Annotated in this window: 45 protein-coding genes and 2 pseudogenes (2 of these 47 running past the window's edge); 28 read left to right on the top strand and 19 right to left on the bottom strand. The window is 41.9% G+C overall.

Features of this window, described 5'->3' with window-relative positions:
• From plsY to CDC37_RS17845, 3 genes are all read left to right on the top strand, one after another.
• Window positions 1-443, top strand: partial view of a glycerol-3-phosphate 1-O-acyltransferase PlsY gene (gene plsY, locus CDC37_RS17855; protein ID WP_096623725.1) — the 3' portion only. 241 nt of this gene lie to the left of the window's left edge; only the last 443 of its 684 coding nucleotides appear in the window; its start codon lies off the left edge, out of view; the stop codon is at window positions 441-443.
• Window positions 444-795: 352 nt separating this feature from the next.
• A complete protein-coding gene (locus tag CDC37_RS17850; protein WP_096623723.1) occupies window positions 796-1,419 on the top strand; it encodes a DUF3859 domain-containing protein in 624 nt (207 codons plus the stop codon).
• Window positions 1,420-1,425: 6 nt separating this feature from the next.
• Window positions 1,426-3,225 (top strand): asparagine synthetase B family protein, encoded by a 1,800-nt coding sequence (locus tag CDC37_RS17845; protein WP_096623721.1) that lies wholly within the window; start codon window positions 1,426-1,428, stop codon window positions 3,223-3,225.
• Here CDC37_RS17845 and CDC37_RS17840 read toward each other — a convergent pair.
• From CDC37_RS17840 to CDC37_RS17825, 4 genes are all read right to left on the bottom strand, one after another.
• Window positions 3,222-3,881, bottom strand: coding sequence for a response regulator (locus CDC37_RS17840; RefSeq protein ID WP_096626367.1), 660 nt, complete (start codon window positions 3,879-3,881; stop codon window positions 3,222-3,224). The genes CDC37_RS17845 and CDC37_RS17840 overlap by 4 nt on opposite strands.
• A 260-nt stretch (window positions 3,882-4,141) precedes the next feature.
• Entirely contained in the window at window positions 4,142-4,561 is a 420-nt protein-coding gene (locus CDC37_RS17835) for a histidine kinase dimerization/phosphoacceptor domain-containing protein (protein ID WP_096623719.1), read from the bottom strand.
• 248 nt (window positions 4,562-4,809) lie between these two features.
• Window positions 4,810-5,895, bottom strand: a complete 1,086-nt coding sequence (locus tag CDC37_RS17830) for a sensor histidine kinase (RefSeq protein WP_096623717.1) — start codon at window positions 5,893-5,895, stop codon at window positions 4,810-4,812.
• 183 nt (window positions 5,896-6,078) lie between these two features.
• Window positions 6,079-6,516: a Pepco domain-containing protein gene (locus CDC37_RS17825; RefSeq protein WP_096623715.1), complete on the bottom strand. Its 438-nt coding sequence runs from the start codon at window positions 6,514-6,516 to the stop codon at window positions 6,079-6,081.
• Window positions 6,517-6,730: 214 nt separating this feature from the next.
• Between CDC37_RS17825 and CDC37_RS17820 the strand changes: the two are divergent.
• Window positions 6,731-7,220 (top strand): annotated as a pseudogene (locus CDC37_RS17820) (element excision factor XisH family protein).
• Window positions 7,208-7,549 (top strand): XisI protein, encoded by a 342-nt coding sequence (locus tag CDC37_RS17815; protein WP_096623713.1) that lies wholly within the window; start codon window positions 7,208-7,210, stop codon window positions 7,547-7,549. Before CDC37_RS17820 ends, CDC37_RS17815 begins: the two are co-directional and overlap by 13 nt.
• A 336-nt stretch (window positions 7,550-7,885) precedes the next feature.
• Here the strand turns inward: CDC37_RS17815 and CDC37_RS17810 are convergent, their stop codons facing one another.
• The 5 genes from CDC37_RS17810 to CDC37_RS17790 all read right to left on the bottom strand — a co-directional run bounded on the left by CDC37_RS17810 (window position 7,886) and on the right by CDC37_RS17790 (window position 14,104).
• Entirely contained in the window at window positions 7,886-8,698 is an 813-nt protein-coding gene (locus tag CDC37_RS17810) for an Rpn family recombination-promoting nuclease/putative transposase (RefSeq protein WP_096623711.1), read from the bottom strand.
• A 261-nt stretch (window positions 8,699-8,959) separates the two neighbouring features.
• Entirely contained in the window at window positions 8,960-11,821 is a 2,862-nt protein-coding gene (gene uvrA / locus CDC37_RS17805; RefSeq protein WP_096623709.1) for an excinuclease ABC subunit UvrA, read from the bottom strand.
• 176 nt (window positions 11,822-11,997) lie between these two features.
• Window positions 11,998-12,405, bottom strand: coding sequence for a hypothetical protein (locus CDC37_RS17800; protein ID WP_096623707.1), 408 nt, complete (start codon window positions 12,403-12,405; stop codon window positions 11,998-12,000).
• 97 nt (window positions 12,406-12,502) lie between these two features.
• Complete coding sequence (locus CDC37_RS17795; protein ID WP_096623705.1) at window positions 12,503-12,691, bottom strand: hypothetical protein; 189 nt, start codon at window positions 12,689-12,691, stop codon at window positions 12,503-12,505.
• Between the two features lie 279 nt (window positions 12,692-12,970).
• Window positions 12,971-14,104: a sodium-dependent bicarbonate transport family permease gene (locus tag CDC37_RS17790; protein ID WP_096623703.1), complete on the bottom strand. Its 1,134-nt coding sequence runs from the start codon at window positions 14,102-14,104 to the stop codon at window positions 12,971-12,973.
• 649 nt (window positions 14,105-14,753) lie between these two features.
• On the opposite strand from CDC37_RS17790, the gene CDC37_RS17785 reads away from it, so the two are divergent.
• Window positions 14,754-15,068, top strand: a complete 315-nt coding sequence (locus CDC37_RS17785; RefSeq protein ID WP_096623701.1) for a P-II family nitrogen regulator — start codon at window positions 14,754-14,756, stop codon at window positions 15,066-15,068.
• A 242-nt stretch (window positions 15,069-15,310) separates the two neighbouring features.
• Here the strand turns inward: CDC37_RS17785 and tnpA are convergent.
• Window positions 15,311-15,707 (bottom strand): annotated as a pseudogene (gene tnpA, locus CDC37_RS17780) (IS200/IS605 family transposase).
• Window positions 15,708-15,795: 88 nt separating this feature from the next.
• On the opposite strand from tnpA, the gene CDC37_RS17775 reads away from it, so the two are divergent.
• Together CDC37_RS17775 and CDC37_RS17770 are read left to right on the top strand one after the other, a co-directional pair.
• Window positions 15,796-16,974 (top strand): RNA-guided endonuclease InsQ/TnpB family protein, encoded by a 1,179-nt coding sequence (locus CDC37_RS17775; RefSeq protein ID WP_096623699.1) that lies wholly within the window; start codon window positions 15,796-15,798, stop codon window positions 16,972-16,974.
• A 581-nt stretch (window positions 16,975-17,555) separates the two neighbouring features.
• A complete protein-coding gene (locus CDC37_RS17770; RefSeq protein WP_096623697.1) occupies window positions 17,556-18,344 on the top strand; it encodes a dienelactone hydrolase family protein in 789 nt (262 codons plus the stop codon).
• A 73-nt stretch (window positions 18,345-18,417) separates the two neighbouring features.
• Here the strand turns inward: CDC37_RS17770 and CDC37_RS17765 are convergent, their stop codons facing one another.
• A complete protein-coding gene (locus CDC37_RS17765) occupies window positions 18,418-19,041 on the bottom strand; it encodes a Bpu10I family restriction endonuclease (protein ID WP_231943104.1) in 624 nt (207 codons plus the stop codon).
• Window positions 19,042-19,388: 347 nt separating this feature from the next.
• Between CDC37_RS17765 and typA the strand changes: the two genes are divergently transcribed.
• The 5 genes from typA (at window position 19,389) to minE (ending at window position 25,562) form a co-directional block, all read left to right on the top strand.
• The gene (gene typA / locus CDC37_RS17760; RefSeq protein WP_096623695.1) at window positions 19,389-21,182 is read left to right on the top strand and encodes a translational GTPase TypA; all 1,794 of its coding nucleotides are present in this window, start codon (window positions 19,389-19,391) and stop codon (window positions 21,180-21,182) included.
• Between the two features lie 1,738 nt (window positions 21,183-22,920).
• Complete coding sequence (minC, locus tag CDC37_RS17755; protein WP_442861097.1) at window positions 22,921-23,874, top strand: septum site-determining protein MinC; 954 nt, start codon at window positions 22,921-22,923, stop codon at window positions 23,872-23,874.
• A gap of 15 nt (window positions 23,875-23,889) precedes the next feature.
• Complete coding sequence (locus tag CDC37_RS24465; RefSeq protein ID WP_157780777.1) at window positions 23,890-24,129, top strand: hypothetical protein; 240 nt, start codon at window positions 23,890-23,892, stop codon at window positions 24,127-24,129.
• A 289-nt stretch (window positions 24,130-24,418) separates the two neighbouring features.
• Complete coding sequence (gene minD / locus CDC37_RS17750) at window positions 24,419-25,225, top strand: septum site-determining protein MinD (RefSeq protein ID WP_096623691.1); 807 nt, start codon at window positions 24,419-24,421, stop codon at window positions 25,223-25,225.
• 25 nt (window positions 25,226-25,250) lie between these two features.
• A complete protein-coding gene (minE, locus tag CDC37_RS17745) occupies window positions 25,251-25,562 on the top strand; it encodes a cell division topological specificity factor MinE (RefSeq protein ID WP_096623689.1) in 312 nt (103 codons plus the stop codon).
• A gap of 985 nt (window positions 25,563-26,547) precedes the next feature.
• Here minE and CDC37_RS17740 read toward each other — a convergent pair.
• Window positions 26,548-27,885, bottom strand: coding sequence for a hypothetical protein (locus CDC37_RS17740; RefSeq protein ID WP_172892795.1), 1,338 nt, complete (start codon window positions 27,883-27,885; stop codon window positions 26,548-26,550).
• A 1,341-nt stretch (window positions 27,886-29,226) separates the two neighbouring features.
• On the opposite strand from CDC37_RS17740, the gene fmt reads away from it, so the two are divergent.
• Window positions 29,227-30,246, top strand: coding sequence for a methionyl-tRNA formyltransferase (gene fmt, locus CDC37_RS17730; protein ID WP_096623685.1), 1,020 nt, complete (start codon window positions 29,227-29,229; stop codon window positions 30,244-30,246).
• 108 nt (window positions 30,247-30,354) lie between these two features.
• Here fmt and CDC37_RS17725 read toward each other — a convergent pair whose 3' ends face one another.
• Both CDC37_RS17725 and CDC37_RS17720 read right to left on the bottom strand, forming a co-directional pair.
• On the bottom strand, window positions 30,355-30,729 hold the full coding sequence (locus CDC37_RS17725) for a DUF6464 family protein (RefSeq protein ID WP_096623683.1): 375 nt from the start codon (window positions 30,727-30,729) through the stop codon (window positions 30,355-30,357).
• A 150-nt stretch (window positions 30,730-30,879) separates the two neighbouring features.
• Entirely contained in the window at window positions 30,880-31,680 is an 801-nt protein-coding gene (locus tag CDC37_RS17720; RefSeq protein ID WP_096623681.1) for a DUF1868 domain-containing protein, read from the bottom strand.
• Window positions 31,681-32,087: 407 nt separating this feature from the next.
• On the opposite strand from CDC37_RS17720, the gene CDC37_RS17715 reads away from it, so the two are divergent.
• A complete protein-coding gene (locus CDC37_RS17715) occupies window positions 32,088-32,939 on the top strand; it encodes an SPFH domain-containing protein (RefSeq protein ID WP_096623679.1) in 852 nt (283 codons plus the stop codon).
• Between the two features lie 181 nt (window positions 32,940-33,120).
• Here CDC37_RS17715 and CDC37_RS17710 read toward each other — a convergent pair whose 3' ends face one another.
• Window positions 33,121-35,409 carry a RelA/SpoT family protein gene (locus CDC37_RS17710; protein ID WP_096623677.1) on the bottom strand — a complete coding sequence of 763 codons (2,289 nt, stop codon included), beginning with the start codon at window positions 35,407-35,409 and terminating at the stop codon, window positions 33,121-33,123.
• A 101-nt stretch (window positions 35,410-35,510) separates the two neighbouring features.
• Complete coding sequence (locus CDC37_RS17705) at window positions 35,511-35,708, bottom strand: hypothetical protein (protein ID WP_096623675.1); 198 nt, start codon at window positions 35,706-35,708, stop codon at window positions 35,511-35,513.
• A gap of 25 nt (window positions 35,709-35,733) precedes the next feature.
• Here CDC37_RS17705 and patD point away from each other — a divergent pair, with 25 nt between their 5' ends.
• The 6 genes from patD to CDC37_RS17670 all read left to right on the top strand — a co-directional run bounded on the left by patD (window position 35,734) and on the right by CDC37_RS17670 (window position 45,844).
• Entirely contained in the window at window positions 35,734-36,093 is a 360-nt protein-coding gene (gene patD / locus CDC37_RS17700) for a heterocyst frequency control protein PatD (protein ID WP_096623673.1), read from the top strand.
• A 126-nt stretch (window positions 36,094-36,219) separates the two neighbouring features.
• Window positions 36,220-37,104: a 16S rRNA (cytosine(1402)-N(4))-methyltransferase RsmH gene (gene rsmH, locus CDC37_RS17695; protein ID WP_096623671.1), complete on the top strand. Its 885-nt coding sequence runs from the start codon at window positions 36,220-36,222 to the stop codon at window positions 37,102-37,104.
• 462 nt (window positions 37,105-37,566) lie between these two features.
• A complete protein-coding gene (locus CDC37_RS17690; RefSeq protein ID WP_096623669.1) occupies window positions 37,567-40,395 on the top strand; it encodes a HAMP domain-containing hybrid sensor histidine kinase/response regulator in 2,829 nt (942 codons plus the stop codon).
• Window positions 40,392-42,284, top strand: a complete 1,893-nt coding sequence (locus CDC37_RS17685; RefSeq protein WP_096623667.1) for a two-component system response regulator — start codon at window positions 40,392-40,394, stop codon at window positions 42,282-42,284. Before CDC37_RS17690 ends, CDC37_RS17685 begins: the two co-directional genes overlap by 4 nt.
• Before the next feature lie 771 nt (window positions 42,285-43,055).
• The gene (locus CDC37_RS17680) at window positions 43,056-44,159 is read left to right on the top strand and encodes a diguanylate cyclase domain-containing protein (protein ID WP_096623665.1); all 1,104 of its coding nucleotides are present in this window, start codon (window positions 43,056-43,058) and stop codon (window positions 44,157-44,159) included.
• Window positions 44,160-44,485: 326 nt separating this feature from the next.
• Entirely contained in the window at window positions 44,486-45,844 is a 1,359-nt protein-coding gene (locus CDC37_RS17670; protein ID WP_096623661.1) for a hybrid sensor histidine kinase/response regulator, read from the top strand.
• On the opposite strand, the gene CDC37_RS17665 is transcribed toward CDC37_RS17670, so the two are convergent.
• Both CDC37_RS17665 and CDC37_RS17660 read right to left on the bottom strand, forming a co-directional pair.
• Window positions 45,831-46,133, bottom strand: coding sequence for a hypothetical protein (locus tag CDC37_RS17665; protein WP_096623659.1), 303 nt, complete (start codon window positions 46,131-46,133; stop codon window positions 45,831-45,833). The two genes, CDC37_RS17670 and CDC37_RS17665, sit on opposite strands and share 14 nt — an antisense overlap.
• Before the next feature lie 696 nt (window positions 46,134-46,829).
• On the bottom strand, window positions 46,830-48,434 hold the full coding sequence (locus CDC37_RS17660) for a photosystem II high light acclimation radical SAM protein (protein WP_096623657.1): 1,605 nt from the start codon (window positions 48,432-48,434) through the stop codon (window positions 46,830-46,832).
• A gap of 453 nt (window positions 48,435-48,887) precedes the next feature.
• Here CDC37_RS17660 and CDC37_RS17655 point away from each other — a divergent pair, with 453 nt between their 5' ends.
• The 7 genes from CDC37_RS17655 to CDC37_RS17625 all read left to right on the top strand — a co-directional run bounded on the left by CDC37_RS17655 (window position 48,888) and on the right by CDC37_RS17625 (window position 55,587).
• Window positions 48,888-49,253, top strand: a complete 366-nt coding sequence (locus CDC37_RS17655; protein WP_096623655.1) for a rhodanese-like domain-containing protein — start codon at window positions 48,888-48,890, stop codon at window positions 49,251-49,253.
• A 529-nt stretch (window positions 49,254-49,782) separates the two neighbouring features.
• Window positions 49,783-50,856, top strand: a complete 1,074-nt coding sequence (gene hrcA / locus CDC37_RS17650; RefSeq protein WP_096623653.1) for a heat-inducible transcriptional repressor HrcA — start codon at window positions 49,783-49,785, stop codon at window positions 50,854-50,856.
• A 121-nt stretch (window positions 50,857-50,977) separates the two neighbouring features.
• The gene (locus tag CDC37_RS17645; protein ID WP_096623651.1) at window positions 50,978-51,709 is read left to right on the top strand and encodes a tetratricopeptide repeat protein; all 732 of its coding nucleotides are present in this window, start codon (window positions 50,978-50,980) and stop codon (window positions 51,707-51,709) included.
• 203 nt (window positions 51,710-51,912) lie between these two features.
• Window positions 51,913-52,599, top strand: coding sequence for a DUF2834 domain-containing protein (locus tag CDC37_RS17640; protein WP_096623649.1), 687 nt, complete (start codon window positions 51,913-51,915; stop codon window positions 52,597-52,599).
• Window positions 52,600-53,083: 484 nt separating this feature from the next.
• Window positions 53,084-53,512 carry an NfeD family protein gene (locus CDC37_RS17635; RefSeq protein WP_096623647.1) on the top strand — a complete coding sequence of 143 codons (429 nt, stop codon included), beginning with the start codon at window positions 53,084-53,086 and terminating at the stop codon, window positions 53,510-53,512.
• 183 nt (window positions 53,513-53,695) lie between these two features.
• Entirely contained in the window at window positions 53,696-54,661 is a 966-nt protein-coding gene (locus CDC37_RS17630; RefSeq protein ID WP_096623645.1) for an SPFH domain-containing protein, read from the top strand.
• A gap of 731 nt (window positions 54,662-55,392) precedes the next feature.
• Window positions 55,393-55,587 (top strand): NblA/ycf18 family protein, encoded by a 195-nt coding sequence (locus tag CDC37_RS17625; protein WP_096623643.1) that lies wholly within the window; start codon window positions 55,393-55,395, stop codon window positions 55,585-55,587.
• A 687-nt stretch (window positions 55,588-56,274) separates the two neighbouring features.
• On the opposite strand, the gene CDC37_RS17620 is transcribed toward CDC37_RS17625, so the two are convergent.
• Window positions 56,275-57,671, bottom strand: partial view of a serine/threonine-protein kinase gene (locus tag CDC37_RS17620; protein WP_096623641.1) — the 3' portion only. The gene runs 172 nt beyond the window's last position; the window shows 1,397 of its 1,569 coding nt (coding positions 173-1,569); its start codon lies off the right edge, out of view — the gene reads right to left on this strand; its stop codon occupies window positions 56,275-56,277.

Raw genomic sequence — 57,671 nt, 5'->3', positions numbered from 1 at the left:
AATTTGCTCCCGTTTCTAATTTGCTCCCGGATAATGTTGTGATTGGGGTTTGGCTTCCGTGGTTGGTGGTGTTAGCTGGTTTAGCTGCTGTGTTGGGTCATAGCAAATCGATTTTTTTGAATTTTACAGGGGGAAAATCCGTTGCAACTAGCTTGGGTGTTTTGTTAGCAATGGATTGGCAGGTTGGTTTAGCTGCGTTTGGGGTATTTGCCTTGTGTTTAGGAATTTCCCGAATTGTGTCCCTCAGTTCTATTTGTGCGGCTGTAGCTGTTTCTATACTAATGGTAGTGTTCCACCAGCCTTTGGCTTATTTGTTGTTTGCGATCGCTGGAGGTGCTTATGTGATTGTTCGTCACCAAAGCAATATGCAACGCATCCTCGCTGGTACGGAACCGAAAATTGGTGAAAAGGTTGAGGTGAGTAGCGAATCTGTTGTGAGTTGAATAAGCTGTTACGCATTTAAGTTGTATATTCCCTACTTTTGATGGATGACTGTTAAATGATAACTGTTAGCCGTCAAGAGCAGATTATGTGGTTATGTGATTTATGTGAGTTTTAGCTGATCAATCCCGGATGGCTCACAAATTCCTCCCACTTTTAGGAAGTAGGGAGTAGCCATGATGTCGGGTGGTTTTCTCGTAGAGTACTGCGTACACCAAAACCAATGAAAGTGGTTTTTCCCCATTCCCGACTCCCTACTCCCGAATTACTTTCAAGTCAGGGAATAGGAAGAAAATAAGGTCGTTACTCAGCGTTTACCGTTCACGGGTGAGAAATACAGGTAATAGGGTAAGTATGTCCTCGAAATTGAATGAAGAGCAACTCAAGCAAATTATCGCCGAGGTGGGAGAGATGTCTCGTCGTCAGGAGACCGAGTTAGACCGGGAGCAAATCCAAGAAATTCTCCGGGAATTAAATTTACCACCAGAATTGCTGGATGAAGCGATCATTCAACTGCGTCGTCGTCAAGCTTTGGCTCATCAACGTCGCAAGGATAGATTTGTCTTGGGAGGGATTGCGATCGCTCTGGTGGTGGCAATTGGGACGACGTTCTGGTTTACACAACGCCATAATTCCGCGATCGCCAATATCCAGGTGCAACGGGATCGAATTACTTTGGCTGGGGATGATGGTGGTGGTTTAAATCGGGTTGCTCGCCAAAATAATCCTGAGTTATTTTACCGTGTAACCTTGGCAGATGCACCAGTGGGTGAAAGGCTCAATCTTACTTGTAATTGGATTGACCCCAATGGTCAAACTGTGAAGCAAAATCGCTATCAAACTCAAACCATTACCACATCTATTTGGAATACCCATTGTCGTTACAACCTAGGAACTGGAGCAAAAACCGGTACTTGGCAGGTACAAATGTTTTTAGGTGATAGATTATTGGGTGAGGAAAAATTTACAGTTGAATGATGGATTATGGGTGGTATCCCGCATTGTCTTGGATATTGGGGTTATGGTGTTCGGAATCAGTTGAACCAGCAATTAAATCGTGCTGTTGCCAAGTTTGTTGCTGGCTATAATGTTGCTTTAGAACTTCCTGACCAACCTCATCACCAAGCTTTAATTTGGTCTGTGGTTGAAGTCTTAAATTCGGGAAAATTAAAATCTGTGGATGGTTTCTCCCTATCTGCTGGGGGGTTTGCTCATGTTGCAGATGCTTGGGTGCGTATTCAAAGCGATAATTCCCAGCAATCCTTAATTTTGGGACGGGAAGCTTTTGGTCGAGTTCCCTTATATTGGCTACAACAGGGTGAGGTGATATGGTTTGCTTCCCAATTGCAGTTATTATTACCAATTTTAACCAATCCAGAAATTAATTTGGCGGGATTATATGGTTATACTTGTTTTTCCTATGTTCCCAATCCCATTACCCCCGTAAATCATATTTATACTATTCCCGCAGGAAATGAATTAATTTGGCAATCTCTGCAAAATACCCCTCATACCTCCCATCTCCTCCCCCCACCTCAATCCCGGACGATTCATCAATGGCAACAAGATAAAATTGAAATTCAGGACGAACAAACGGCAATCCAAGAATTACAAACTCACCTCAAAAATGCCGTTCAAACCCAAATCTCCGATTTATCCGATGAACCCGTCGGGATATTTCTCTCCGGTGGATTAGATTCGGCCATTGTTGCATCCCTATTAGTGCAAGCAGGGGTAAAAGTTCGCGCTTACACCCTAGATTTTAGTCCCTTTGGTGTTTCCGAATCCCCCTACGCAGAGAAAGTGGCTGATTTTCTCCATATCCCCTGTCAAAAAGTAGCAGCCACACCAAACCTAATTAAACAAGCAATTATTCCCACCGTCAAAGCCCTGGATTTACCCTTTGGAGACGGGGTGACAGTTCCTTTATATCTCCTGAATCAAACTGCTAGTCAGGAAACCCAAATTATCTTTAACGGTGAAGGTGGAGACCAGTTATTTGCTGGTTGGACAAATAAACCGCTCATTGCAGCTAGTGTATACGGTGAAAATGATTTTACCCAGAATTATTTACGCACCTTCCATCGCTTGTGGGGATACGAAACCCAAATTTTCACACCAGAAATATCCACCCAAATCCACCAGTTATCACCCGAAACATGGTTGCAAACAGCACTAGACCCTGCATATTGCTCCGGATTATTACATAGACTACGACGAGCCAGCCTAATGTTAAAAGGCGCACAAAACATCCATCCCCGTGCCACCAACCTGGGATTTGCCCACGGATTAAGAGTGCGATCGCTATTTTGTGATTTCACCCTAGCAAATTGGACATTCAAACTGGCTGGGGAACTGTGTTTAAAAGGCAGTTGCGAAAAATACATCCTCAAGCGAGCCGTGGAAAATTGGCTACCACCGGAAATAGTGTGGCGACAAAAACGGGGAATGGGTGTTCCCCTCACATCCTGGTGTTTCAATGGGTTGTGGTATCAAATTGGTACTTGGCTCAACCCCAACACACTGAAAGTCGGTAAGCATTTGCAACCAGATATTGCCGCCAAAATTGCTACAGGTAAACTCAGTGCTAATATCCAAGGACGAAGAATCGGGGAAATCCTATGGTTATTAATTATGTGGGAACTCTGGAAAATTCACATTTTCGGCGAAAAACCAGCACCTAAATCCTGGAATCACCCCTTTTGGCTACCACATTTTTTATCCGGTAAGCTGAGTAAGTGGGAAAAATTATCCTCATCCCGATTCCCTACTCCCAACCCCTAATTCTGACTACCGAAAACAGAATTAGCATAAATCGCCAATTGAGCGCGATTTTTAATATTTAAACGATTAAAAATACTATTAATGTGGGTTTTCACCGTACTTTGACTAATATATAACTGGTCGGCGATTTCCTGATTTGTCGAACCAACCGCTACCAATTTAGCTATTTCCAATTCCCGGGGAGTTAATTCCGCAAAACCAGGGGGAAGTTGGGATGGAAATTCCCTTTTTGGTGTCGCTGGGACTTGCTGATTGATTACCCTTTCCAATAATCCCGGTGCAAGTTGCGCATAACCATGATTGACAGCACGAATTGCATTTACTAGCTCCTCCGAAGGCATATCCTTAAGTAAATATCCCTTCGCACCCGCACGAATTGCATCCGTAACATCCTTATCATCATCGTAGGTACTGAGGACTAAAATTTTGATTTGGGGATAGCGATCGCATATAATTTTAGTAGCCGTTGCCCCGTTCATCACTGGCATTCGCACATCCATCAAAATCACATCGGGTTGCAATGTTTCCACCAGAGAAATCGCTTCCTCCCCGTTTTCCGCAGTCCCGACAATTTCTAAATCTTCTTCCAAACTCAACATTGCTTTTAAACCTTGACGGACAAGGCTTTGGTCATCAACTAATAATAAGCGAATCATCAGCACACCTTTTGGGGAAAATACGGTTATTAGGAGACAGGTCATTTAAATTTTCAAAGCTTGTCAGAAACAGTTTTCACGACAGTTTCCTGTATCCTGCATTTTGGAATACTGCTGTAAGTATGATTTTTGTCACATATTAATAAAAATAAAAATAAATTAATGTTTGAACGGAAAACTCAATAATTTCAATGGAGAAAATCTAATTAAATCTATAGCATTTTAATTTTTTCCCTACTAGACGACCCGACGGGTCGTCTCTAATCCCTACTTCCTACAGACAGACGATGGTCTGCGCTGAGACTGCGAACAGTTTCGCGAACTTCCCGCATAATCACCCCACTCAGGTGGTAAGCTTCACTGACCGATTCCTTCGCTTGGTTAGGGTTAGTTTGCCACAACTTTTGTGCTACTTGTAATTGAATATTTAAAGCTGCGATGGACTGACCAAGTTCATTATAGATATCGACTAAATTCTCGTTTTTTTCACACATCACTGTTAAATCACGCTGGAAGTTGGATAAAGTCACGTCAGACACATCAGAAGCTTGCTGTGGTATGAATTTTGCTCTTTTGTGGTGATGACAATCTGACTTGGAAACGGGGATATCATTCATGGTTAACATTGGCATGAATATAGCCAAAAGCATAATTACAAGCAGAACAGCGACCATCATCATCTTAATCCCCCTACCCAATCAAGCTAAAAACGACAATTTAGTGAATCTATCAGTTCAAATGTTACTTACGCGACTTAAGATTAACATTTTGATTACTCGATCACCTTCCTATATTAATACCGCCCTTTTTTGGGTATTTCTAGGGTTAAAGACAATTTTCCAACTTTAGTTCGAGATGGGGTTTGACCACTAGCCAAAAGGTGGAAACAAATAGTTGGAGTATTTGTCAACCATTTTGTTGACTTGGCTCAAGCAGAAACATTTAAATCCAAAGGTTGCCATTCACCGATTTTGACATTGCTTGCTGTTGGTGATTGGTGGAATGGCTGTACATCCATTTGTTGATGTTCGTGTTTGTACCCAGTTTGGTTAGCTTCCTGGGAAGTCTCTAAAAGCCGGGAAAAGTCCAGATTAATCTCCGACATTAACAATGATAAATCTGGTCGTGATGTTTGTGTTCTGGCAGCAACTCCTGTAGAATATTCCTCAGAAATTGACGAAGATGGCGAATCACTGACTATATCGAGATGGGGTGGGGACATCGAGATATTTGAGATATTCCCCACGGGGTGATTGAGTTCCGATTTGCTCAAATTAGCCTTTGCACTATCACAAAGTTTAGTACCCATAGCGATCGCAGGTGTGGAAATATGGGTCGGTAGCCAAACATGAATTTGACAACCATCACCAGGACTAGATTCCACCAACAATAACCCCTTCAACACCGCGACCCGTTCGTGCATCCCCTTTAACCCATAGCCACCAGCAACACTATGGGGGTCAAAACCACGACCATTATCACAAATTTGGAATTGTATTTCCGCGGCATTAGCACAGAGTTCAATTGTCACCTCACTAGCTTGAGCATATTTACGTATATTATTTAATGCCTCCTGGATAATCCGGTAAACTGGCATAACCAGATGGGACGGAGGTGATACCTGCACATCCAAATTCACCGTTGGCATAATTCCGGTAGTACTACGTAAATCATCAACCAAGGATTGAATTAAGGTTTCCAAGGGTTGGGTTTCTAGGGTATCGCTACGTAAAGCTTGAACCGATTGACGGACTTCCTGGGTCGCTAGTTTAACCAGTCGTTGTGCTTCCGTTAAAAACTCCTCTGCTTGATTGGGGTCGGGTTTGTAAAGTTTAATCGCGGTTTGTAACTGAAAATTCAAGGCAGTTAACGCATGACCAACAGAATCATGTAAATCCCTAGCAATACGGTTCCGTTCCTGTGCAGCTGAGAGATTTGCAAACTGCAAAACACATTGCCATAGCGAGTCATGCATTTGTGCAAGTTGTTCGGGTGTATAGAGTTCTTCAACCACGGTGACTCTCTAAAAAGTTAATTATCAAGCGAATGGGGTATATCGGTTCAAACCAGAAATTTAAAAATTTCATCAACCGAATCTATCCATCTTTAGTATATTTCCGGAGAGGGGGTACTCATGCAACTTTAGTATGATTTTGGGATGAACCGTATGATTTGGAGACGACCCGATGGGTCGTCTCTACCGATTTTGTCGTTTAAATTTAAATGTCATCGCACCCTTTCCACCGGCTTTTCCACCACCGAAACCAAATAAACTAATTTGTCCTTCCCCATTCACTTCCACAGATAACTCCACCTCATCCAACTGGATTTTAGCGTTCGGAGCTTCCGCTTCATCCAACATTTCCCGCATTGCTTGCAGAAATCCCCGCATTTCCTGCTTTAGTTTTGTCACCTCCACCTTGCGTCGGGTAATCACCAACTGACCTTGTTGTTGTTGAATGATGATTTCCTCTTGGGTTGTCTTTCCTCCCAATCTTCCCCCCGTATCACCACCACTTCTGGAACCATCACGGGTGACAACTTCTTTTTGCTTTGTAGTCGATGTTTCCACCACTTCTTCAGTAATAATCCAGATATGTTCCGGGGTGGGGATGGGTTCGGGTGTATCTGACATAAGTATATTTGCGTAAGGTATGGGATGTATTTGATGGTAGCAGAATTTTGACGACAAGAGATGATCTGTCGGGTCGTCTAGAGGATAATTTTTTACAATGCTAGGTATGGTATTTTTACGGTTAAATTGGCTGCATCATCTGGAAATAAATCAAAAACCTCAAATCGCAAGATGGGTAAAAATTGGGCGATCGCAATCGACATTAACAATTACGATGAGAATGCTTACAACAGAAATTAAATTAAAACAAGCACTACTTAAGGATGATTGGGTGATTACCGCAGACCCATTAAAAATTAAAATTGATGGTATCAAACTAGAGATCGATCTTGCTGCAGAAAAAGTTATCGCCGCTCAAAAAGCCGGACGTAAAATAGCAGTGGAAATTAAAAGTTTCCTTAATGCTTCAGTAATTACTGTAGTAGCACGACGTAGTGGACGGTTTCGATTGTATCGTGGAAATTAAAAGTTTCCTTAATGCTTCAGTAATTACAGATTTTCACGCTGCGCTGGGTCAATTTTTGAACTACCGTCTAGCATTGCAAATGAAGGAAGCTGATAGGATACTTTATCTAGCTGTTCCTGTTAATACATTTGAATCACTTTTCCAAGAAAGGTTTATTCGAGAAGCCGTCAATGTTTACCAAGTAAAATTAATCATTTACGATCCTGTTAAGGAGGTAGTCATCGAATGGAGAAACTAGAAAAATACCGAGCATTAATTCGCCAATTGCTCAATAACCATGCCAAGTCAGAAGGCAATAAATCCGATTCGGAAATAGAGTGTCAGCTGATTTTCGATACCGAACACGACCACTACCAACTTATCGAGATCGGCTGGGATGGACTGAAACGAGTTTATAACTGTTTCATCCACATAGATATTAAAGATGGTAAAGTTTGGATTCAGCGAAATATGACAGAAGCAGATATTGCGAAAGATTTGGCAGAAATGGGTATACCTAAAGAGGATATTATTATCGGTCTGCACCCAAGTTACAAACGTCCCTATACAGGCTATGGAGTTGCTTAATTGTCAATAAAAAAAATTGTAGTAGAGCGAAGCGTAACCCAATCACTCGTTCCCATGCTCGGCGTGGGAACGCATTTCACGAGGCTCTTGCCTCGAACTGTAACCCAACATTTATACTTCTAATTTATACAGATTTAGAATACATTTGCAACATATTCAGAATATGAGACGTAGCAATGCTACGTCTCTACATAATTCATCTGTTGCATTCTTGGTTTAAATTGGTATTACCCAAAAAAAAACATGTTTGGTTCCGACGCAAAATTAAATAATTCATAAACCCTCAATCTTCTTGGTATATATCTATCCAAGTTATATCTATTGGGTCAAAATCAATTATTTATCTGTATTAACTTTCGCTGCAACAGACCGCACTAAATTAATATCTAAATCTAAGGAATCAGCTATTTGTTCTACAGTCGCACCCAAACTCAACATGAAAGGAACTGCTTCTAATTTCCCCTCTAATTTCCCCTCTAATTTACCTTCTAATTTACCTTCTTCTTTGGCTTCTTGGTAAACTTTGGTTTGTTTTAACTCGCTAAATCCAAACATTTGCTCTATCTCCTTGCGACTTTTTTGGGGAAGTTTGTAGATGATGATGGTTTCTATTAGTTCGAGAAATTCCCGTTGGGTTATTTCCGAGTCTATTTGTTGTTTGACAAGATTGATTAACTCACTGGTTTTAGTAACAATATTGGATTCTGGCTCTACTACTAATTTAACAGTTGCGATCGCAATCGATGGGGATGCAGATTCAAGCTCGTCTAGGTAGATGCGGCTCACCCGTTCCGATGCGAGTAATTCTATATACCTATCGGTTTCACCTGTGTCTATGTTACGGCTTGGATATACAATGACTCCACGCCAGTTGTTAGTTAGCTGGGTTTTATGGAGGTAAAGAAAGATTTCCGTAAATAGCCGAGAGTATAATTTATCATCGGGTTGAAATTGGACTTCGACAAAGTAGATGGGGGAGGATGTGCTGTTTTTGGGAAGAAATACACCATCGATGCGGAAGGCTAGTTGTTTGACTTCAACGGAGGAAAATTCGTAGGTATTGGCAGTTTCGGGGGGTTGGTTGATCAGTTCAAAAAAGATGCTGGGGAAGCTTTGGAATAAGCGGTAGAAGATTGTATCGGTTTTCACGCTGGTTGGTGTTGGTTGGCTGCATGCAATTTTCTATTTTACAATTCAACACAAGTAGGTTTGTCCGAGAAGTCAAAAATTCTAGCAAGTGATGCTCTGCAAAAGTCGCTACGCGATCGCATTTTTACATGTATGAGCGCCCATATACAAGTAACCTTAGTAGATTAATTCTACGTACTTACTTATCTTAATATAGTTTGGTTTTTTTTACGCCGACTTACTTATTACGTAGCTCGCTTCCCGCGTAGCGGGTATTACAAATTACGAATTATTTATAGGATACTGCTGCAATACATGACGTAAATAATACCCAGTGTGGGAATTCTCCGACTTCGCTACCTCTTCCGGTGTCCCCACCGCAATCACTTCTCCACCCTTATCACCCCCTTCTGGACCTAAATCAATCACCCAATCGGAACAGCGAATCACGTCTAAATTATGCTCGATCAGCAACACCGAATTACCTTTATCCACTAATCTTTGCAATACATCTAATAATTTATGTACGTCATAGAACGATAACCCAGTAGTAGGTTCGTCAATTAAATACAGGGTTTTCCCTGTCGCACGTCGGGATAATTCTGTCGCAAGTTTTACCCGTTGTGCTTCTCCCCCCGATAGGGTGGTGGCTGGTTGACCAATTTTGATATAACCTAAACCAACGTCCAGCAAGGTTTGTAATTTACTCACCGCCTTGGGAATATTTTGGAAAAAGTCCAGGGCTTCTTCCACAGTCATATTCAATACATCGGCAATGGATTTATCTTTGTATTTAACTTGCAATGTTTCCCGATTATATCTTGCACCTTTGCAGACTTCACATTGCACATATACATCTGGTAAAAAGTTCATTTCAATGACGTTCACACCCTGACCACTACAGGCTTCACAACGTCCCCCTTTGACATTAAAGGAAAATTGTCCCGGTTTGTAACCCCTGGCTTTGGCTTCGATGGTGTTAGAAAAAACCTCCCGGATGACATCAAATACACCTGTGTAGGTAGCGGGATTGGAGCGGGGAGTTCTCCCAATGGGGGATTGATCAATGACGATAGCTTTATCGATGGCGTTCAACCCTCTCACTTCGTCGATGTCTTTGGGTTGGGGGGTTCTTTTGGTGAGATGGTGTTGTAGGGCTGGATATAATAATTCGTTGATCAGGGTGGATTTCCCTGAACCGGATACTCCGGTGACGCTGACTAGTTTACCAAGAGGGATTTTGACGGTAATATTTTTTAAGTTATTGCGACGGGCATTGACTATAGTTAAACTCAAACCGTTACCTTCACGGCGTTGACTAGGGGTTTGGATTTGTTTGCGTCCGGCTAAATAAGCCCCTGTCAGGGAGTTTTCCGCCTGCAACAGAGTTTGTAAATCCCCTGCGGCAACGATATTTCCCCCATGCATTCCTGCACCTGGACCGATATCAACAACATAATCGGCTGCACGGATGGTTTCTTCGTCATGTTCAACCACAATTAAGGTGTTACCTAAATCCCGCAGTTTCGTAAGGGTTGTTAGTAAGCGTCCGTTATCCCGTTGGTGTAGTCCAATACTGGGTTCATCTAATACATACAATACCCCGGTTAATCCGGAACCGATTTGGGTGGCTAAACGAATTCGTTGGGCTTCCCCTCCCGATAGAGTCATGGCTGCACGGTCAAGGGTGAGATAATCCAGACCGACATCGAGTAAAAATTGCAACCTAGCTTTGATTTCCCGCAGGACTAAATCGGCAATTTGAGCTTGACGGGGGGAAAGTTGAAGTTGCTCCACCCGTTCTCGACAATCGCGAATGGAGACACCAGTTAAATCGAGAATGCGGAATTGTCCCATCCGCACCGCTAGGGCTTCCGGTTTGAGACGTTGACCGTGACAAACAGGACAGGGTTGATCGACGAGGTATTGTTCTAGTTTTTGTTTAATTAATTCTGAGCCGCCTTCGTACTGACGTTGTAAAATGGGGATAACACCGTAAAAATGGGGAGTTTTTTGGCCTTTTTGTGGTTGCTCTCCATTGAGGATGACATCCCGTTGTTCGTCACTAAGTTGATTCCATTTGGTTTGGAGTTCAAAGCCGTGGCTTTGGCCTAAACTATACAGCAGTTCCAGATAGTAGGAATTTTCCTTTTCTGACCAGGGAGCGATCGCAGCATAGACTGGTGCTTCCGGGTCAGGGATAATCACTTCGGGGGAAAACCGTCGTAATGTTCCTAAACCGTGACAGTGGGGACAAGCACCGTAGGGGGAGTTAAAAGAAAATAACCGGGGGGAGAGTTCCTCCATGACTGCACCGTGTTCTGGACAGGCAAAGTTTTCGGAAAATACCATTTCCTGTTCTGTTTCCCCATCGGCAGGAGTATAAACGATAACGGCAATCCCCGATGATAATTTGAGACAGGTGGAGAGGGAATCGAATAAACGTTCTTGAATCGAGTCTTTTTTCACCAACCGGTCGATGACAACTTCGATGGTGTGGGTATGATTTTTATCTAATTCGATGGAGTCTGCTAATTCCCGGATTTCCCCATTAATCCGTACTCGCACAAATCCCTGAGCAGCCAAAGCAGATAATAACTTTTGATGGGTTCCCTTCTTTCCCCTGACCACCGGAGCAAGAATTTGGAACTTAGTGCGATCGCTCAGTCCCATGATTTGATCCACCATCTCATCAATGGTTTGGGGAGCAATATTGCGATCGCAAATGGGACAATGGGGTTGACCAGCTCGTCCAAATAATAACCGCAGGTAATCATAAATTTCCGTCACCGTTCCCACCGTGGAGCGAGGGTTGTGGGAGGTGGATTTTTGGTCAATGGAAATAGCTGGACTTAAACCCTCAATTGCTTCCACATCGGGTTTATCCAGTTGTCCTAAAAACTGTCGTGCATAGGCACTTAGGGATTCCACATAACGACGCTGCCCCTCAGCAAAAATTGTATCAAACGCCAAAGAAGACTTCCCACTACCAGAAACACCTGTAAATACAATCAAGCGATCGCGGGGTATCTCTAAATCAATGTTTTTTAAATTATGCTGCCTAGCACCGCGAATCCGAATCGAATTTTGATTTTTGGGGTGCAAAGTCGTGTTTTTTCCGTTCAAGGATTGAGTATCAGACATATCGGCAGACTCAAGCTAGGTGTGTTGACAGGAGTGAAACAGTCCTTAATAATATCACTGCTAAATGTTGGAGAGAAGTATTTTGGGACTGGGACTTATCGACTACTAGTACAAAAAAGCCAAAAAAACAAGTCAACAGTCACCTGTCAACAAAAAGACGTGGCAAAGCTACGTTCCTACGACGATAATTTTTGATCATTAGGGAAATTGACACGCAAAAACTGTCGCAAACTAATTAAACTTGCAGTTTGTCCCAAGGACAGGGGTAATACAGAAACTCCCTCCAGACGTGATTGCACCCATCCTTCCCCCCAATACCACTCATGGAAACCATCAATACCCTGACTAAGTAAAAGCCGCAGACAATTATCACCCACCACATCTACATAATGGTGAATTTGCACCGGACCCAATTGACTAGTAAACTCATATCCCGAATATAATTTATCCGGCATTCCTAAACTCAAATTACCAGAAGGCAACCACTTTTGTAATTGGGCAGGATATAGTAAACTTTCGGCGATGGACTTTGCTGATGAATCAATTTCTATGCGAAGTTGGGTTTTTTGAAAGTTGCCAAACATAAATCTTTAGTTTCCAGACAGAAGGTCGGTGTTGATACTCCCCAGTATAGATAATTATTTATTAATTTCGTCGTCGTGAGCTTTTCCTGGGGAGTACTTATTTGAGATTGGGGAATAAGATTGTGGCTGCGTCTCTCCCGATTCCCTTCTGCCTACTCCGAAATCTAGTTAGTATGGCTCCTACAACTAATGCGATCGCAGATTCCCAAACTGGCTTGGAAAATGCAGCCGCAAACGGTAGCATGAAAACAAGAAATTCTTCCCGTAGCAAGTTCATCAGAAACATACCAAACTATCTTATTTCTGATCTTGCTACCATTTCCTCTTCAATAAAATGGATAAATTCGAGTTCATGTACTAGAGATGAACATTTTTGGGAAATTTAGATGATAAAATTCTCAAGCAGCGCCTACAGAAGAGACTGCGTAAAGGATTCCGTCGGAAAGTTTTTTTGTTATAGTCATAATAAACGCAACTGCTGAATGGAGACAAAGCAGACTTTGATAAAGCGTTGTCTTGGTCTACCAGGTCGGGAGACCAGTGGTAGACCATATGTTTTCTGATGTCAACTGCCCATTAAAGCCTGGGCAAGCCCTATATAGAGGGGTATTCCTAGCGCGATCGCAACTGGTGTACCGACGGCTGTAGACGCACCGATGTAGGCAGAAGGGTTGGCCGAAGGGATACCAGCTCGTAACGTAGGTGGTCCAGAGATATCTGAACTGGAGCAGGCGATGACCGCCAAGATGACCACACCACCAAGGCTGAATCCCGTGGCATAGTGGGCAATCATGCCGAAACCGAAGGCTATAAGTCCATGCAGCAACGGAGCTATTACTGCATATACAGCGTACCAATGAGCCACCTTGCGCAACTCAGCAACCCTTGACCAAGCTTCCATACCCATCACCAGCATCAGGATTGACAGCAGTCCACGGAAAAGGGGTTCATAAAAGCTTTCAAAAACACTGTCCGGCTTGGTCAGAATACCCAGAGCAAGACCAAGCAGTAGTGCCGATAGGGCAGAACCCTGAATACTCTCCTTAACGATGGGCCATATTTTGACCCGCTTGCTTGACTTGCTACCATACTGCCCGCTAAGATACTCCTGTCTGGTTGTGGGATACTCCGGCTCGCTGGGATACCCGCCTACAGCAACTGCCTGCTTACTTAAGTACTCTTCCTTACTATGATACTCGTCTGCGGTAATACGGCGCTTGCTGACATAAATGCTGGCCACAACAATCGCGGTTACGAGGGCTGGAATGTCCATAAAGGGATAGAGTGCGCCAGCCCATGCCTCGTACTTAATGCCTTGCTCTTCCAGTAGTGTTAGAGCTGCGGCGAGGGTAGAGCCACTCACAGCACCGAACAAGCCGGCAGTTGCAACTGCATCCACAACTTTCACGTTTGGCATCTTGGCCAAGGTGTAGCGACCAATGAACACGATCAGAATCCCCATTATCATGGCGAATGCTGCGGGCAACAGCATCTCTGCCAAATTGGCATTGCGGATGGCAATACCACCGCTCAGACCGACTTTCATGAGCAGCATGAAGACGATGAATTTGTAGATCGCATCTGGAATTTGCAGTTGGCTACCGAGGGAGGCAATAATCATGCCACCAATCAGAAAGCCGAGTGTTGGAGACTGCAACTGCGCCAGCATACGCATCAAGAAACCGGACAAAAAATCCACGAGTACCTCCTTCTAACTCCTTCGATGAAGAGCGATAATTGTGATAAGTGGGTTGAAAAAAGTTGAATTGAGCATGGGTAAGGCGCTTCACGCTTACACCACAGGTATTACACTATGTCGCAGGATACTCAGAGGTGGCTACCCTCTGAATGCGGTTGGAAGGTGATAGCTATCCTCTATCGCCTCCTACCGATTCCCACTTGTTAAGAATCGAACTCTATGGGTTTAAGTCTACCCTGAAATGAGCATATTTTTGCGCCCTTGGAGTCGAATTTAGAATGTAATGTCAAATCGAAACCATAAGTTTTCCTTTTAGCTACCTGGAAAGCCCCCGATATATACCTGATATGTATAAACTGATGGTTTTCCTAGAGTTTCCTCAATGCTTCATTTGGAAAGTACTGTAAACGGCGGAGTCATTATCCCTTCAGGCTTTTGGAATCTGATACTTAATGGTGGTCATTGTAGCGAAAGTATAAGCGTTTGTTATCGAATGCTTTCGCTAATCTGAGTCAATCTTCCTCACCAGAGGGTAGTGTATTCACCGATATTGGCATAAACTTAAAAATAAGTTTTAAAGCAAGACCGTAACATAGGGGATTGCTTTCAATTCTTACACTATAGAGAATGCATTCAAGAGGTATCCCAAATGACCCAGCAAGCCAACAAGCTCGTCATCGTCACGGAAAAGTTACTGCTGAAAAAGATAGCTCAGATTATCGACGAAGCCGGAGCCACCGGATACACCGTGGTGGCAGCAGGCGGTAAAGGCAGTCGTAACGTCCGCTCATCAGGACAACCCAACGTTTCCGACACCTACTCCAACATCAAAATCGAGGTACTTACCGCCAGTCGGGATTTGGCTTTGAAGATTGCGGATGAGGTCGCAGCGAATTTTTTCAACGATTATTCCGGTATCGCCTATCTCTGTCAGGCTGAGGTACTGCACGCCCACAAGTTTTGACTCCAAACCCCTTAGTGGTGAAGAAAACTCTACAGGTCTGGAGGAAGGAGGGGAGCTTGAGAGTACCACCCAAGCTTACAATTATTGGAGCAGAAAGCCCACCAGCAACAGACTAAAAATCCCAAAAATTTTTAGTCTGTTGAGTCATGCGCGGGGTGGGACGGGCAGTTTGCTCAAGCCGGGAAACCCGTCCATGCAACTGCCCTCATGAATGGGAAGCACCTTTAGGTGCAGTCCAATTGTTAGCGGGTTTTTTGATTAGCAATATACTTTTTAATTATCTCACTTGAAGCGTCACCCGCAGTTCCACAAAAATAACTTCTTGTCCACATTGAAGGCATTCTCAATAAATGTGGAAATTCTTGTCTTAATACCCTAGAAGTATATCCTTTTAACCTAAACATAATTTGGTCTGGGGCTAATGTTGGAGGACTGCTAACAAAAAGATGTACATGGTCTTCCATAATTTCAAGAGCTAGAATCTCGCACTCTAGTTATGAATGTTTTTTCATAAAGCAATTCCTCAAGCCTGATAGCAACATTTCCAACTAACACCTTTTTTCGTCTTTTCGATATCCAGACGAAGTGGTAATTAATCATAGTGACTGATGTTGTCTTGTGCCTGTAATTTTCTAGCATATGTAAAGTTTTTGTCAAACTGCGGTCAATAGCTTGTATCTATCAACCATAATATACTATATTATTTTTGTCATCTCAGGGTCGAGCGATGTTAGTCTTAGAAGCGAAATTGAAGGGCAAAGAAAGTCAGTACGGCTTATTAGATGAAGCCATTAGAACGGCTTTGTTTATCCGCAACAAAGCTCTAAGACATTGGATAGATAACAAGGATGTTAGCAAGAATGACCTTCAAAAACTTTGCGCTGTTTTAGCCAAAGAATTTGATTTTGCTGGCAAACTCAACTCTATGGCTCGTCAGGCTTCTGCCGATAGAGCTTGGTGCGCTATTAAGCGTTTCTATGACAACTGTAAAGCTAAAAAGCCAGGTAAAAAGGGTTATCCGCGATTTAAAAAGCGTGGACATTCCGTAGAATATAAAACTTCAGGATGGGCTATTTCTGCCGACAAGAAGTACATCACTTTTACTGATGGTTTTAAAGCAGGGAAATTTCAGCTAGTTGGAACTCGTGATTTCAGCTTTTATTCTACTAAGCAAATTCAGCGAGTTAGAGTAGTTAAACGAGCAGATGGTTATTACTGCCAATTTTGTGTTGATGCGGAACGCAAAGAACAGCATCAGCACAATGGTAAACAAGTAGGAATTGATGTAGGACTTGAGTTTTTCTACACTGATTCTGATGGTAAGACAGTCGAAAATCCCAGATTTTTGCGTAAGTCTGAGAAGTCTTTGAAACGCAAACAACGCAAAGTTTCTAGATGTAAAAAAGGCTCTTCTAATCGCCGTAAAGCTGTTAAAAAGTTGGCGAAAAAGCATCTCAAGGTAAGTAGACAGAGGAAAGATTTTGCTGTGAAGACAGCAAGAACTCTAGTCCAGTCAAACGACTTGGTAGTTTATGAGGACTTGCAGGTGCGAAATATGGTTAAGAACCATCATTTAGCTAAATCTATCAGTGACGCTTCGTGGTCACTATTCACTGATTGGGTAGACTACTATGGCAAAGTTTTTGGCACTTGGGTGATAGCAGTTGCACCTCACTACACATCGCAAGATTGTTCTGTTTGTGGGACACGAGTTCAGAAATCTTTATCTACTCGTACCCACAAATGTCATTGTTGTGGTGCAGTGATGCACCGTGACCATAACGCGGCGACTATGATTTTGAACAAAGGATTAAAAAGTACTGTGGGGCGCACAGAATCTAAAGCTTGTGGACAGAACGACCTCTGCTTAAGTGGGGAAACTCCTTTAAGTAAGTCGGCTGAATGAAACAAGAATCCCACGGCTTTAAGTCGTGGGAGCGTCAAGAAACCATTATACGTATGAGCCGTGGCTTGATAGACCTCATCTCCTCATTAACTTCTTACTGACTTCAAATTTGTTGATTTGCAACGGATGCTTATGCTACAATGGGGATGTAGCTCTAATGAATAATGTGGCTTTAATCTGAGAATAATAATCACCGAGAAGGTAGACAAGTCTTTAAATATAAGTATTTGAGGAAAAATAACAATACATTTCACCCCTGTATCATCTAGCTTAATTATGATTGGGCTTTCAAAAATTTTCAGGACACTGGTGAAATCAATATCGTGTTTGCAGATATTTTATCTTTACTTTAAATATTTTAATCGCGTGATCGCTTGTTGAATTAAAGTATGTATTTTCTGCCATGAAGCAGCCCTTGGAAATAGCAAAAAAGTCGAGAAGATAGGCAATATTCTAGTACAAGGTGCTAAAGCGCAACTACGTGCCTTTTTTTACCTATCAACATTAATGACGTGGGGTACTAGAGCTTACAGATATTCTCCATATCTCCATAGTTGATCACAATATCAAAAAACGAGCATATGCCAAATCTAGAAATCAAGACAAGCACCGTCCAGATTCCCAACCAGGGTTTACAAATAGATGGGTATCTTGCACAACCAGCAGGAGCAGGAAACTTTGGTGCAGTGATTGTGTTCCAAGAGATTTTCGGAGTTAATCAAAATATTCGCGATATCACCGACCTGATTGCTCAACAAGGTTACATTGCGATCGCACCAGCCATGTTTCATCGACTTGCTCCGGGATTTGAATTTGGATTTAGTCCAGAAGATGCAGGTTATAGTCCCGAAGCCTACCGTTTGGGGATGGAATATTACCAGCAGGTCAAATACGGCGAAATCATCAGTGATATTCAAGCTGCGATCGCCTATTTAAAAAATCTACCTCAAGTTAAACCCGATGCAATTGGTTGTATCGGGTTTTGTTTTGGTGGTCATGTTGCCTATATTGCCGCAACTTTACCAGAAATTAAAGCTACCGCTTCCTTTTACGGTGCGGGAATCACTGTTCCCTCCTACGGAGAAGCAACACCAACTTTAAATCGAACATCAGCAATTAAAGGGACAATCTATACATTTTTTGGCAATCAAGATCCATTAATTTCCGCAGAAGATAACGCCAAAATTGAAGCTGAACTGCAAAAACATAACATTAGCCATCGTGTTTTTCGCTATGATGCAGGACATGGTTTTTTTGCCGGGTTTTTTGTCGATAAGTATCCGTTTTTAGCCAAAAATCCTAACATTAAACAAGCAGCAGCCATCGATGCTTGGTCTCAGGTCTTAGAGCTTTTCCGTAATCACCTGTAAAAAAAATAGGTCAATACTTTCCCACATCAACACGATTACCATCAGCCATGTTTAGTTAGATAATAAGCCTAGTTTATTCATCAATTAGCCAGCCACGTTGTATACCCATTTCAATCCCACCAACCCAGTCCGTTGTGAGATAGTTTCGCACTTTTTTGAAAAGATGTTGTACAACAGCTGGATTAATGGAATTTTTCACATATTTAGATTCGTATCTGAACTCTCTATCAGTATTTTTTTGCTGACGTAGCACATAAATTTGGTCAACTTTGTATTTTCGCAAATTTACGTCGCTGGTTAGTTTTATCCACTCCATAACCACAATATATAAACTATTAGGGTTTCTTGCTTTTAAATCTTCTGCCGCACGTGAAGACCCCTCAAGCATCGTTTTATCCAGATAGGTTTTACACTCAATTACAACAACTGGGATATCAAAAATATGTGTCTCTGTATTCCCTGTAACAGTTGCTTCAGAATATGTACCTGGTTCTTCTTTGATAATTGTAACCATCTCGCCAAGACTAGGATCTGTTTCTGGGGGAGGTGCTGCTTCAAGTGAAGCTTGAATAGTTACCCCAATCACAAAATCATGATCCTTCTTCTCAATACGTGCATAGGGTCGTTTGAGCATCTCTGAGTAGTTTGGTGGTACAAAGAAAATATCTTTAAATGTAGGTTTTTCTTGCTCTGCCATAAACTAAAGCTATAATGTTCAAAAATTCAAAAACATAAATTAGAATTATGTAATTCTACTTTTCTGTCAACTGTGACTAATGATTTTCCCCTGAGAAAGGTACTATACCAATAATCACGCTTATTTCATCCGCGTATTTAGGGTTGAAAGTTTATTCTTAGCACTGAAAGCACATTAAATTTACCCCATCCTCCGACTACCCTCAAAAAATAACTAATTCATACTCCGACTATTAAGGTTAAGATAGTATTGTTAAGGCTTGTTTACAGAATTCCCCAAAACATCCGAATTCTGCTATTGCGGCCAAATACAAATGTATATCTGAAAAACATACTTTAGAGTTAAATATGACGCTCCCAATCCGTAACGTCGCAATTATCGCCCACGTTGACCACGGCAAAACCACCCTCGTTGACGCACTCCTCAAACAATCTGGTATTTTCCGCGAAGGCGAAGACGTTCCGGATTGTGTGATGGACTCCAACGACCTGGAACGGGAACGGGGAATTACGATTCTGGCGAAAAATACCGCCGTTAAGTTCAAAGATACCCTGATTAATATTGTTGATACCCCTGGACACGCTGACTTTGGTGGTGAGGTGGAACGGGTACTAGGAATGGTGGATGGTTGTATCCTAATTGTGGATGCCAATGAAGGACCTATGCCCCAAACCCGGTTTGTGTTAAAAAAAGCACTGGAAAAAGGATTACGACCGATTGTGGTGGTGAACAAGATTGATAGACCCCAAGCTGAACCCCACAAAGCTATTGACAAGGTACTAGATTTGTTCTTGGAATTAGGTGCGGATGACGACCAGTGTGATTTTCCTTACCTATTTGCATCTGGATTATCAGGATTTGCCAAGGAAAAACTGGAAGACGAACCCAAGGACATGCAGCCCCTATTTGAGGCAATTTTACGTCATGTTCCCCCTCCAGTGGGAGACCCCAACAAACCTTTACAATTGCAAGTGACAACCCTGGATTATTCGGAATATTTAGGACGGATTGTCATCGGTCGGATTCACAACGGCACAATTAGAATGGGTCAGCAGGCAGCTTTGGTGACCGAAAGTGGTAATATTGTTAAAGCGAAAATCACCAAATTAATGGGATTTGAAGGCTTGAAACGGGTGGAGATGGAAGAAGCTTCCGCCGGTTACATTGTGGCGGTGGCTGGTTTTGCGGATGCTAACATTGGGGAAACTATTACCGACCCCAACGAACCCCAGGCTTTACCTTTGATTAAAGTCGATGAACCCACCCTGCAAATGACCTTCTGGGTGAATGATTCTCCCTTTGCGGGACAGGAAGGTAAATTCGTCACCTCTCGACAAATTCGCGATCGCCTAACCCGTGAATTGGAAACTAACGTTGCTCTACGGGTAGAGGATGGGGATTCTCCAGATAAATTCCTGGTATCGGGACGGGGAGAATTACACTTGGGGATCTTAATTGAAACCATGCGTCGGGAGGGTTACGAATTCCAAGTTTCCCAACCCCAGGTAATTTACCGTGAAGTCAATGGTCAACCCTGCGAACCCTACGAATTATTAGCCCTAGACGTACCGGAAGATGCGGTTGGTAGCTGTATTGAACGGTTAGGACAGCGCAAAGCCGAAATGCAAGATATGCAAATGGGTGCCAACGGACGCGCAAATTTAGAGTTTGTGATTCCTGCACGGGGTTTGATTGGTTTCAGGGGGGAATTTATCCGTATGACCCGTGGTGAGGGAATTATGAATCATAGTTTCCTCGAATACCGTGCCCTCAGTGGAAATATTGAAGCTCGGAACAAGGGCGTGTTAATTGCCTTTGAGGAAGGGGTTTCCACTTTCTATGCCATGAAAAACGCGGAAGACAGAGGTGTATTCTTTATTACTCCAGGTACAAAAGTATATAAAGGCATGATTGTTGGCGAACACAACCGTCCCCAGGACTTGGAATTGAACGTGTGTAAAACCAAACAGTTAACCAACCACCGGTCTGCAACCGGAGACGAATTGGTGCAGTTACAAGCACCCGTGGAAATGAGTTTAGAAAGAGCCTTGGAATATATTGGACCAGATGAATTGGTGGAAGTTACACCCGAATCAATTCGTTTACGGAAAATGTCAAAGAAGTTCGCAGGTAAACGTTAAGTAAACTACCTACACTGACCTGACGGTACAGTGTATTCCTCTCTACACTGACCCTATCGGGTGAGCGTATGAGTCTCCTTGCGGGAGTAGGTGACATTATTGAATTGGTAATCTAATTTAGCGGGGTAGCAATTTTGCCACCTCGTTTTTTATTGAGAAATATAATTTTTGCAAGTTTTTTCTTTGGTATCAACGCAATCAATGGTATTAGTTAGTCGGTTTTCTAACTTAGGGCTTGCAGAAAAATAGTAAAGAAGTGATAATCGCGTCTCTATCTCTTGTAAGCTTTAGAGGGTATTTTGGTTCCAGAAAGTGCAAACTTTGGAGGAGTATAGAAGCTCAAAAACCTTGCATCTGTAGTTTTGGCGTTGCATAATCAAGGATTATTTTAATCTATTTGCAGAAATTTTTCTTGATTTAACAAAAGTTTCCGCCTATGCAAATTAGATTATCATCCCGCAACAATGCAACGCTGTAATTTTTAGTAACCAATAAAAAGAGGAATGCTTGGGTTAAAACTATTCCCTACTCCCGACTCCCTACCCTCACTAAAAGACTTTTACAGCAGACCCTAACTTAGCAGAACATAAATTACTCAAATCCAATCGCTGAAGATAAAGTAATCCATGCTACATTTATTTTGTCTCCCAAATGATTTTTGAATTTATTTTTCCCCGGAATCAGATTTTCGGTATACTTTGTGTCCCTATGGTATTTTAATTGGTGAAACCGAAATCATCTGAAATCAGTCTTGAATGGTTGGCGATAAGAATTAAAATCGAAGAGCAACATCGAGAAGCGACATCCTAAGTGGTCTATATGTTGTAATACTGACAAAAGAACCGATGAAAGTTGTTTTTTCCAGAATCCCTACAGCAATCCCTAATACCTTATGGGATGCTCCAGAGGAATTGCTACGCGATACTCCTTCTTGAGTCGCTACGCGATCGCAAAATCTCAAAATCCCTATTTAACACTAAAATCGGGTAATCCAAAATCCATAGACGCAGGTACTCCCGGATTTCTCACAAACTCCTTAAACTTTCAGTGAGTAGGGAGTGGGGAGTAGGGAGTAGCAAGAAAGTCAACCCACTACTTAAGGCTGATCACTCCCTTGCTCCAAATGCAGAGTATCAACCGAAGAGTAATCCAAAATCCAAAATCTAAAATCTAGAATCAAATAATCCAAAATCTATAGTAGAGACGACTTGACGGGTCGTCTCTACGGTAATCCAAAATCCAAAATCCAAAATCCCAAAACCTTGATTTACCCCCTAAATTCGGGTAATCCAAAATCTAAAATCCAAAATCCCTTGACTGTCCTTACTTCCGTGAGGTAATTATGAATGCCGATTCTCCCAGACAGAACCTACATGCAGATTCTCCCTTTTCCCCATCTCCAGTGGAGAATACGGATATTTTGGAAACAGAAACCAATCGTCAAGTTCTCCCGGATGAGGAAGTTGACAATGTTTTAAATTTTTTGCATCAAACTCCATCTACCCATGATGATACAACTCCCCATTTTATTTCTAGTTTAGTAACTAACGAGCCAGATGAATCCCTCGTTCCCTCCCCATCTACAACGGAAAATCCTGGGAATCTAGTTGAACAGGAACAAAATTTAGATTCTCCATCAAAAAGTATTGAATACAGGATTAATGATAGGGAAAATACGGAAGACCAGCCAGCCTATTTGGTAATATCAAAAACCTATAATCCTCCGGTTTTAGAAGTAGTGAATCATCAACCACCAAGCAACGAATCTGAACATAACGGACAAATTCCTCAAAGACCAACAGAACCACAATCTGTATCAACCCTAACTCAAACCCTATCCAGCAATGGAAACCTGACCGAAAAAAATACTGTCCCAGAGCCAATTTCTGCTTCCCCCACCCTAGACACTCTACCGGAACCAGTAGAAATCCACCCCCATCTTCAGGTACAACTAAAAAGTGAGGGGGGAAAACTACAGGTAATTTTACCCAGTGAAGCCCAAATCGCCAGTTCCGAGTATTCCTGGAGTGAGATTTGGCAGCAATTTCAAGTCCGATTAAATGCGAGCGATCGCCTACTTGTTCCCAATGGTAAAGTACATTTAGATGCCAAAGACCGATTACTCGATGGACGACAACTCCAGGAACTAGCAGACACCTTTAGCAACGTCAAACTCCAGCTAGAATCAATTGCCACCAGTCGTCGCCAAACCGCGATCGCAGCTGTGACAGCTGGATATTCCGTAACCCAAATCCACCCTCAAGATATATTGCGATCGCCCCAGGAAAGTTCACAGGTACTAGCAGATCCAATTTATCTGGAAACAACCGTCCGCTCCGGTGTCGAAATTCGCCATCCCGGTACGGTAATTATCGTCGGTGATGTCAATCCAGGGGGTACTATTGTTGCTGACGGAGATATTTTAATTTGGGGTCGTCTGCGGGGGATAGCCCACGCTGGAGCCGCAGGTAATCGTGAATGTTTAATTATGGCCTTACAAATGGAACCAACCCAACTACGGATTGCTGATGCCGTCGCTCGCGCTCCCGAAAAACCACCCCAGCAATTTCAAGCAGAAGTTGCCCATATTACATCCGATACCATTCGCATTACCCGCGCTACCGATTTTTCCCGCACCCAATATCTCAACCGCATCGACCCCAGCAAAAGGAGCCAACCAGAGGTAAATTAGAGACGACCCGACGATTTGGTTGCACAGACGACCCGACGTTTGGTTACAGAGACGACCCGACGATTTGGTTGCACAGACGACCCGACGTTTGGTTACAGAGACGACCCGACGATTTGGTTACAGAGACGACCCGACGTTTGGTTACAGAGACGACCCGACGATTTGGTTGCACAGACGACCCGACGATTTGGTTACAGAGACGACCCGACGGGTCGTCTCTACGGAAATCCAAAATCGAATGACGCGAAAGACTAATAGTTAGATATTATTACTTCAACACTAAATATTTCCCAGCATCAGTGCTGAATTCATTACGGCATAATTCAGGTTAACGAAATACACTTACGGTCGTCTGCAAAGCTGTTCACAAGCTAGTTATACAAACGTATTTTGTATTCTCGATGCGGAATTATGGTGTATTGGTGCATCGCCCTCGTTGCCAACTTGTAAAAAAAAGTCTCTGGCAACCTTAGTAATTTATACTTTTTAATTCAGGCGATTATCTTTATACTTCTTGAGTCCAAGGGAAGCACTCATATAAATCATGACTCGAATTATTGTTGTCACCTCCGGGAAAGGAGGTGTGGGAAAAACCACCGTTTCTGCCAATCTAGGAATGGCAATAGCCAAAGCTGGACGACAAGTTGCACTTGTAGATGCTGACTTTGGGTTGCGTAACCTAGACTTACTATTAGGTCTGGAAAACCGGATTGTTTATACAGCCATTGAGGTTTTGTCCCGTGAATGTCGTTTAGAACAGGCATTAGTCAAAGATAAACGTCAACCCAATCTGGTTTTACTTCCAGCTGCTCAAAATCGTACTAAAGAGGCTGTTAGTCCCGACCAAATGAAACTGCTTGTCAATGCCCTAGCCCAAAAATATCAGTACGTCATTATTGATAGTCCGGCTGGTATTGAAAACGGATTTAAAAATGCGATCGCACCTGCGAAAGAAGCCCTCATCGTTACCACTCCCGAAATTTCCGCAGTTCGTGATGCTGACCGGGTTGTTGGTCTCCTGGAAGCCCAAGGTATTAAGCAAATCCACTTAATTATTAACCGGATTCGTCCAGCAATGGTTCGCGCTAATGATATGATGTCTGTACAAGATGTTCAGGAACTCCTAGCTGTTCCCCTTATTGGTGTTGTTCCCGACGACGAGCGAGTCATTGTCTCCACTAATCGTGGCGAGCCACTTGTATTATCAGACACACCTTCCCTAGCAGGAACCGCCTTTGAAAACATCGTCCGTCGTTTAGAAGGGGAAACCGTTGAATTCCTAGACCTGGACGCTCCTGGTGATAGTATTTTCGCACGTCTACGCAAATTGCTGTGGACAAAAATTATTTAACTTTTGCCCTGCACCGCTAGTTGTAATGATTCTCGAATTTATCGAACGTTTATTTTCTCGTAATTCTGACCACAGTCGTAATCAAGTTAAACGCCGGTTACAACTGGTGATTGCCCACGACCGTGCGGATTTAAACCCGGAAATGTTGGAAAAAATGCGACAGGAAATCCTGGAAATAGTCTGCCGTTATGTTGAAGTTGAAAACGAAGGCTTAGAGTTTACCCTCGAAAGCAATCAAAGAACCACTGCATTAATCGCAAATTTACCCATTCGTCGTGTCAAGGAGGAATTAGGGAAAACCACCGATACCACAACTCCAACCACTTCTTCCCAGTAGTATCCACATAAGGACTTACGCACTGATGACGATAAAACAAGACTTTGAGATTGCTACTTTGCAAGAAGCCGCTGCGCGTCTACCTGACGACCCTGCGGTGATCCGTTATGCATCTACGCAATGACGTAATCGCGTAGTGATTGCGTAAGTCCAGGACATAAGTCTTGAGGGGTTTGTAGTAGTGGCTCTAGCAGAAGCGCTATACCCGCAGGGTTGTCGTAGACTAGCGCAACTACATGCCTTTTTTTACTCATCAAAATTAATGTGGTCGAGTAGTAGTCGCTCTAGCTAAAGCGCTATACTCCAAGTACAGTTCAATTAGACTTAAAAGCCTGATTATTGGGTAGGTTGGGTTGAAGAATGTAGAGGCAGTAGCCCTCGTGGAATGCGTCCCCCCGCGGAGCATCGGGACGAGATCATCACAAAAACTGTGTGAACTTATGGGTAAATTTCCACAAAATCAACAAAATCAACAGTCTATGCAAAGCCTCAACCCAACCTAGAGTTATCTTTAACACCAAACGTATTGCGCTATACCCGCAGAGTTGTCGTAGACTAGCGCAACTACGTGCCTTTTTTTACAGGTTTCTCATAAAACCCTAATTAACCTGAGTTCGGGTCAAGTCAGAAGCTAAAAAGCCTATTCTGTAAGGATTGGGAAAAACTCTAAGTAGTAAGACAAGCAATTAAATTACGACTCTTTTGTCAATAAGGGTCACAAATGAGACCAATCTTAATAATATGCCTTGTTGAGAAGAGTTTAAAACAGAGCTTCAAACTAAACAAAGAAAAATCAAGGGTTTTGAGGATTTCTTATCCCGAACTCAGGTTAATTACGTAGCTTGCTTCCCGCGTAGCGAGTATTACGTACGCGAAGCGTTGCCGTATGCTATTACGAATTACGAATTATTAAAAACATAGAGACATAGCTGTGGGCTAAGTCTCTAGTGCTTTGTGCTTTGATTGTCACAATCAATCATCTGGGTTAACGGTAAGCAACCTGGGGTCCAGCCCAAACCTGGGAAAGCTCCCGGTAGGTGACAGGTTTATCCACCTCCGATGCACGGGTGACACTGCCATCATCGGACACGCTAATCACTGGCCAATCTTCACTACCCATTTCCCCAGCCGAGAATAACACCCGGTCGGGTTGATTCTGACTCCAACCCAGTAAAATTGCTATTTTTTCCGTGTCGGTTTCAGCATGATGATCCACGGGACTCACGGTACGGGTATAGTTTTTATCTCTATTCCAAATTACCGCATAATCGGAAGCATGGGAGGTATTCATCACCCCTTCAAATCGTCTTGCTAAAAAGCGATCGCCTTGTTTTGACCAACTCACCGGAACTAATACACCTATTGTTCCCTCTCCATTCATGTCCTGAGCGACTTTAACGGGTATCAGTGCATCCCGGTTGCGAGAGGTGGAACTGACAACCTGCAGACGTTTGGTTTGTCGGTCTTCAATAAACAAAACGCTGCTTACCCGTGTTTTATGCATTTCGGGTTTTACTTCCAACTGCACGCGACTGTAAACCGCATAGCGTCCATCGGGGGAAACAACAGGATGGCTACGGTAGTATCGCGTACCTCCACCACGGGGACCAATTGCTTCCTGGGTGGCCATAATCCAATTCATCGGAATTGGGTAAGTGCTTCCTAGGGGGTCTTCCGAATCCCTCGCTTCCGGTTCTTGCTGTTCTAAAACTGGCACATCATCAAGAATTGGCTGAATATTGCGAATTCCAGGCTGTACTTTCGCTGTCAAGTATACCTGGTTTCCCAATAATCCTTCGCCATTACTACCTGCCTTCGCAGACTTTAATTTAGCAATTAAACTTGCCTGGGAACTACTACTATTAGCTAATCCCGCTCCCCCTGAATGATTCTGCAAAGGAGGAGCAAATTCCACTGATGCTAGGGGTTCCGGTTCCCTTGCTCCAGCCACTGGGGATTGACTTCCCGCAGTCACTCCACCCGCGTATGCCTGTAACAATCCGGGTTCAACAACCGCAATCATTTCCTCCCGCACCACTTGCTGTTGGCTGGCAGAGTTACCTGAAGAGTCTTGCAAATCCGAGTTCAAGCTCGATGCACCGATGTTTTCTTTAATACTAACACGGGATAAATTAGTTTCTTTCGCTGCATCCGCTTGAGTGGCAGCAATACCCTCATGATTTTTAATCGCTGATGACGATAAATTCACAGAACTTGCATGACTACTCGCTGCGATCGCAGGAGCAATCACGATAACGACTAGTACGTACTTCAAGAATGGTTGTACACGAAACCATCCCGACAACAAAAGGGTTTTCAGCATCGGTTGACTCTCTAGAAAGGGGTTGCTGTGCCGCATAGCAATGCTTTTTGAATTAGGTCATTAGCAGGCTGTGTTTACTTGTATAACATGTATAACAGGAAACTTATTCTGCGTGCGAATAATTTGCCTCTATGGTCAAATATTTATAATCTGCTAAAGTTTGATGAAGAAATCCACCAACTTTAGCCTTTGATATAAAATACACTTTACTTTAGCTAATTTCCGCATGTTACGGATACAAGCCAAGTTAAAAGTAAGCAAACCTCGCAGGCGAAGAGCATAATCAATGCTCTGATTTCAATTACCAAAAGCTATTTCTAAGTGTTTCTGCTTAAATCTATCAATCTGCGGAAACTGCTTCTGACTATTTTCCGAACACTTAGTTTTTGCTATCGTTGAAATCCGGTTTCTTGCTTATACGCACCAAGTCCAATACCAACCAACATCAATCGGTAGTAGATAAAGTTGGGGAATAAGTACAAGGTAAAAGTTGGATCAAAGGGCTTTTGCCTGGTTTGTGTTTCCACCAAGATTTAGTCAATCTCTACCGGAAAGCTCTGTAGGCGGTTTTTTTATAGATATCAATAATTCTGAACTAGGCAAATCCTAGGGATGCACTCACCTGACTACTACAGCATATACAGCGTATTCTGAGTAAAATCATGTTAATGAGTGATTAAAAGTGCTGAAACTAGCCTAATAACCCAATCGTGAACCTACGGATGCCGTACTTACACGTCGGGGGAACCCACTCATTAATGCTAACCGAAGATGTTGAAAAAAGCACGCTTTTCAACATAATTTTTGTTAATTGTCAAATGACGAATTTCACTGTACTGATAGGGAATACACGTTGTTTCTCGGCAAGGACTTTCTTTGCTGGGTAGATGCGGTCACTTAACTTATTGACTACCAGCTTTTTCCTGGGTTTCTGACTCTGTAGGTTATAGACCGGGGTGACGGATTGATTTTTTACTCCTTACTCCCCGGGTGTCCTAGGGATTTGTAATAAATCCGAATTTACAACTACATTATTTAATATCTAACCTGATTTTGCAACTGTTTGCAAGTATCTAGAGGATGATTTCTGCCCAATGATGCCACCATTTTAAATGCCTCTGAGATACTTTTGAGAAAGGAAATGTAATATTCTTAATATTCTGATTCATTGCCAGCGATTTATGATATCACCTCCACGAAATTTTTGTTTCCCTTGTTCCCCTGCTTGTCTAAATATCTCAACTTTAAAGTAAAAGAGGGCATAATCACCTAGGAATGAGAATTCTGTGTAGATTGGTATTAAGGCACTGAAAATTATTTCTGCAAATAATAAAAAGAATAATGAAAATAGTATTTTTTGGTACACCTCAGTTTGCGGTTCCGACATTAGAAAAATTACTTAACCATCGGGAAATGGAAGTAATTGCAGTCGTCACCCAACCAGATAAGCGTCGCGATCGCGGCAATAAGCTAACTCCATCTCCGGTGAAGGTGGTGGCTTATGAACATCATATTCCTGTTTGGCAACCGGAACGGATCAAAAAAGACCAGGAAACTTTACAAAAATTACGGGATACCCAAGCAGATGCCTTTGTTGTAGTTGCCTATGGACAAATTTTATCTGCGGAAATATTAAATATGCCCCGTTTGGGCTGTATTAATGTACATGGGTCAATTTTACCAGAATATCGAGGTGCAGCCCCGATTCAATGGTGTTTGTATAACGGCGATCGCACTACAGGAATCACAACGATGTTGATGGATGTGGGTATGGATACGGGAGCAATGTTATTGTTTGCCACCACACCCATCAGCATCCTCGACAATGCTCACACCCTCGCTACACGCTTAGAAAATATCGGTGCAGACCTATTATTGGAAACATTGACGAAGTTAGCTGCTGGGGAAATCCAACCCATACCCCAGGACAATAATCTTGCTACCTATGCCAGATTAATCACGAAGCAAGATTACCCAATTGATTGGTCAAAGCCAGCTTTCGCCTTACATAATCAGGTGAGGGCATTCTATCCCAATTGTTGGACAAATTGGCGTGGACAACAATTAAAAATTATTTCCACAATTCCTTTGTGTACAGATTTAGAGATATCAGAACTACCTGAAGATTTACAGAAGGTATTAGCCCCTAAGTTACCGGAATTTGTCAACCGAGTGGGAACACCAGGGGAAGTGATCGATATCATCAAGAACCTCGGTGCAGTTATTCAAACCCAAGTAGGTTGCTTGTTACTATTGTCGGTACAACCAGCTGGGAAGAAAGTCCTATCAGGATGGGATTTTGTCAACGGTTCCCGTTTACAGGTAGGTGAAATCCTGCTGGAGGGGAAGGTTGACTGTTAGTTGACTATGGACTGCAATTTGATTACAGGCTTGTAGAAAAATAGTAAAACTTCTGTACCGTAAACTTTGAGGGGTATTTTAGTCGAGAAAGTGCCAATAAATCAATGCCTAACTTTCGACTCCCTCACCACGAGAATAGTGTTGACAGGACTCACAGGGACCTTGGGGATTAACTGCACACCGAATAATTTCTGAATGGGCATTATAAATACAGGTAGCATCCCCTATTACCCAACATCCATTTACGAGACTCTTTTCTGTCGAAGACTGGACTGGTTGGACATAGAGGGCTATCTTAGACAAACAATATTGACCCGATTTCAGTTGATAGCGATGACGACGCTCTAAAACAGTGTAGGTTTGACCGTCTAAATCAAGGCAATTTCCCGCTTGAGGTGTCCAATCTAGTTTCACCTTTGCCAATAAACCACGGGAATGTATGAGAATCACCTCTGTTGGTAGAAAATCAGGTTCTGGAGACATTTTGCAGGAAGAATACAGGATACAGAATACGGTCGTCAGGAGGGGATAGGGGGAAACGGTTAATAATAGAACTTTCCCATTCCCCGCTCCCCTGTTTGCCTCAATGTATCAAATTAAAAGTAAAACGGTATCAGATAATTACCGCCTATCCTATTCTGTTCCAAAATCAAGGGTAGCCCAATCTGGTTGACGATAGAAATGGCTCATGTCATCAAATTTACGCAATTCAGCCCGATGAATAGTAAATTCCAGGGTTTGATCTAGCCAAGTTTGGTTGAGTTGATCGAGTAAATCCACAAAGCGATCGCGGTTGAAATTGGCTGGAATTGTCCGAAAATATCCCAGGGTAATATGGGCGGTCAGGTGATAGTGTTGTTCTATACCTAAAGCAATTAGTTGGGAGTTTTGGTACACTAGGCGGCGAAAATTGATGATTTGCTCATAATCACTGGCATTTCTGGGAACTAATGCCACGCCGATAGCCCGTGGCATGACAATTAAACCAGAATAACGCCAAATGATAGGTGTTTGCAAGTGTGGATATTTATTCTGATATTGCTGAAAAATACTCTGGATACAATCGCGCAACTCAACTTCATAATTAGGGTTGAGGGAGCAAGCGTTTTTGTAGGCACTATCCCAAATTAAATCAGCTAAAGTCAGATGGAAACTTGCTAACGGTAAAGCTACAATTAGATTAGCATCGCAGAGTAATTCCACCAATTGGCATTGGAGCTTGTGCAACTGAGTGTACAGTAGGGAGTTAATCGAATCATCCCCTTGAGGTGGAGTTATGATTGTGTAACCCGGAAACGGTGCGGCTTGGGAACCTTGGGATGGGGAATGATGAAACTTCGTGGATTCCTGAATATGTTGCACCTGGTTCTGATATGCCTGTGGTAAGGTCATTCGTACAATCCGATTGAGATAGGTTTGGTAGTTATCGTCCACGCTGATGATTCCTTGCCTTGATGATGATGGTAAGCTGTATCTTGCTTGATTTTAAACAGTAAATTGAAAATAGGGAGTGGGGAAGCGGTGATCGAGAAAATAGGGAGTGGGGAATAGGGAATAGGGAGTGGGGAAACGGTAATCCAAAATCCAAAATCCAAAATTGTGTTAGCTCTTGCGGTTAGATAGTGATGATGGTTTAATAGCGATCGCCTACTAGCTGGATGTATCAGATGTATCAAAAGTCAGACAAAACCTGTGTTCCCAAAAATACAAGCTAAATAAAACTACACTAAAAACTTAAAAACTATAGATGTATGAATGACAGGGGGGTATAAAACGCCTAGTATTAATCAATAAAGGAACTGATTAACTTTTACACCCCCAAGCTAATATCAGGAGAATATATGGAATTACCTCTGATTGCAATTGTTTTAGTTCTAATAGGGTATGCCTTTGGGTCTACCAAAATGATTAGTGAAGGGAATGAGGCATTAGTAGAAAGGTTGGGACGATATCATCGAAAATTATCCCCTGGACTGAATTTTATTGTGCCAATTATCGATGCGGTAGTCATGGAAGATACCGTCCGTGAGCAGGTACTCGATATCAAACCCCAACAGGTAATTACAGCCGATAATGTCACCATCGAAGTTGACGGGGTTGTCTTTTGGTCGATTATCGACATGGAAAAAAGTTTCTATAAAATTGATGATATTCAAATTGCCTTGGCTAACCTTGTCACTGTAGAATTACGGGCAACGATTGCTGGTCGCACCTTGGAACAAACTATTGCTTCCCGGAATGAAATGAACCAAGCTTTACTAGAGGTGCTCAATCGAGATGCATCGGAATGGGGAGTGAAAATCGTTCGGGTCGATATACAAAGTATTAACCCCCCAGAAAACATTAAAAATTCCTTAGCAGAGCAAAATGCCGCAGTAATTCGTAAACGAGCTTTAATCACAGCCGCAGAAGGGGAACAGGAAGCTGCGGTCAAACGCGCTCAAGCGACTAGTACGGCAATGGAAATTTTGTCACAAACCCTGCGTGCTAACCCCGAAAGTAAGGAAATTCTTCAGTATTTAGTCGCGCAAGAACAGGTCGAAGCAAGTCAAAAACTGGGAGAAAGCCAAAATGCGAAAATCGTCTTTCTCAACCCCGGAACTTTGCCTAAAGATACATTCGACCAAGTTCTAGGGGAAATAGTTGCTAATCAATCAGATAGCAATGGCATGAGCGAACAAGGGAAAGGGTAAGGATGGAGGAGACAGGAGATAGGATCGGGTCATCGGGAGTCGGGATGATCAGACATCTCCAACAAAGAAACTCAAATCCTTGTGTAGTTAGGGGTAATACGTAACCTCTGGAGATGTCAATATCATATACAGAAGTATTTATATATAAATCTTCTGCTACCCCTGCTCCCAAAAACTCCCCCTAGATACTTTCCACCTGGGACTCGTTGATTTGTCCGACGCGACGGATGTTGAGAATATCGCTCATTTTTTTAATTTGGACAAACACTTGTTCTAATTGTTTGCGATCGCGTATTTCTAAACCGAGGTCAATCCGAGCGGGTTGGTTAACGGCGGTTTTGACGTTGGCATGGGTAACGTTGATTCCCTGGTCGCGTAAGCGAGACAGAATATCCATCAACACACCCACCCGATCTAAAACTTCGATTTGGACGTTAACGGGATAGGTCGGTAAACGTTCATTGGTGGATGCATTTTCATTCCAGGTGACGGGAACTAGGCGATCGCATTCCACATGTTCGAGATTATGGCAACCTTGACGATGGATGGTAATTCCCCTTCCCCTGGTCACCACACCGATAATTTTTTCTCCGGGAATGGGTGTACAACAACCAGCAAGGTGGTAAACCATCCCTTCCACCCCGACAATCGGTGAGTCGCTACCACGGGAGGAAGGTGGAACCTCCCGCACTGTTTTCGGAGCTGTTTTCGGTAAGCTGCTAATATTTCCTTCCGCAAGAGGTGCTGGAGGTTGCTGTGATTTGACAACTTCCCGCCAACGATTCAAAACTAAATTAGAAGTGAGTTCACCATAACCCAGACCCGCAAGCAAATCCTCCACACTGTGGTAATTACATTTTTCCGCCACATTTTGCATCGGTTGGGATTTCAACACATTCTCAAATCCCACCTTCCCAATTTCCTTTTCCAGTAAATCCCGACCACGGGCAATATTTTCTTCCCGTCGCGATCGCTTATACCATTGTTTAATCCGATTTTTGGCTGCCGAAGTTTCAATAAAGTTCAACCAATCTAAACTGGGATGGCTATTTTTCTGGGTAATTATCTCCACGATATCGCCATTTTGTAATTTCGTTGACAAAGGTACGATTTTCCCGTTCACCTTCGCTCCTGCACAGTGATTCCCCACCTCGGTATGAATCCGGTAGGCAAAATCAACGGGAGTTGAACCCGCTCCCAAGGCGATTAAATCCCCTTTCGGTGTAAATACATAAACTTCATCCTCAAATAGATTCTCTTTGATACCTTCCATGTATTCCTGGGCATCATTCAAATCCTTCTGCCATTCTAAAAGCTGACGCAACCAAGTAAATTTTTCGTCAGTCGCACTCAACTGTTGCTGGGAATTACCCGCTTCCTTATACTTCCAGTGGGCAGCAATCCCATACTCTGCCACATGGTGCATTTCCACAGTGCGAATTTGTACCTCCAAAGGACGATTCCAAGGACCGAGTACACCCGTATGTAGGGATTGATAGCGATTCGATTTCGGTAAGCCAATATAATCTTTAAAACGACCAGGTATGGGACGGAAGACATCATGAACCACCGCTAACGCTCGATAACAGTCTTCATTGGTTTTAACAATAATTCGTAATGCTGCCAAATCAAAAATCTCGTGGAATTCCTTATTCTGGCGTTGCATTTTTTGATAAATACTGTATAAATGTTTCGGGCGACCGCTAATTTCCGCCACTTCGATCCCCGCTTCCTCTAAACGCGATCGCAGCATTTGCGCTACCTTATCCAACCGCTCTACCCGTGCATCCCGCTTTTCTGCCACCAGTTGCTGCATATTCCGAAATGCTTCTGGTTCTAGATACTTAAAGGCTAAATCTTCCAGTTCCCATTTAAAATGCCAAATCCCCAAACGGTTCGCTAAGGGAGCAAAAATATCACGGGTTTCTAAAGCGGTGCGACGACGACTTGGTTCCGGTACCGCATACAAAGTCCGCATATTATGCAAACGGTCAGCCAACTTCACCACGATTACCCGGATATCCTGAGCAGTCGCCAAAAACATCCGCCGAAAATTCTCCGCTTGACCTTCGGTTTTACTCTCAAAATTAATTTTAGAAAGCTTTGTCACGCCTTCAACTAAGCGTCTCACTTCCTCCCCAAATCGAGATTCTATTTCCTCAATTGTGACATCTGTATCCTCCACTACATCATGCAGAAACCCAGCTGCTATCATAGCAGGGCTACCCCCTAAATCTCTTAATAAACCAGCCACCGCAATGGGGTGAGAAATATAGGGTTCCCCGGACTTACGCCATTGTCCCTGATGGAGCTCATAGGCGAATAAGAATGCCCGACAAATTAAATCCGTATCTCCCCTCCTATGTGATTCATCACTTCCATCCTCTGGACAGGGATTACACTCCAAACAATGTTGTAACCATTCTGGAATTTTGATATCGGTGGGGGTTTTGACAAGTATGCTACTCATACGAACGGCTTCAGAGTTATATAGATAGTAGAATGCAACAATTAGAAATTAGTAAAGTTACTAGACACAGCAACTTGAAGTAAATGCCATTGAACGGCAAACTAATCCGCAATCAAAACTGCTGCGGATTCTTGACGGTGGGTCGATGGGATGGGTAATTGACTGGAAACCCTCAAAATCAAGGGTTTTGCTATCGGTGTAGGATATTCAATTGGTGTCAAAGTCAAAAACAAATAGCTCGCAGTCAAAACTGCAAAAATGTTAGAAAATTTAATTGTATCTGAAAAATTTCTTGACATTAATACTATCTCAAGAATAATCTAGATGTCTCTAAATCCTTCTCAATACAGTGCCTTCGCATCCCAGTTAGGGCAAATGCTGGATTTGCTCCAACATCAACAATCCAATAATCAACTAGATGTAGCAGATATTGATCGATCCCTGGCATCTTTACAGAATTTTTTCCAAACAAATATTATTCCCCTCTGCGAACTCGACCATGATACTGATGGACGCGAACAAATGTATCGTACAGAAATGAGTAAGCAGATGCGATTATTGGAAATAGATGTGACGTTTCTACGGAATGCTCGCCACAGCCAGACTCAACAAACCCGTTTAAAAGCGATTAATACCCGTTTGACAACCCTGGTGAGTTATTGTCAAGCTGCTAGTTCTCTGTAGGGAGTAGGGTGCAGAGGAAGTTAAGCGATCATTTCAGATGCTCCCTGAGACTGTTCAAGTTCTGTCGTGGATTGCTACGGAGCAGTTTCGTCACCAATCTCAAATCCAAAACCCCAAATCCAACAGATGCAAGATTCTCCCCTACCCCTAGTTAATAGTTTTTCCCATATTCCGGTTTTAAGTCAGCAGGTAATTGCTGGGTTGCAAGTGCGGGAAGGGGGTAAATATTTGGATGCAACGGTGGGAGGAGGGGGACATAGTAGTTTAATTCTAGCAACTGCAAATGTGTCGTTAACGGCTTTGGATCAGGATCAGGAAGCCTTAAATGCTGCTCGACAAGCTTTACAGAAGTATGGGGATCGGGTGAATTTTATTCACACCAATTTTGCTGATTATGATTTCCCCAAGCAGGAATTCGCGGGAATTTTGGCGGATTTGGGTGTGAGTTCCTACCAGTTAGACCAGGGAGAGCGGGGTTTTAGTTTTCGTCACCGCGCAAGGTTAGATATGCGGATGAATCAACAGCAAGAGGTGACAGCAGCAGATATCATCAACCATTGGTCAGAAGCAGATTTGGTAGATATCTTTTTTCGCTATGGAGAAGAAAATTTGTCGCGACGGATTGCGCGACGAATTGTGGAAAAACGTCCATTTGAGACGACGACTGATTTAGCAGAGGCGATCGCGTCTGCGGTTCCAGCGAAGTATCGTTATGGTCGAATTCATCCTGCAACTAGGGTATTTCAAGCTTTGCGAATTGCGGTGAATGATGAGTTAAGGGTGTTGGAAAGGTTTCTGAGTCAAGCACCCTCGGCTTTGATTCCGGGGGGGAGATTGGTAATTATTAGTTTTCATAGTTTGGAAGATCGAATCGTTAAACATTGCTTCCGGGAATCGAGTTTACTACAGGTCATCACCAAAAAACCAATCGTCGCTAACCCAGAGGAAATTCAGGAAAATCCGCGATCGCGTTCTGCAAAATTACGCATTGCCGAAAGGATTATGTTATAAATGTATTTCTCAAGGTAATATAATATACTTTGAAAGGAGAAAAAAAGCGTTTATCGCTGTTCTTCCTGTTGACCCAAAAATGTTGACCAGGAGTACAGACGCGATATGTCACGTCTGTAGGGGAATAGGGAATAGTAAACATAATTATATAACTACCTAGTCAAGTTAACTTTGTCGCGATAGGTGGTAGTCCTTCCACCAAGTTGCGCTACCAGTAACCACCTAAAACCTCTACCCAGTGAATTTTGCAGGATAAATGCCTTTGGCATTGAACCACCACGGCTAAAGCTAGGCTAATTTCCGTCTACCCCATTACTGACTACGGGTCTACCCTAGGGACTCTACAGTTTGCATGGGTGGAGACGAACAGTTGGATCGTCTACATGGGATTAGAGACGACCCGACAGGTTGTATCTACTTTGTACCTAAATATCTTCCTCTCTCCCATTCCCAATCCTATCTATGCATCGAGGAATTCAACGACTATGGCAAACAGTTGACGCTGGCAAAATAAAAATGCCCCTAGCGACGGTGTTGATTTTACCTTTTTGCTTACAAATTGTCACGGCAGTGGGTTTGGTGGGGTATTTATCCTATCGCAGTGGTCAGATGGGGATTCAAAGTTTGGTCAGGAGGTTAGAAACGGAGATGGGGGAGCGGGTGGAACAGTATTTAGATAGTTATTTGGGTGTACCGATGGCCATTAATCAAATTAATCGGGATGGGGTGGAGTTGGGTGTGTTGGATTTGGATAATTTTGATGTGCTGGGAAAATATTTCTGGCGACAAATGCAAGTCTATGAAGTGGGTTATATCAATTTTGCCAATTCCCAGGGAGATTTTATTGGGGTTGAACGGTTAGAGGATGGTAAATGTGTGATCCATGAGTCATCCCTACGGACGAATCGCACTCGACAGATTACCTGCAGCACCGACGGAGAGGGAAATCGAGTGACAGCAATTAAGAAGCAAGGGGTGTCCGAGTTGGTGGAGGAGGAGTGGTATGTGGATGCGGTGAAAGCGAAACAGCCGATTTGGACTCAGGTTTATCAATGGCATGATAATCCCAAGGTTTTATCAATTTCCCATAGTTATCCGATTTTCGACCGACGGGGACAGGTTCGCGGTGTGATGGGTGTGGATTTGATTTTGAATCAAATTGATCGGTTTTTGGAGCAAATGCAGGCGAATCATCCCGGACAGGTGTTTATTTTGGAACCGACGGGGTTATTGGTGGCTGTTTCCGATGGGACACCGACCCATACAGTTGTTGCTGGGGAGGTGAAAAGGATTAGGGGTGGGGATAGTAGTAATCCAGTAATTGCCCAAGCTACGGAGTTTTTGCAGGGAAAATTTGGTAACTTGGAGAAAATTACGGCTGAGTATCAGCACATTTTAGAAATTAATCAGGAAACCTATTTTTTGATGGTTAAACCTTGGCGAGACCACAAAGGTGTAGATTGGTTGATTGCGATCGTCATTCCCCAGTCCCACTTTATGGCACAGATTGACCACAATAACCGTATTACCCTGATTTTATCACTGATTGCTTTTTTTGTCGCCACGGCTGTGGGAGTATACACCGCACGCTGGATTGTCACACCAATTTTACGATTGAACAAATCAGCGAAAAGAATCGCTCATGGTGAGTGGGAAGACACAATTGCCATTGACAGGGGGGACGAAATTGGCGAATTGGCGGTATCTTTTCAAAGTATGGCTCGGCAATTACGGGAATCATTTGCAACTTTATCAGCCAAAAATCAAGAATTAATTAATAGTCAACGGGAATTGAGTCAATTCCTGGATGCTTTGCCAGTAGGTGTGTTCATTCTCGATACTCAGTCTCAACCCTACTATATCAATTCCGCAGCTACGCAAATGCTCGGTAAAAATGTTGTAGTGGGGAATACAAATAATAATTTGGGAGAAGTGTATCAAATTTATAGGGCTGGTACAAACTCGATTTGTCCCCATGAGTCTTTTCCCCTAGTTCAGGCCTTAAGGGGAGAGACTGTCAAGGTGGACAACTTAGAAATTCGTCACAACGGGATGACAATTCCCATCGAGGTACTAGCAATGCCAATTTACGATGAATGCGGATCGATTAAATTTGCGATCGCAGCTTTTGTGGATATTCGGGTGCGTCAGGAAGCGGAAAAACTGATGCGGGAGTACAATCGGGTTTTGGAACAACAGGTGAAAAAACGTACTAAAAATTTACTTGATTTGATTGATCAACTCAAACAAACGCAAGATGAGTTAATGCGATCGCAAAAAATTGCCGCAGATAGGCAAATAGTTGCGGAACGCGCAAATCGAGCGAAAAGTGAATTTTTGGCGAATATGAGCCATGAGTTACGCACCCCTCTCAATGCCATTTTAGGGTTTACAGAATTAATGCAAAAAGATGCGAGTTTATCCACAGAAAATCAACGCAACTTAGGAATTGTTAACCGTGCTGGTGAGCATTTATTGAATCTGATTAACGAAATTTTAGAAATGTCAAAAATTGAAGCTGGACACACAGATTTACATGTGAGTAGTTTCGATGTCATCGACTTACTAGAAAATCTCCGAGAACTGTTACAACCTCGCGTCCAAAGTAAGGGATTAAAACTTAATTTGCATATCTCCCCGCTAGTCCCCCGCCATATCCAAACAGATGAAATTAAATTAAGACAAATTTTGTTAAATTTAATCGGTAATGCCATAAAATTTACTCATCAAGGCAAAATAGCAATCAATGTTAACTACTTAGATGATCAACTATTAGAGGTGATGGTCATTGACACAGGAGTGGGAATTCCCCCAGAAGAAACAACAGCAATTTTTAACGCTTTTTTTCAAACCAGTGTTGGTCGTAACAGCCAACAGGGAACAGGATTAGGATTAGCAATTACCCGTAAATACGTCGAACTAATGGGGGGAACAATCGATGTTACAAGTCAAGTCGGTACGGGAAGTCAATTTCGATTTGTGATTCCAGTGCAAATTGGGGAGCAAGATGGGGAAAGGGTGAGCATTACACCGAGTAAGACCCAAAGGGTAAAGCTTTCAAATGAGGGCACTTTTTACCACAGTGAAATCATCCAAATGTTAGCAAGAATGCCACCGGATTGGCAACAGGCTTTACGGGACGCAGCTGCTAGTGGTAGTGATGATTTAATTTTCCAATTAACTCGACAAATGCCTACAGAAAATAGTACCTTAGCAAAATATTTGGAGGAATTAGCCGAGAATTTTCAATTTGAGACCATTATTGAACTGACTGAAAACAGGGCAGAATGAACGTCGTGCAGTTAGAAAAAAAATTAGCAAAACAAGATATTTTAATTATCGATGATACTCCAGACAACTTGCGGATTTTGTCATCTATTTTGATTCGTGAAGGCTACAATGTCCGCAAAGCATTAAATTGGCAAATGGCATCAACAGCCTGTGAAGTGCTAAAACCAGATTTAATTATTCTGGATATTATGATGCCAGAAGTAGACGGATATGAAGTTTGCCGACGCTTCAAAAGTAATAGGGAAACCGCAGATATTCCGATTATCTTTATCAGCGCTTTAGATGACGTTTTTGATAAAGTCCGCGCCTTCCAAGCAGGGGGGGTTGATTATATTATTAAACCCTTTGAATTTCAAGAAGTAATTATTCGGGTGAAAAATCAATTAGCACTACGTAATGCTAATTTACAAATCTGCCAACTTAATCAAGAACTAGAACAAAGGGTACGTTTGCGAACACAAGAATTAGAAACAGCCATGCACAACTTGCAACTGGAAATTGATTCCCGCAAACAACTGCAAGATAAACTACTTAACATTGCCTTACATGATGCCTTGACAGGTTTACCCAACCGAGTCTTATTTTTAAAACATATCGAACAAGCTCTGACTCAAGCTCGAACAGATAATCACTATCAATTTGCCGTTTTATTTTTAGATTGCGATCGCTTTAAAATAATAAACGATTCCCTGGGTCACTTTATCGGAGACGAATTATTAATCGCCATTTCCAAACGTATCAAATCAGTTTTGAGTCCCTTTGATATTTTGTCCCGCTTTAGTGGAGACGAATTTGCCATCTTCCTCGGTAATATTACTAGTATTGACATGGCAATCGATGTTGCTGAACGCATCCTCCACCAACTGACCCTACCCTTCCACATCAATCATAACGAGATATTCATGAACGCAAGCATCGGGATTAACTTTGCTCGTCCAGAATACTATCAAAAACCCGAATACCTACTGCGAGATGCAGATACAGCTATGTATAGAGCCAAAGCAATGGGTCGCGCTCGTTACCATGTATTTGACCCAATAATGCACGAAGAAGCTCTGCAACTGTTACAGTTAGAAAGCGACCTCCACCGAGCCTTAGAACGTCAAGAAATCCAGGTACATTACCAACCGATTATCGCCACAGCTACAGGTCAGGTGGTGGGTTTTGAAGCTCTAGCGAGATGGCAACATCCCACTAGGGGATTAATTATGCCCACCGATTTTATCCCCGTAGCCGAAGAAATGGGATTAATTTATCCAATTAACCTGTGGATTTTAGAAACAGCCTGTCGCGACTGGAAAAATTGGCAGCAAATGCGGCCAGAATATGCAGATATCAGCATCAGTGTCAATCTCTCTCCCCGTACCTTTACCCATTCAAATATAGTTAAAATTATTAGCAAGATTATACGTACAACCGGAGTTAACCCCAAATGTTTAGAACTGGAAATTACCGAAAATGTTTTGATGGAGAATTGCGAACTGGTTAAGGAAATGATTGATCAACTCAAACAGCACGGTTTGAAGATAGTCATCGATGATTTTGGTACAGGATACTCATCCCTGAGTTATCTCCATGATTTTCCCCTAGATGCCTTAAAAATTGATAAATCCTTTGTCAGTCGGATGCACGAAAACCCGAAAAATATGGGATTTGTCCCAGCTATGATTGGTATAGCCCATTCAATGGGAATGTATGCGATCGCCGAAGGAGTGGAAACACAACAGCAACTAGAACAACTACGCAATTTAAATTGCGATCGCGTTCAAGGATTTCTGTTTGCTCCCGCTTTAACACCAGAATCCGTACTGGAGTTTTTAGCCAACCATCAACAAGTCCACCAGAAAACCAGCAAAAATCAAACTTTTCTGGATTGTGGATTACTCTAACCCTGGTGTATCGTACCCAGGGAGCAATAGTTACTTCTATTTATCCTCCATTACCTTTCCCAACCTACTTTTTGCCCAGATTAAATTATCAAAATACTCGTTGAAAACCCTTCGCCTTTAGGCAAGGAATGAAAACGGTCTAGGTTCCTTAGGAATCTCTGATTTTATCTCTTTGCTGTCCAATATACTATTGTACAATCACTATAACGCATAAACAACAGGGGGTGATTCAGCAGTGTTGGTATTAGAGTACAAAGTTAAAGGTAGACGAGAACAATATAAGGCTATTGATGAAGCTATTAGGACAATTCAGTTCATCAGCAATAAAGCTATTAGATATTAGATAGACGCACCTCAAGATACAAAAATCAACCGCATAGCTTTGAATAACTACTCTACAACACTTTTAGTTGGTGAAAACTGAAGAGAGCAAATTCTGACGATGAATGTAGAATCCCCTCGGTTTTAGCCAGGAGAGTGTCAAAACTGGCTACATAACATGAACAACCCTGTATTTTCAAACCTAATTTTCAAACATAAAATTGTGATTTTAACTCTGAATAGACAAGTGCCAAGTATCTGAGGTATGAAGCTTTAAAAATATGGATTTGCAATTCATGAAAACTCAAAAATTGGTAAAAATTAGGAATAAAACAGTTACCTTTTGACCAACATCATCAAACAACCTTGACCACAATGCCACAAGATGTTCCTCCCTCGAATTACCACCTTTTATCTACAAAATCTCCATAGCTTGATTCCTCCCCACCAATGAACATTTCCAATCCCATATTTGTCAACCAAAAATCAGAATCAGCCAATATTCTCATCGTCGATGACCAACTAGATAACCTCAAAGTTCTATCGAATATATTAGAAAGCGAAGGCTATCAGGTGCGTAAAGCCTTAAACGGTAAAATAGCCTTAAAAACCTGTCAAGCAGTACGACCGGACTTAATTTTACTTGATATTAACATGCCGGAAATCGATGGATATGAAGTTTGTCGCCTACTCAAACTGAATCAACAAACCCAAGATATTCCGATTATTTTTATTAGTGTTCTCGATGAAGCCCTAGATAAAGTCAAAGCAATTAAAATTGGTGGTGCCGATTATATTAGTAAACCATTTCAGTTTGATGAAGTAATTGCCCGTGTTCAAAACCAATTAACAATTCAAAAATTACGATTAGAATTAGAAACAACCAATGCCAAACTACGGCAGCAAAATGAAAATTTACGCGCGGAAATCGAAAAACGCCGTCAAGCAGAATTAGCCCTTCAACAAGCCAATCAAACCCTACAGGAATTAGTTTGGTTAGATGGTTTAACCGAAATTGCCAACCGTCGTTATTTTGATGATTACCTACAACGGGAATGGCAACGTTCTGCCAGGGAAAAAACCAGCCTTTCGTTACTTTTGTGTGATATAGACTATTTTAAGGCATATAATGACACCTATGGACATTTAGCTGGAGATGCATGTTTAAAACAAGTTGCCAAAACCGCTAAAAACACAATTCGTCGTCCAGCAGATTTAGTCGCACGCTATGGAGGAGAAGAATTTGCCGTTATCCTTCCCAATACAGATATTCAGGGTGCAATTTGTGTCGGAGAAAAGTTAAGGAAGCAAATCGAACATCTGAGAATACCCCATTCTGGTTCAGCTGTTGCTCCCTATATTACCTTGAGTATTGGAGTTGCAACTGATATTCCCAGTCACCAAAGCTTACCAGAAACTCTGATTGCTAATAGCGATCAAGCTCTTTATATGGCTAAGAACGGTGGACGCAATCAAGTATATGTCTCTAGTGCAAGGATAGAAGATACAAAATACAGAATACAGGATACAGAATTCAACATACAGGAGAAATAGTTATTAATTTTATTTGATTTTGATGACTTTGATTGAGGGCTATTTATCGTCTATTTCATGGGATGGTAAAAATCAAAATGAGGAGTTATTTCCTATTCCCTATCTCATGATGAAAAACCTGAAGATTTGGGATAAGAACCGAGATAACAGCACAACAATCAAACAATCAATTGAGAAACTGGAAATTTTGACATTTTTCATGAAAGATTAAATATGCATACTGACCAATAAATCAATCTATTGAACATTTATATTAATCACAAAATGAATTTTGTATGCATACTGACCAATAAATCAATCTATTGAACATTTATATTAATCACAAAATGAATTTTGTAATCGAGCAGTCAAATACCCAACGCACGGGGAATATTTTAGTCGTTGATGACACACCTGATAATCTACGTCTGCTTGCAGCCATGTTAGCGACCCAAGGTTATGAAGTTCGCAAAGCCTTGAGTGGGAAAATGGCGATAACAGCCTGTCAAATGTTATTACCGGATGTAATTTTACTTGATATTAACATGCCGGATATGGATGGTTATCAGGTGTGTCAATGCTTAAAAGAAAATTCTGCCACTGCAAATATTCCGGTGATTTTTATTAGTGCGCTAGATGATATTCTCGATAAAGTTAAAGCCTTCGATGTCGGTGGAGTTGATTATATTACCAAACCATTTAATAGTACGGAAGTAATTTTAAGAATTGAAAATCAGTTAAATTTACGCAAATTACAGCTACAGTTACAGCAAAAAAATCGTTTGTTAGAGCAAGCATTAAGTGATTTGAAATCTGCTCAAATTCAACAAATTCAAAATGAAAAAATGATAGCATTGGGCAAACTGGTAGGTGGAATCGCTCACGAAATTAATAACCCCATCAGTTCAATTTACGGCAACCTAGAATATTTAGAACAGTATCATCAAGATATTATAGATTTAATTAATATATATCAACAAGAATATCCAGAAGTCAGTCCCAGAATTCAAGCATATACAGAAACAAAAGATATTAACTTTACGCTGGAAGATTTAAATAGTATTTTGGCAGAAATGTATCGAGGTTCTAACCGAATTCGTTCGATAGTTTTAGCACTGCAAAACTTTGCTCGTCAGGATGAAGCCAAGTTAAAAAAAGTTGATATTCATGAAGGTATCGAAAGCACCTTGCTCATCCTCGAAAATCGTCTTCAAACATCAATCAACCGACCGAAAATAGAAATCATCCGCAACTATGGAAAATTATTACCTGTTGATTGCTATGTCAGCGAACTCAACCAGGTTTTTATGCACCTAATCGATAATGCCATTGATGCGATCGCAGGGGAATTCAACCAATCCAAATCCCATCCCCAGACAACATCTTCCCTGGGAACAACACCCATGATTCACATCTCCACCCAGATGAGTAAAGAGAATCGAGTCGCGATCGCAATTACAGATAACGGTCCAGGGATTCCCCCAGAAACCCTACCCCACATCTTCGACCCTTTCTTTAGCACCAAAGATGTTAATAAAGGACGGGGACTAGGATTGGCCATTAGCTACCAAATTATCACCCAAAAGCACCACGGCACAATCACCTGTGATTCCTTACCCGGAAAAGGTACTAAATTTATCCTGGAAATACCAATTACCCAAACACTGATTTCCCCTGGAGATGTCAACCACCCTAATCCCGACTAGGAGGCTTTTTTTTCGACATACTTAACATCGGTAAACTGGAATTTGAGGATTGGGGAGGTAAATAGCGCTGTACCACCACTTCTTCTTCAATAGGATGATTTTGTTGTTGACTTCGCCACCATCGCACTGCCAAACTAATACCAGCAGTACCTAAACCAAACCAAAACAAAGACCAACTATCATCAAATCCACCAATTAGAGCATCAACCACCCCAATGGTGACTAAAAAGCTGACCACAGGTTCACGACGATAGGCTGATTTTAAAAGATAAGGTAAAACAGCATTCATAATAGGCTTTTTTCGTAAATGGCTGGTAATGGACTGTAAGCAGTTAGTATAAGCTATACTTTGCACGCTAATATATTTTCCTTTTGTTTTGTTGACAGTTGACAGGTGACTGTTGACCTTTAAAATTTAACCATCTCAACAAAAAGCTCACTGATTGACCGTGTAAAGTACAATTGATGATACCTCATATACACTCGGCTTTCCGCAATAAATTACAATGTTAAGCCTTTTCTTTATAATTATAATTTTTTTCCCCCAGAAGTGAAGCTGTGGGAGGATACACTATACAGGAGATAGAATACGGAATGTAGGAGACAGGGGAGTTTAAACAAAAATTAGAAATTTACTTTTTAAATCAAACATTGCCGTTAGTTATCGTCCCATAGTCTAGATTTCCTCTCCCAATTACAGCAAATTGCAGGTAAATGACATTTTAAAGGCTTGTGAGAAAGGTTTTTAAGAATCTTTCCTGTATCCTGTATGCTTCAATTATGCACTCCCAGCAGTCTATTCCATCTCTTCTTTGAGAGGTCGGGATAATGGGAGCATCCCCAGGTAAATAAGTCGAATTTTGATTACAATCATCAAGATTACGGATATTTATCCTCAAAAGCCAACTTCTGGAATAACCGGTTTTTTGCTACTCCCCTAGAGACGACCCACTGGGTCGTCTCTACTTCCTATTCTGCGCTATTCCTAGACGCTGAGTAATTCCTTACTCTTTCTTGTTTCAATGGGTGCGGTTAAAGCGGTTTCTAAATCTGCACACCCTAACCTTTGTTCGAGAATATTCATGACTTCCCGACCAAAATCATTGGGGTTTTGCCTCCATGCTTGTAAACAAACTTCGCCAAAGAACGAACCTAATGGTTCCGGATTCCAGAGCAATTTTTTCGCTGTCCAAGGCATTAAACTCATCGGATTATAGCCGGGTTTGAGGATATTTTGTTTAAAAGCATATTCTTCCAAATGGGTGTGGGGTTGTAAACCAATAAAGAAAATTGCTGGTTCAACTTTATCTGCACCAAAAATTCGCTCTAGTTCACGGTGGTAAGCAATTGTTTGCCGAATTGTCTCAAAGGTTTCGTCGATGACATTAAAGGAATAATTCACAGAAACCAAATCATGAAAACCAGCAGCCTTTAAATCCCGACAGTTTTGGAGAACGGTGCGCAAATTATAACCCATACGCATTTTTCGCACCAATTCTTGGGAACCACTAGTAATGCCAATTTCAAAATAATTCATTCCCGTTTTGACCATTAAATCACATAATTCGGGAGTTAAATTATCAGCACGAATATAGGCAGCCCAATTAATATCCGTCATTCCGGAATCCACGATTTTCTGCAATAATTCTACAGCATCGTCAATAAATTTACGCGCCGGAATAAATTGAGCATCTGTAAACCAAAAATTCCGAATTCCCCGTTGATAAAGTTGACGCATTTCGGCAACTACTTCATCTGCGGGATTAATTCGCACCTGTTTTCCTTCCACAACTGTATACACACAATAACAACAATTATGGGGACAACCGCGTTTGGTTTGCACACCGATATAAAAATCTCCGTCCTGGAAATAATAATTAAATTCTGGCCAAATCTCCTCAATATAATCGTAGTTACAAGCGGTTTTTTCTAAGGGTGTGGGTTGTTCATGAATCAAACGGGGACGGGGTTGACTTTCGCCGACAATATAACAACGTTCATCCCGAAAATCCTGTCCCTTTAGGTATTTTGTCAGTAAGGTTTCTCCTTCCCCAATGGAAATTATCGTCCCAGTGGGCAGACTTTTACCTAATTGCTCGTAGAATACACTAACTGCACCTCCACCAACAATTACCTGTGCTTGTTGATGATACCTTTGAGCACGTTTGAGTCCCCGTTTAATTAAACCTAAATTCCGCCACAATTCCACATAGTAGGCAATAAATATTTTTAACCCACCAATGGCACCACGTAACTTAATCAAAGGGTTTTTTGCATAATAAACTTCAAAGGCATTTTGCAGGGGATTTCCCCCTCTTCCTCCCACGGGAGCGTAAATTTGAATGTCTCGCCAAGAGTATACTAGCAAGGTGGGTTGAAATTCATCAATACATTTATCGAGTGCCGATTTATAATCAAGCGGTGGTACAGTTCCCAAGTCAAAAATACGCTGTTTTATATGGGGAAATAATTTATGAACATGGTCACTAAGATAAACAACTCCGATGGGAAATATGGGATTGCACGGTAGTCTCACGTAGAGTATGCGGTTTTCCATTTGGTTGTTCATCATGGGGTTTTGGGTTTCCATTTTGCTATTTTCGCAGGTAATATTTGCTGATAATAATTATGATGATTCCCGCAGAAAGTAAGCTGGGGTAATTCGGCTTCAGTTGGTGCTTGAAATTAATTTAATTTCTTGGCAACTCAGCTGAACTAATGGGATTGAAGATAATTGCGTTTCCCTATTTTCAAAATAGAGAAAAATGAATAAATCAGGGAAAGGGGTAATTTCTGGTTGCAGAAGTCATCCCCTATCAAAATCCTAAATCATTTCTGCCGAAAGTAGGAGTTCGGAGACAGAATACAGAATACAGGAAACAGAAATTTAAGATACCTGATGGCTAATCGCTCCCATCTCCATAGTTTTGTCTATGGATGTCAGTCGGATTGCCAATCTGACTTGCAGGGGTTTTTGTCAAGATAGCTAATAGAATATTGACAAACATCTCTGAAACAGCAAGCAAAGTTAGGTCTAAACCAGATGAGTGATAGATTCCCAGGTCAACAACTAGCTCAAATTTCCGTACAGGAACTGGCTGAACGTTTGCAAGAGAATAATACTCAATCTCAATTGCAACTGATTGATGTTCGAGAACCAGATGAAATTGCGATCGCTCGGATTGAGGGATTTACCAATCTGCCTTTGAGTGATTTTGCCAATTGGTCTGATTCGATCCATTCCCGGTTTGACCCTGATGCGGAAACCTTGGTTCTCTGTCACCACGGTATCCGTTCGGCTCAAATGTGTCAGTGGCTAATTTCCCAAGGTTTTACCAATGTCAAGAATATCTCTGGGGGAATTGCTGCCTACTCTTTGAGGGTTGATCCTAACATTCCCCAATATTAGACAATTATTCTCACAAATCCAATTAAATATCATCAGTAACGGCAATAAAATTCAGTGACTTAAGATACGGCAATGCTTGCGTGTCTATGGGAAAATTAGGGATAGAGAACGGTAAAATCCTCATTCCCATCCGTTTTGCTATCAGTAATACTATACGGATTACTCGCTGGATGCAGAGGAAGTAGGAATGAGTTATTTACATGGTTTGGTTGTGTTCCAACGACATGGGGGACTCCCTTGCAAATAGGGAGTAGGAAAGACAAGAGTGTGGTAGGGGTAAAAACACCTGCATTCGGTTCTGGTGTAAGCATTACATTTCGGCTACTCCCCACTCCCTGTAAGCTTTAGGGATTTATGAGGAATTCAGGTATGGGTTTTTGTAACTTTATTTGTAACTTTTGCCTATAATCGCCAATAATTTGCTATGTTTCTTTACTAATATTAATCTTTTATTAAGATTTAGTCTGTCATTAAAACAATTAATTTTTTAAACTTTAATTAAGATTTGCCTGTGGTAAACCAATTTAACATGGAAATTCAGCTTACAGAAAGACAACAGCAAATACTAGGGGCAACAGTCCGCCATTATATTGCCACGGCCGAACCTGTGGGTTCTAAAGCGTTGGTGGATGAGTATAATTTGGGTGTGAGTTCGGCGACAATTCGCAATGTGATGAACGTGTTGGAAAAAGCCGGATTACTGTTTCAACCCCATACTTCGGCTGGACGTATCCCGTCGGATTCCGGTTATCGTATCTACGTAGACCGCTTGGTAACGCCATCGGAAACTTTAGCGTTGCAGGTGGAAGAGATGCTGCAAAAGCGTTTAAAGTGGGAAGATTGGAGTTTAGAAGCGCTGTTGCAAGGTGCAGCGCAGATTTTGGCAACTATTAGCGGTTGTATTACCCTAATTACCATGCCGCAAAATAGTGTCGCGATGTTACGGCATTTGCAGCTATTGCAAGTGGAACCGGGACGGGTGATGTTAATTGTGGTGACAGATAGTTACCAAACCCATTCTGTGTTGGTGGATTTACCTTTGACCCGCGATGGGAATCCGGTGGAAACGGAAGTAATTGACCGGGAATTACAGTTGGTTTCTAATTTTTTGAATAGCCATTTACGGGAACAAAGTCTACTGGAATTGGCGAAACTCGATTGGAGTAAGTTAGACCGGGAATTTCGCTGTTACGGTGATTTTCTCAAAACATCTTTGCTAGAGCTATCCCGTCGGACTAGTACTGGAAGCACAACCCTCATGGTACGTGGTGTGTCAGAAGTCTTACGTCAACCGGAATTTTCCCAATTGCAACAGGTTCAAACCATCATTCAACTATTGGAAGAAGAGCAGGAACAATTGTGGCGATTAATTTTCGATGATTTGCAACCGGAGGAAAGCGGTAAACCCCGCGTCAATGTGAGGATTGGTTCCGAAAATCCCCTGGAACCCATTCAAACTTGTACATTAATCTCCTCAACCTATCGTCGGGGTGAGTACGCAGTCGGTAGTGTCGGTGTACTCGGACCGACTCGATTAAATTATGACCATGCGATCGCTGTTGTCGCAGCAGCAGCAGAATGCCTCTCGGAATCTTTTCGCTAAGGTTTGTATCCTCAATCCGGAAAAGTCCCAGTAGATTTTGTTGGTTTCCAAGTATTAATATTATAGAGGCAGTGTCCGTTATTTTTCATCAACGGGACATTTGCTCAAAGGGAACTAGCCAATGCTGGAGCTAATAGTTGGATTAGGAAGTACCGTATTTTGGGTGTGGATGGTGCTAGATTGCGTCCGCAATGAACCCGATCGGCATATTTGGATTTGGGTATTGGTGCTATTTAACATCCTCGGAGCGATCGCCTATTTCCTGTTCCAAGTCATACCCCGTGGTGACTATCTTCCCCAGTATTTTCAGCGCTGGACACGCAAACGGGAACTATGGATAGCTGAAAATGAAGCTCGTTCCATTGGTAAAACCTATCAATACAACCATCTGGGTAATATCCTGATGGAATTAGGAATGTATGAACAAGCTCAAACAGCCTTTGAACAAGCCTTAAATCAAGAAAGTGATAATACAAATGCACTATGGGGAGCAGCAAAGGTTGCGATCGCGCAGAAAAAATATCCCCAAGCTCAAGTATTATTAGAAAAGTTACTCAAACTAGATCCCGATTATAAGTACGGTGATGGTTCCCTAGCTTACGGAGAAGTGTTAATCGCTCTCAAGCAAACTCAAACTGCGCAAAAGCATCTGGAAAAACATATTAAAAACTGGAGCCATCCCCAAGGGTATTTATTATTGGCTGATATATTATTACAAGCTAATAATAAGCAAGCTGCGCGAGAATGTTTAGAAACCATGATTACTCGGATTCAGGGTTCCTCCTATTTCCACTACAAGCGCAATCGCCCTTTTTTGAGCAAAGCCAGAAAAATGTTAAAAAAACTCTCATAGAATCAACTCCAGAACCCCGATTTCTGACACATCCCGCAAACTTGCTTTTTAATTGGGAGTGGAAAGTAGGGACTAGAAAGAAAATTCAGCCGTTATTCAAAGTTTACTGTTCTCTTGGGAGAAATGCAGGATTAACAATTTCTGATTAATTATTTTTTTAATGAATGACCAAATATCTTCTCGTACTTCCTAAATACCTAATTATGTCAAGAAAAATTGGATTTTGGTTACTGTGGTTAGGCTTTATTTCCTATGCATTTATATTTGCACCCCCAGACCAACCAGACACATTAGAATTAATTACGAACCTTTCCACCGGAAAAATTACAGGTATTAATCCATTGGTAATTGCCCTATTTAATTTAATGGGAATTCTACCCATGATTTATGCTTGTATGACCTTGATTGATGGACGTGGACAGAAAATACCCGCTTGGCTATTTACAAGCGCGTCCTTTGCTGTTGGTGCATTTGCCCTATTACCCTATTTAGGATTACGGGAATCTAATCCCAAATTTCCTGGTCAAAAAAACTTATTCATTAAAATTTTAGATGCACGACTGACAGGTATTATCTTGACCATTGGTGTGGTAATTTTAGTCGCCTATGGTGTTAGTCAAGGTGACTGGAGTGACTTTGTTCAACAATGGCAAACCAGTCGATTCATTCATGTCATGAGCTTAGATTTTTTGACCCTGTGTTTAGTTTTTCCAGCTTTATTACCCGATGACATGGCGCGTCGCCATGTGCAAAATAACTCCTTATTTTGGGTTGCAACATTAATTCCCTTGTTTGGTGCATTATTGTACCTATGCCTACGTCCATCCTTACCGGAAACTATTGTTGATGGCGGGAAAGATATAGGGGAAAAATTAGCCCCTACAGCCTAAATACAATTTTAGATTTTTAGATTTAAGATTTTGGATTACCCTGATGGGATATATACAGCATTGCCTGAGATAGCGTTGCTGAATTTGGGCATGAATTATAATGATTGACATTTTGTATTAAAACCCAAATTACCGTAGAGACGTAGCGATGCTACGTCTCTACTAGGCGATGTAAAATGTTCAGTTCATATTTGTATTCAGCAACGCCAAAAATCAAAAATCGAAATACAATAACAATCCTAATTTCAGTAGTGAAAGAAACGATTTAGGCTGTACCCGACAGGAAGGCTTCTCTAGGAGAAACTGCGCTACGCTGATGACTGTCAAAGACTAACAGTCAACAACCCTACATTTAAGATTTTATCAATCATTTAAGGTTACTTTTAAAGAAACTTTTTCTGGAAAAGCTTAAGATAGAAGTGTATCTGCTTGTACTATCATTAGTCAGTGCAAGTTAATTGTATTTTTGATGGCATCATCGCCGATGACTACTTTATCATGGGTTCTATTGGCAGGCGGTTTTTTACTGCTGGAGTTGCTATTACCAGTTCCATTTCTGGCAATGATAGGTATTAGCGCGTTGTTTGTTGCACTACTTGTCTGGATGGGATTGGCGAATACTTGGTTGCAAATTGCGGTTTGGATAATTGTATCTGGATTATTGATTTTGTCTTCGCGACGGTTTCTGGTTCGGAAACGGGGACAGATCAAATTGAAAGGGGATGTAATAGCTGAAACCCTGACGGAAATTCCTCCAGGGAAAACCGGACGGGTTTTGTACGAGGGAAATTCTTGGCAAGCACGGTGTGATGATGAGATGATGCTGATTCCTGCACAGGAGCGGGTGTACGTTGTTCGTCGCGAAGGGACAACGCTGATTGTAATGCCACAAAGTGTGTTAAGGAGCGGGTGAATTAAGGAAATAGGAGTAGAGACGTAGCATGGCTACGTCTACAAAATTACAAAATTCGTCTGTTGTATTATTTTTTCCAATTGGTCTTATTTTCTTCCTTTTATATCCTGTATTCTGACGACCGTATTCTGAATTCAGAATTCCAAATCCGACAATCTACCGATTTATAAATAGGGAGTTTTTATGGAACCGTTATATTTTCTGATTTCTTTGATATTTGGTGGTTCGGTGTTAGCGGGTTCAGTTAAGGTAATTAATCAAGGTGATGAGGCTTTAGTGGAACGTCTCGGTACCTATGAGCGGAAGTTGGAACCAGGGTTACAATTGTTGTTACCTTTTTTTGATAAAATTGTCTATAAACAAACGATTCGTGAACGGGTTTTAGATATCCCCCCCCAACAGTGTATTACCCGTGATAACGTCACCATTACGGTGGATGCGGTGGTTTATTGGCGAATTGTTGACATGGAAAAAGCTTACTATAAGGTGGAAAATCTCCAATCGGCAATGGTCAATTTGGTCTTAACCCAAATTCGCTCCGAGATGGGTAAGTTGGAGTTGGATGAAACTTTTACCGCTCGCGCGCAAATTAATGAAATTCTGTTGCGAGAACTAGATATTTCTACTGACCCTTGGGGTGTAAAAGTGACGCGTGTGGAATTACGGGATATTGTCCCTTCCCATGCAGTACAGGAATCAATGGAATTACAAATGTCTGCGGAACGGAAAAAACGAGCAGCAATTTTAACATCGGAAGGGGAACGGGAAGCGGCTGTTAACAGTGCTAGGGGTAAGGCTGATGCACAGATTCTAGATGCGGAAGCACGGCAAAAAGCGGTGATTTTAGGTGCGGAAGCGGAGCAAAAAGCAATTATCCTCAAAGCTCAAGCAGAACGTCAACAAAGGGTTTTACAAGCTCATGCGATCGCAGAATCGGCGGAAATTATCGGTGAAAAAATCAGAACCAATCCGGATGCGAAAAAGGCAATTGAAGTCCTATTGGCGATGGGTTATCTAGATATGGGTGCGGTCATCGGTCAAAGTGATAGCAGTAAGGTGATGTTTATTGATCCCCGTAGTATTCCCGCTACTTTTGAGGGTATTCGTTCGATTGTTGCTGATAATTCCCAGAATTCCCAAACTAGTTAAGTAGGGCTTGCGAAAAAATAGTAAAGACGCTATGGACGCGATGCGATATATCGCGTCTCTATATTCTCTATATCTTGTTAAGCTTTGAAGGCTGCAAACAGGTGCATAGAAGTCCAAAAACCTGGCATCTGTAAATTTTTTCAACCATGTGAAAATTGGAATTATTGAGTTCAAACTAATCCCTAATCCCTACTCCCTACCCTCACGAAAAGACTTTTACCGCAGACCCTAGTTATGTTTTTTGTTCATTCTGAGCTTTTTTACTCTTTACAACTTGATACATATACATTAGCTTCCGTGGCACAATCGCTGCGAAGGTTACTTTAATCGCAATTATTCTGTTTCGTAAATTCTTGTCTTGTACTTTGGGGATACATACTCGTACAATGCACCCTAACTACGGTTTCGTCTGATTCCTATTCTCTAGATACTCAAAACGTTTCCGTAACATCTATCAAAAGGAAGATAAATAATTACTCTTTCCGAAAAGAGCTAACTTAGGCTAGTAATTATAGCATATAGTAGTGGATAGAATATATATACCCTCTCTTCGGATACAAGGGTGGGCATTTTGTCCAACAATTGTTATCTTTCTTAATAACAGAGATGAAAAAATAAAATAGAGACACGTTTTGCCGAACATGTCCCTTTGATCTCATTTCTGTTAAGTAGTAAACTGTGATTCCTTCGCTTGAATCTCGATCTTCTATTTATTGGAGTAAAACAAAACTATGAACTATCCAGTCGAATTAACCCTTGAGCAACAGTTCAACATCCGCTCATTTGCAACCCAAGTAGAACAAATGAGCCACGAACAAGCCCAGGATTTTTTAATCAAGCTCTATGAGCAAATGGTTGTCCGCGAAGCAACCTACAAAGAACTGCTCAAGCATCAGTGGGGATTAGATACCGGAACATCCTTATAAATTCTAATCTCTACCAAACCGAAATTTTAGTCGCAGGGTAGGCGACCTCCTTCTCTTGCTTGGTTCCACATAGGGCAGGAAAAAAGCTGGGGATGTTGGGGCGTCAACTTTATAGATGACTGAAACAATTCACAAGCAGTAATAGGCAAAAGCTGGTTTTTGTTCGCCTAATTATAATCAACACAAAACAACTTACCTCTTTCCAGTCATCGGTGGATATGGCAATCGGCAGGATAGTACATCTGTATTTCTGTATTTCTTGCGGTCTAATTCCAAATCACTGGCTTTAAGATGTCAACCCATACCCAGCTTGGAAAATGCCCATTCACAATTAACTAGTCAGCTAGGTGTTTTGCTCGTTCCCAATTCCCCGACAAACAAAAAACCATACCTAACTCTTGAGACTGTAACAGTCACTCAGTAAACGCCGTGGCAGTCAAAAAAACTTTGGATAGAACTGATTCCAACGACTAGATCATAAATCCTAAAATTAGACCAAAACAGCCGGCAGCCACATAAAGCTGGCTCGTTGTCATGGAAATTTTAGCTTTACAGTTGCTAATCGACGTAGTTTGCGTAGTTTTTACTTAAATCTGGTTTAATTACCACCATTTATATTTATATTTATTCAGATTGAATTTTACAACCCCCAGTATGGAAAACTTAACAATTAGTTAATCAAATCCTTCAAGCAGACAAATCAAAGGGGGAGTCGGTTTTAATTGCTGCCAATTTAGCGAGAATTTGCGGTTTAATCTTGTGGTATTCATTTTTAAGTAGGGTTTTACTCAGCATCGACTCGCTAGATGCGGGTAGGGTTTGGCTCATTTCTAACCATGACTGCAAGCGCTGACATTGGACGGATGCAATTGTTGAGGTAAGGATATGATTTGGGCTGTGGGGTTGTTCACGGGAAAAGAGGAGAATTCGATAGTAACCACTTTGGCAAAGTTGGCTAATTAGTTCTGGTCCGGTTTTAGTTTTGAGGTCAATGTAGTAGGGAAGCCATTTTGCACCGTGCTTACGGTTAAAAATGACCGTAATCCATAGTATCATTGGATGGGGAGCAGTAATAAACAGAAATTGGTTGTAACGGGTACAAACGAGGCGTTTATTGATTTCTACTTGCGGTAGCATCATCCACAGAGCTGGTATTTTTTCACCATTGATTTGGATTGGGTGGGGAAAAACAATATCAGCAATTGGTTTATTTTTTGGCCATGAGACTTGTTTAAAAATGTCGTCAGCAGAAACAGTGGTAGGAAGGACTGACTCGGATTGTTTTGATTGATGGGTGACAGCACCAATCACGGTGGGTTGTTGAGTGTCGTCAATCGGTGAAGGTGTTTGGGTGGTGCGAGGTGTTTCTAAGCTTGTTTCGATATTGCCGATGGCTGTGAGGATTTCATTAATATTTTGGGGACGTGCTTGAGGTTCTTTTTCTAAGCACTGCATCACCAATTGTTCCAGTTCTTGGGGTAAATCAAGCGCACAATCAATTTCTGCAAAAGAGCGTGGAGTTTGGTAATGGTGGGCTTTATACCAAGCACCAAAGGAATGGGTGGGTGCAACTAATGGTAATTTACCCGTTAACATTTCAAACATCATTACCCCCAAACTGTATATATCGGAACGGTTATCGAGTTCTTTTCCCTCCATTTGTTCGGGGGATGAGTATGCGAGGGTTCCCAAATAATAATTAGTTTGGTCGGTATTTGATTGTAGTAGTTTGGCAATGCCAAAATCGAGTATTTTGACCAGTTCTCCAAATGTTGCGTCACTCATCACCAGCATGTTACTGGGTTTGATATCGCGATGAATAATTGGACAAATTTGTTTGTCGATGGAAATACCATTATGGGCACATTGTAAGCCTAAACAAATATGACGTATCATGTTGATAAATCGCGTCAAGGTCATTTCTTGACGACGAATGATTTGGCTGAGGCTTTTTCCTTCCAGATATTCCATGACGTAATAGGGGGTGCGATGTTCATCAACACCGTAATCCATGACGCGGACGATGTGAATACTGCGTTGTCCTAGTAGTGCGCAGGTTTTGGCTTCTCGCTCGAATCTTTCGT

Origin of the sequence: Calothrix sp. NIES-3974 (assembly GCF_002368395.1) — a bacterium.
In the GTDB taxonomy this organism is placed as follows: domain Bacteria; phylum Cyanobacteriota; class Cyanobacteriia; order Cyanobacteriales; family Nostocaceae; genus NIES-3974.
The sequence above is the reverse complement of the archived record's forward strand: the minus strand, read 5'-3'. Positions and strand labels throughout refer to the sequence as shown.

What these genes read in the sequence shown, in the direction of transcription:
- CDC37_RS17645 (WP_096623651.1), top strand. Translation starts at nt 50,978, where the DNA reads ATGCTGGAGCTAATAGTTGGATTAGGAAGTACCGTATTTTGGGTGTGG.
- CDC37_RS17840 (WP_096626367.1), bottom strand. Translation starts at nt 3,881, where the DNA reads ATGATTCGCTTATTATTAGTTGATGACCAAAGCCTTGTCCGTCAAGGT.
- CDC37_RS17685 (WP_096623667.1), top strand. Translation starts at nt 40,392, where the DNA reads ATGAACGTCGTGCAGTTAGAAAAAAAATTAGCAAAACAAGATATTTTA.
- fmt (WP_096623685.1), top strand. Translation starts at nt 29,227, where the DNA reads ATGAAAATAGTATTTTTTGGTACACCTCAGTTTGCGGTTCCGACATTA.
- minD (WP_096623691.1), top strand. Translation starts at nt 24,419, where the DNA reads ATGACTCGAATTATTGTTGTCACCTCCGGGAAAGGAGGTGTGGGAAAA.
- CDC37_RS17625 (WP_096623643.1), top strand. Translation starts at nt 55,393, where the DNA reads ATGAACTATCCAGTCGAATTAACCCTTGAGCAACAGTTCAACATCCGC.
- CDC37_RS17690 (WP_096623669.1), top strand. Translation starts at nt 37,567, where the DNA reads ATGCATCGAGGAATTCAACGACTATGGCAAACAGTTGACGCTGGCAAA.
- CDC37_RS17845 (WP_096623721.1), top strand. Translation starts at nt 1,426, where the DNA reads ATGGGTGGTATCCCGCATTGTCTTGGATATTGGGGTTATGGTGTTCGG.
- CDC37_RS17630 (WP_096623645.1), top strand. Translation starts at nt 53,696, where the DNA reads ATGGAACCGTTATATTTTCTGATTTCTTTGATATTTGGTGGTTCGGTG.
- rsmH (WP_096623671.1), top strand. Translation starts at nt 36,220, where the DNA reads ATGCAAGATTCTCCCCTACCCCTAGTTAATAGTTTTTCCCATATTCCG.
- CDC37_RS17725 (WP_096623683.1), bottom strand. Translation starts at nt 30,729, where the DNA reads ATGTCTCCAGAACCTGATTTTCTACCAACAGAGGTGATTCTCATACAT.
- CDC37_RS17680 (WP_096623665.1), top strand. Translation starts at nt 43,056, where the DNA reads ATGAACATTTCCAATCCCATATTTGTCAACCAAAAATCAGAATCAGCC.
- CDC37_RS17670 (WP_096623661.1), top strand. Translation starts at nt 44,486, where the DNA reads ATGAATTTTGTAATCGAGCAGTCAAATACCCAACGCACGGGGAATATT.
- CDC37_RS17775 (WP_096623699.1), top strand. Translation starts at nt 15,796, where the DNA reads ATGTTAGTCTTAGAAGCGAAATTGAAGGGCAAAGAAAGTCAGTACGGC.
- CDC37_RS17655 (WP_096623655.1), top strand. Translation starts at nt 48,888, where the DNA reads ATGAGTGATAGATTCCCAGGTCAACAACTAGCTCAAATTTCCGTACAG.
- CDC37_RS17785 (WP_096623701.1), top strand. Translation starts at nt 14,754, where the DNA reads ATGACCCAGCAAGCCAACAAGCTCGTCATCGTCACGGAAAAGTTACTG.
- CDC37_RS17835 (WP_096623719.1), bottom strand. Translation starts at nt 4,561, where the DNA reads ATGATGATGGTCGCTGTTCTGCTTGTAATTATGCTTTTGGCTATATTC.
- uvrA (WP_096623709.1), bottom strand. Translation starts at nt 11,821, where the DNA reads ATGTCTGATACTCAATCCTTGAACGGAAAAAACACGACTTTGCACCCC.
- CDC37_RS17800 (WP_096623707.1), bottom strand. Translation starts at nt 12,405, where the DNA reads ATGTTTGGCAACTTTCAAAAAACCCAACTTCGCATAGAAATTGATTCA.
- CDC37_RS17795 (WP_096623705.1), bottom strand. Translation starts at nt 12,691, where the DNA reads ATGTTTCTGATGAACTTGCTACGGGAAGAATTTCTTGTTTTCATGCTA.
- CDC37_RS17705 (WP_096623675.1), bottom strand. Translation starts at nt 35,708, where the DNA reads ATGTCAAGAAATTTTTCAGATACAATTAAATTTTCTAACATTTTTGCA.
- minE (WP_096623689.1), top strand. Translation starts at nt 25,251, where the DNA reads ATGATTCTCGAATTTATCGAACGTTTATTTTCTCGTAATTCTGACCAC.
- CDC37_RS17665 (WP_096623659.1), bottom strand. Translation starts at nt 46,133, where the DNA reads ATGAATGCTGTTTTACCTTATCTTTTAAAATCAGCCTATCGTCGTGAA.
- patD (WP_096623673.1), top strand. Translation starts at nt 35,734, where the DNA reads ATGTCTCTAAATCCTTCTCAATACAGTGCCTTCGCATCCCAGTTAGGG.
- CDC37_RS17770 (WP_096623697.1), top strand. Translation starts at nt 17,556, where the DNA reads ATGCCAAATCTAGAAATCAAGACAAGCACCGTCCAGATTCCCAACCAG.
- CDC37_RS17715 (WP_096623679.1), top strand. Translation starts at nt 32,088, where the DNA reads ATGGAATTACCTCTGATTGCAATTGTTTTAGTTCTAATAGGGTATGCC.
- CDC37_RS17640 (WP_096623649.1), top strand. Translation starts at nt 51,913, where the DNA reads ATGTCAAGAAAAATTGGATTTTGGTTACTGTGGTTAGGCTTTATTTCC.
- CDC37_RS17660 (WP_096623657.1), bottom strand. Translation starts at nt 48,434, where the DNA reads ATGGAAACCCAAAACCCCATGATGAACAACCAAATGGAAAACCGCATA.
- CDC37_RS17850 (WP_096623723.1), top strand. Translation starts at nt 796, where the DNA reads ATGTCCTCGAAATTGAATGAAGAGCAACTCAAGCAAATTATCGCCGAG.
- typA (WP_096623695.1), top strand. Translation starts at nt 19,389, where the DNA reads ATGACGCTCCCAATCCGTAACGTCGCAATTATCGCCCACGTTGACCAC.
- CDC37_RS17825 (WP_096623715.1), bottom strand. Translation starts at nt 6,516, where the DNA reads ATGTCAGATACACCCGAACCCATCCCCACCCCGGAACATATCTGGATT.
- CDC37_RS17740 (WP_172892795.1), bottom strand. Translation starts at nt 27,885, where the DNA reads ATGCTGAAAACCCTTTTGTTGTCGGGATGGTTTCGTGTACAACCATTC.
- CDC37_RS17635 (WP_096623647.1), top strand. Translation starts at nt 53,084, where the DNA reads ATGACTACTTTATCATGGGTTCTATTGGCAGGCGGTTTTTTACTGCTG.
- CDC37_RS17710 (WP_096623677.1), bottom strand. Translation starts at nt 35,409, where the DNA reads ATGAGTAGCATACTTGTCAAAACCCCCACCGATATCAAAATTCCAGAA.
- CDC37_RS17765 (WP_231943104.1), bottom strand. Translation starts at nt 19,041, where the DNA reads ATGGCAGAGCAAGAAAAACCTACATTTAAAGATATTTTCTTTGTACCA.
- hrcA (WP_096623653.1), top strand. Translation starts at nt 49,783, where the DNA reads ATGGAAATTCAGCTTACAGAAAGACAACAGCAAATACTAGGGGCAACA.
- CDC37_RS17815 (WP_096623713.1), top strand. Translation starts at nt 7,208, where the DNA reads ATGGAGAAACTAGAAAAATACCGAGCATTAATTCGCCAATTGCTCAAT.